Origin of the sequence: Kineococcus arenarius subsp. arenarius (genome assembly GCF_050871845.1) — a bacterium.
In the GTDB taxonomy this organism is placed as follows: Bacteria; Actinomycetota; Actinomycetes; order Actinomycetales; family Kineococcaceae; genus Kineococcus.
The window spans coordinates 1-57,671 of sequence record NZ_JBJLSE010000010.1 but is presented as its reverse complement, the minus strand read 5'-3'; the positions used below and the strand labels follow the sequence as shown (position 1 = coordinate 57,671).

Below are 57,671 nucleotides of genomic sequence, written 5' to 3'. Positions count from 1 at the left end.
CAGCAGGTTCGCGGTGACGTCGTCGCGGATGGCGGTGTGCGGGCAGGCGCCGGTCTCCACCGCCCGGATGCGCTGGGGGTCCAGCACGCCCGCCGAGCGCAGGAACCTGGCGTCCTCGTCGGTGTAGATGTCGTTGGTGACGACGCCGATGCGCAGGTCGGCGGACAGTTCCCGGCACAGCAGGGCGATGAGCGAGCTCTTGCCGGTGCCGACGGGTCCGGCGACGCCGAGGCGGAGCGAGCGGGTGGGCTGGGGCACGGGGTTCCTCCGGGGTGCTGGGTCGAGGGGGGTCACGCCTGGAACAGGCGCTGGGTGGTGCGCGCGTGCACCAGGGACAGCTCCTCCACCAGCGGGGCGCCGGTGGCGGGGATCTCGTCGGGTTCGGTGAGCGGCGCCAGCCGCCGTGCGAGCTCCTCGATCCGGGGGTGGGCGGCCAGCGTCCACGCGACGGTGTCGGCCGGGTCCAGCGGGTCGAGCTTGAGGGCGGCGGCCCCCAGCGTGGCGGCGTCCTCGTGCCCGCACAGCCGCACGAGGCGCCCGGGGTCCAGCCCGGCCAGGGCCGCCACCACGCCCAGGACCAGCGGGCGCGGGGGCGTGCGGCCCAGCCCCGCCAGCGGCTCGGCGCCGGGCCACAGCCGCTGCGCCAGGCGCAGGTAGCCGCGGCCCAGCGCGCGGGAGGACTCGCGCAGCGGGGCGCTGGGGGTGCGGGCGGCCCACGCCTCCTCGACGTCGGCGAGGGCGCCGCCGGTGAGGGCGCGGTGGCGCGCGACGACCGCGGTGCCGGCCTCGACGGCGACGACGGTCGCCAGCCGTCCGCCCAGGAAGGCGGGCACGTCCGCGGCGGTGAGGCCGCCGTACGTCAGCGCGGGTTCCAGGCCGGCGGACTGGGTGTGCCCGCCCACGGGCAGGCGGGCGTCGGCCAGCAGCGCCAGCACCAGGTCGGGGGAGGGCCCGGGCATCAGAAGAGCTGGTACCGCTGCGCCAGCGGCAGTTCCGCGGCCGGTGCGGGCACGATCAGCTCCCCGTCGACGGTGATGGCGAACGTCTCGGGGTCCACCCGGATGTCCGGCAGCGCGTCGTTGTGGACCATCTGCGCCTTGCCGACGCCGCGGGTGTCGCGCACGGGTTCCAGCCGGCGGCGCAGGCCCAACCGGCCGGCCAGGCCGTCGTCCAGGGCGGCGGGGGCCACGAAGCTGACGGAGACGTCCGCGCCGTTCGGGTGGTTCAGCGCCGGGCGCAGCAGCACCGGTTGCGGGGTGGGGATGGAGGCGTTCGGGTCGCCCAGGGCTCCCAGCACGAGCGCGCCGCCCTTGAGGACCACCGAGGGCCGCACCCCGAAGAACGCCGGGTCCCACAGCACCAGGTCGGCCGTCTTGCCGACCTCCACGGAACCCACGAGGTGGTCGATGCCGTGCGCGATCGCGGGGTTGATCGTGTACTTGGCCACGTAGCGGCGGGCCCGCTCGTTGTCCGCGGGGGAGTTCTCGCCCAGCCGGCCGCGGCGCTGCTTCATGACGTGCGCGACCTGCCAGGTGCGGGTGATCACCTCGCCGATGCGGCCCATCGCCTGCGCGTCGGAGCTGGTGATCGACAGCGCGCCGAGGTCGTGCAGCATGTCCTCGGCGGCGATCGTCGTGGCGCGGATGCGCGACTCCGCGAACGCGAGGTCCTCGGGCACCCGCGGGTTCAGGTGGTGGCACACCAGGAGCATGTCGAGGTGCTCGGGGACGGTGTTCACCGTGTGCGGCAGCGTCGGGTTCGTCGAGCCCGGGACCACGTTCGGCAGCCCGGCCACCGTGATGATGTCCGGGGCGTGCCCGCCGCCGGCGCCCTCGGTGTGGAACGCGTGGATGGAGCGGCCGCCGATCGCGGCGATCGTGGAGTCCACGTACCCCGCCTCGTTGAGGGAGTCGGAGTGCAGGGCGACCTGCAGCCCGAACTCCTCCGCGGCGCGCAGGGCCGCGTCGATCGCGGCGGGCGTGGAACCCCAGTCCTCGTGGACCTTGTACCCGCCGGCACCGGCCAGGGCCTGCTCGGCCAGGCCGGCCGCGCTGACGGTGTTGCCCTTGCCCAGCAGCAGCACGTTCACCGGCAGCGCGTCCAGCGCCCGGTGCGCCTGCGCCAGGTGCCACGCACCGGGGGTGACGGTGGTGGCCTTGGAACCCTCGCTGGGGCCGGTGCCGCCACCGGCGATGGTGGTCAGTCCCGCGGCCAGCGCCTCGTGCACCTGCGAGGGGGAGATGAGGTGCACGTGGGTGTCGATGCCGCCGGCGGTGAGGATCTTCCGCTCGCCGGAGATCACGTCGGTGGACGGCCCGATCCGCAGCGCGGGGTGCACGCCGTCGGCGACGTCCGGGTTCCCGGCGCGGCCGATGCCGCAGATGCGCCCGTCCCGGACGCCGACGTCGGCGCGGAAGACGCCGGTGTGGTCCAGGACCACGACGTTCGTGACGACGGTGTCCGGGGCGCCCTGCGCGCGGGTCGTGGTGCCCTGCGCCATGGACTCGCGGATCGACTTCCCGCCGCCGAACACGGCCTCCTCACCGCCGGCGGTGAGGTCGGCCTCCACCTCGATCCACAGGTCGGTGTCGCCCAGGCGCACTTGGTCGCCGGTGGTCGGCCCGTACAGCGCCGCGTACGCGGAGCGGTCGATCCGGGTCACGTGCGGTTCAGCCATCGAGGGAACCCCCTTCGCCCAGGCGCGAGCGGTCGGTGTGCAGGCCGGGCACCCGGCGCGCACCGCGCAGCGCCACGGCCCGCACGGTGCGCGAGACGCCGGGCTCGAAGCGCACCGACGTGCCCGAGGGGACGTCGAGGCGGAAACCCCGGGCGGCGTCGCGGTCGAAGCGCAGCGCCGGGTTCGCGTCCGGCAGGTGCAGGTGCGAGCCGATCTGCACGGGGCGGTCGCCGGTGTTCTCCACCACCAGCTCCAGCCGCTCGTCCGCGCCGCGGTCGGCGTTCAGCTCGACCGTGCCGGGACGGACCCTGACCTCGCCGGGGACGGTCGTGCTCGTGGAGGCCTCGTCGGCGGGGGTGGCCCCGTCCTCCCCGCCGACCGGGTCGTGCAGGGTGACCAGCTTGCGCCCGTCGGGGAAGGTCGCCTCGACCTGCACGTCGTGCAGCATCTCCGCCACCCCCGGCATCACCTGCGCGCGGGTCAGCACGCGCCGGCCGGACTCCATGAGGTCGGTCACCAGCGCCCCCTCGCGGGCGCGCTCGACCACCCAGCAGTTCAGCAGCGCCACCGCCTCGGGGTGGTTCAGCCGCACGCCGCGCGCCAGGCGGTCGCGGGCCACCATGCCCGCGACCGCCATCAGCAGCTTCTCGGTGTCCGCCGGGCTCAGGTGCACGCCGGACATCCTGCCGCGCCCGGCCGGGCGCCGTGCACCGCCCTCACGAGCGGGCGGGCAGGACGTGGTCGGCGACCTTGTCCGTGCTCAGGCACAGCGAGCACACGACGTCGTCGTGCGTGGCGCAGGCAGCCAGGTCGGGGCGCTCGTAGTCCTGCCGGCACACGTGGCAGGTGAGCACCTCGCCGGAGGGGTTGCCGTCGGCGTCGAACATCGGCAGCGCCAGGCCGTCGTCGTCGCGGCGCAGGTAGTACCGCCCGCGCGTGGCGACCGCCAGGACGGGCGGGCAGAGCACGGCCAGCACGACCGCGACGACGGGGGAGTAGGGCTGGACCGTCTCGCCGAACGCCCCGAAGAACACCGCGATCGACAGCCCGGCGGACAGCAGCACCGAGACGAACCCGACCGGGTTCACCGCGTACAGCATGCCGCGGCGGAACTCCGGCACCTTCGGGGAGATCCCCAGCAGGTGCTTGTTGACGACGATGTCGGTGGCCACCGTGATGACCCACGCCATCGCGCAGTTCGCGTAGAACCCGAGGATCGTGTTGAGGAAGTCGAACATGTTCGCCTCCATCAGCGTCAGCGCGATGACGAGGTTCACCACCACGAACACCATGCGGCCCGGGTACCGCTTGGTCACGCGGGTGAAGGAGTTCGTCCACGCGAGCGAGCCGGAGTAGGCGTTCGTCACGTTGATCTTGATCTGGCTGATGACGACGAGGACGACGGCCAGGGTCATCGCGAGCCACGCCGGCATCATCTCCTCGTACACGCCGAGGAACTGGTGCACCGGCTCGTTCGCGGTGGCGGAGGCCTGCGGGTCCAGCGTGGCGATGAGGTAGACGGCGATGAACAGCCCGACGGCCTGCTTGATGGCGCCGAAGACGACCCAGCCCGGGCCGGCCATGACCACGGCCGTCCACCAGCGGCGGCTGTTCTCCGCGGTGCGCGGCGGCATGAACCGCAGGTAGTCGATCTGCTCCGCGATCTGCGCCATGAGCGAGAGGCACACGCCCGCGGCGAGCAGGACCGAGGCCGCGCTGACCTGCGAACCGCTGCCGTCGGCACCGGTGTACGCGAAGAACTCGTCCACCGAGTCGGGGTTGGCGATGACCAGGTAGGCGAACGGGACCACCATGAGCACCAGCCACAGCGGCGTCGTCCACACCTGCAGCGTGGAGAGGACCTTCATGCCGTACACCACGAGCGGGATGACGATGATGGTGGACACGGCGTACCCGATCCACAGCGGCACGTCCAGGCCCAGGTACAGCCCCTGCGCCATGATGGAGCCCTCGAGGGCGAAGAAGATGAACGTGAACGTCGCGAAGATGACGTTCGTCAGCACCGAGCCGTAGTACCCGAACCCCGACCCGCGGGTGATGAGGTCCAGGTCGATGTTGTAGCGGGCGGCGTAGTAGGCCAGCGGGAAACCGCTGACGAAGATGACCACGGCGGCCAGTGCGATGCCGAGCAGCGCGTTGACCGTGCCGTGGGCGATGCCGATGTTCGCGCCGATCGAGAAGTCGGCGAGGTAGGCGATCCCGCCCAGGGCCGACGTGGCGACCACGCCCGGTGTCCAGCGGCGGTAGCTGCGCGGCGCGAAGCGGAGGGTGTAGTCCTCCAGCGTCTCCGACGTCGCTGCGCTGGTGCCGGGGACGGGGCTCGTGCCGGTGCTCGTGCCGGTGGGCGGCGTGGCGCCCGGGGCGTGCTGGCTCATCGCGGGCCTCTCGACGGGGAAGCTTCCAGGTGGAAGGACTGCGACGCTAGGGGCCCGCGGACGGGCGCGGCAAACTCCCCGGGGCGTCGGCGAGAGGTTTTTACGACCGCGAAACACGCTGGAAACACACCGGCCCGGAGCGTGCCCCGCCGGGCTCCGCGCTCAGGCGCGCGGGGCGTCCCCGGGGCCGCTGACCCGGGCCAGGACGTCGAAGCCCACCCCGTCGGCGAGCGCCACGTGCACCGGGTGGCCGACGACCCCGCGGCTCAGCCGCACCGTCCCGTGCGGGGAGTCCCACGCCGCCCCGGTCAGGGCGCGCCGCACGTCCGGGACCCGCGGGCGGTCCCCGCCGCCCAGGCCCGCCAGCAGGCGCAGCGCCGAGTACGTCGCCTCCGCCATCGTCCCCGGCGCGGGCGTCGGGCCCGCCGGGCCGGTGCCCGCCAGCAGGTCGAAGGCCGTGGCGAAGCCCCGGGAGAACTCCGCCGCCGAGGCGCCGGGCAGCCCGGCGAACCAGCCGGCCGAGGCGAACAGGCCACGGGTGGCGTCCGGGCCGCTGGCCAGCAGCATCGTCTCGTCCATGAACGGGCTGAACCGGGCCATCGCCGCGTCCAGGCCCGCTGCGGCGAACGCCCGGTTGAAGCGGACCCCGTCGGTGCCGACCAGCAGCATCAGCACCCCGTCCGCGCCGCTGCGCGCGCAGTCGGCCACCGCGGAGCGCCACGTCGCCTCGTCCCGGCAGCCCAGGGGCACGAAGCGGCTGCCGCGCAGGCCGGAGCCGCCGGCGGACAGCGCCCGCGCCACGCGGCGAGCCGTGGCCCGCGGCCAGACGTAGTCGTCCCCGACGACGAACCAGTGGCGCAGGCCCGCCTCGCCGCGCAGCCACTCCAGGGCGGCGACCACCTGCTCGCCCGGCAGTTCACCGCTGCACAGCACGCCGTCGTGCCGTTCCCCGCCCTCGTAGGCGGTGGCGTACACGTAGGGCGCCCGGCCCGCCACGACGGGGGCGACGGCGCGCCGGACCGTGGACAGGTGCCAGCCGCTGACCGCGTCGACGGCGCCGGTGGCCAGCAGGGCGGCCACCTCGCCGGCGACCGCCGCCGGGGCCGCACCCGCGTCCACGTCCACCAGTTCCACCGGCCGCCCGCCGATGCCGCCGTCCCGGTCGATCTCGGCGGCGGCGAGCTCGGCGGCCGCGCGGCAGGCCGGCCCGAACATCCCCGCCGGCCCCTGCCGCGGCAGCAGCAGCGCCACGCGGTACGCGCCCGGTGCGGGGTGCGGGCGCTCTGCCATGCTGGGCACGATCCCACACCCGCCCCGGCGCGGGTCCCCGGTGGACGGAGCCCCGCGTGAGCGCATCGGACGTGCTGAGCACCCTGCGGCTGGCCGCCCTGGCCCAGGACCGCCTCGCCGGCGCCCTGCGCGGGCACGGCCTGACGGTGGACCGCTGGCGGGTGCTGGAGCACGTGGTCGCCAGCCCCGGCGCCTCGATGTCGGACGTCGCCGACGCGCTGCTGATGGCGCCGGCCACCGCGACCCGCGCGGTCGACGCCCTCGTGGAGACCGGCGCGGTGTACCGCGCGGCGGACCCCGCCGACCGCCGCCGGGTGGTGCTGCACCCCACCGCGGCCGGTGTCGCGCTGCGCGAGGGGGTGCGCCCCCTCGCCGAGGGCGTGGCCGCTGAACTGGCGGTCGCCGCTCAGGCGGCCAGCGCCACCCCCGGGCGGGCCAGCGCCACCAGCGGGCGCACCAGCAGCTGACCCGGCAGTCCGAGGCGGCCCGCGTGCAGGGCCCGCACCACGTGGCGCGGGGGCAGGCGGCGGGAGAGCACCGCGCCGGCCAGCACGGCGGAGACCACCGAGCAGACCACGACGGACGGCTGACCGGTGGCCGCGCCGTACACGGTCCACAGCGTCGCCGACACCTGCGTCAGGACGAACGTGCCGGGCGCCAGGCCGGCCAGGGAGCCGCTGCCGAAGGCGGTGCGCACCTGCGGCACCATCCGCACCAGGGAGACGGCGGTGGCGACCACGCCGACGAGCGTGGCGCCACCCAGCACGTGCGCTGCGACGACGACCGGCACCCACGCGGCGACGGCGGTGCCGGCGTGCCGCAGCGGCACGCCCAGGCGGCGGGCGGCGAGCGCGACGGTGACCGCGGCGCACGCCAGGCCGGGCACGTTGGCCACCAGCTGGGCGGGGTCCATCAGCAACAGGCCGTAGGTCAGCCAGGTGCCGGCACCGAGCACCCCGAGCACCGAGGAGGAGAAGGACAGGCCGCTGGCGTCGGGGGAGCGCAGCAGGCGGAGGATCTGGGGGACGCCGGTGGCGATGCCGATGGCGGCGGCGAGCAGACCGAGCGAAGAGATCAAGGCGTCGAGGGGCACGTGCCTGTTCTTCGTCCAGGCACCCGCCTCGACTTGACCGCACCTCCCCCTTCCGGGGCTGTGCTTCGCGTCACACTTTCATCGAGCCGTCGCGTCCGTCTGGTACCTGGCCGCGCAGCGGGTCGCGGACGCTCCGCGAACCGTTCAGCGCCGCGAGGCGCCCCGGTCGGCCGGGACGCCGTCCGGCCGGTCGCGGGTGGACCGCTGCGGCCCCTCCTGCGCCCCCTCGCGGGGAGCCTGCCGGGGCAGCACGGTGCCACCGCCGGTCTCCACCCGCAGCCGCGGCAGCGCCTGCGGGTGCTCGCGCTGCAGCAGGCCCACGACCTCCTCGCGGACCGCGCAGCGCAGGTCGAACAGCTGCCCGCCGGAGTTCGCGCTCACCAGCACCCGGAACGTCACGAACGAGTTCTTCGCGTCGAGCACCTGCAGGCCGAAGGCCTTGCCGTTCCACAGCGGGTGCGCGTGCACGAAGCGCTCCGCGTGCGTGCGCACGACGTCCACCGGGACGCGCCAGTCGACGTCGAACTCGACGGTGCCGATGACGTCGGCGGAGTTGCGGGTCCAGTTCTCGAAGGGCGTGGTCGTGAAGTAGGTGGACGGCAGGATCAGCCGGCGCTGGTCCCACACCCGCACCACCACGTACGTCAGGGTGATGTCCTCGATGTTGCCCCACTCGCCGTCGATGACGACGACGTCGTCGACGCGCAGGCCGTCGGTGAAGGCGATCTGCAGGCCCGCGAACACGTTCGCCAGGGCGGTCTGCGCCGCCAGGCCGGCCACCACCGACAGCAGACCGGCCGAGGCCAGCACGCTCGCACCCGCGGCCCGCGCCCCCGGGATCGTCAGCAGCATCGACGCGGCCGCGACCACGACGATGAGCGCGACCACGACCCGCTTGAGCAGCGTCACCTGCGTGCGCCGCTGGCGCGCGCGCCGGTTGTCCTCCACGTCGATGCGGTAGCGGCGCAGCACGACGTCCTGCACGGCGTTGGCGGCCACCACCGCCAGCCACGCCACGAGCGCCACCGTCATCAGCTTCAGCACGAAGAACGTCGGTGGCCGCCAGTCCGCGGCGCCGGTGTAGATGTCCAGCGACACGAGCACCGCGACGACCGCCAGCAGCCCGGCCAGCGGTCTGCGCACCCGGCGCCCGAGCGTGACGAGGATGGGACGCCGGCGGCCCAGCCGTCGCACCGCGAAGGCCGCCAGCTCGCCGATCAGGACGGCGACGACGGCGGAGGCTGCGGCCACGGCGAGGGTCAGCCACACGGAGTGGCTGATCGAGGGGAGGGCTGAGCTGAGCGACGAGGGCACTGCGGGCGGCTCCTGCGGATCGGTGACGGGGACGTCGGCGTCCGTCGGACCCCCTCCACGCTAGGTCAGCCCGCCGGTGGCAGCAGCGCGAGGGCGCGTCGCGCGCCCATCCGCACGCAGCCCTCACAACCCTTCACCCGTCCGGTGCAGCCCCGGCTGCGGGGCGTGCACGGCTGCTCACGCGGGCAGCCAGCTCACCTTCCCCACCAGCAGCGCGTACCCGATGAAGGCGACCACGTCGATCAGGGTGTGAGCGATCACCAGGGGCATCGCCCGGCCCCAGCGCTGGTACACCCAGCCGAAGACCAGGCCCATCGCCACGTTGCCGATGAAGCCGCCCAGCCCCTGGTACAGGTGGTACGAGCCGCGCAGCACGGCGCTGACCACCAGCGCCGGCAGCCACCGCACCCCCAGCTGCGCCAGCCGGTGCAGCAGGTACCCGGCGACCAGCACCTCCTCCAGGACCCCGTTCTCCGCGGCCGCCAGCACCGAGATCGGCACCGCCCACCACACGTCCGGCAAGGCCGAGGCCGCCACGTTCGTGTTGATCCCCGCCGTGCGGGCACCGACGTACAGCACCAGCCCGCACCCGCCGATCAGGGCCGCCAGGCCCACCCCGCCCAGCAGGTCGCGGCCCGGCCGGCGCCCGTCCACCCCCAGCGTGCGCAGCGACTCCCCGCCCCGCGCCAGCAGGTACGCCACCAGCAGCACCGGCGCCAGCCCCGAGGCGATCGACACGAGCTGCAGCGCCAGGTCCAGCCACGGACGGTCCGGTGCGTAGCTGCCCAGCACCGTGGAGGTCTGCGCGTTCAGCGCCTCCGGCGCCGTCACCAGCCCGATGAACCGCACCAGCGCCCGCACGCCGCTCATGCCGAGCGACACGGCGAAGACCGCGACGACCTCCCACACGATCAGCCGCCGCTCGCGCGGGTCGGGAACCACCGCCGGGGCGCTCACGGCGCGGGCGACTGCTCGGGCAGGCCCAGGTGCTCCAGGGCCGCGGCGTGCAGGTGCCCGTTGGTGACCACCGCGTCCCCGCCGTGCGGGCCGTCCACGCCCGCGCGGGAGGTGAAGCGCCCCCCCGCCTCGGTCACGATCGGCACCAGCGCCGCCATGTCGTGCAGCGCCAGCTCCGGTTCGGCGGCGATGTCCACCGCCCCCTCCGCCAGCAGCATGTACGACCAGAAGTCGCCGAAGCCGCGGGTGCGCCACACCGTGCGCGACAGCCGCAGGAACCCCTCCAGGCTGCCGGTCGCCTCCCAGCCGGTGAGCGAGGAGTACGCGAAGGAGGCGTCGGCGAGGTCGGTGACGCCGCTGACGGAGATGCGCGTCGCCGTGGACAGGCTGCGACCCGTCCAGGCGCCCGAGCCCTTCGACGCCCACCAGCGGCGCTGCAGCGCCGGCGCGGAGACCAGCCCCACCACGGGCTCACCGTCGTCCAGCAGGGCGATGAGGGTCGCCCACACCGGCACCCCCCGCACGAAGTTCTTCGTGCCGTCGATCGGGTCCACCACCCACTGCCGGGGCCCGTGCCCCACCAGGCCGAACTCCTCGCCCAGCACCGCGTCGCGCGGGCGGGTGCGCTTGAGCGAGGAGCGGATCAGCTCCTCGGCGGTGCGGTCGGCGTCGGTGACCGGCGTCAGGTCCGGCTTGGTCTCCACCGCCAGGTCCAGCGCCCGGAAGCGGTCCATCGTCACGCCGTCCACCTGGTCGGCGACCACGTGCGCCAGGCGCAGGTCGTCGTCGTAGCGGAGCCGGGTGGCGGGCGCCGGTGCGGAGGAGGGCGCGGGGGAGGACGAGGGGGTGGGCACCGGGCGAACCTACCGCCGCCCCGCGGCCGGGGCCGGGACCTCCGGCCCGTCCAGCGCGCTCCCAGGTGCGCCGAGGATGCTGTGAGGACGCCCGGCAGCGGCCGGGTGCGCAGCGGACCAGCACGGAGGAGCCATGGCCGGCACGACCGGGACCCGGTGGGACCACGAGCACGAGGCGGGGGAGGCGGGGGAGCAGCACCACCTGTCGCACCTGCCGGTGTCCCCGCGCGCCCGCGGCCTGCTGCTGGCCCTGGGCGGTGCGATCGGCTTCCTGGCCTCGATGGTCCTGACCGTCGAGCGCTTCCGGCTGGCCACCGACCCCGGCTACCGGCCCAGCTGCAGCATCAACCCCTTCATCTCCTGCCAGACGGTCATGGAGAGCGCGCAGGCGGAGCTGTTCGGCTTCCCCAACCCGCTCCTCGGGATCGGCGCCTTCGCGGTCAGCGCGACCCTGGGGGTGCTGCTGCTGTCGGGCACCGCGTTGCCGCGGTGGGTGGAGCGGGGCCTGCTGGCGGGCCTGGCGCTGGGGGTGGTGTTCGTCGGCTGGCTGGTCAGCGCGGCCCTGTTCACCATCCACGCGCTGTGCCCCTACTGCATGGTCGTCTGGGTCGTGGTCATCGCGACGTTCTGGGTCTCGCTGGCCGACGGCCTGGACCGCGGGCTGGTCCCCGTGCCGCGGCCCCTGCGGGGCGCGGCGCGCGCGGTCGTGGACTTCCGGGTGCTGCTGATCGCGCTGACGATCGCCGCCGTCGCCGCGATGGTCGGCGTGTCCTTCTGGGACTACTGGGCCACGCTGCTCTGAGGGCCCGGCACCGGCCGGGCGCCGGAGGTCCTGGAGGTCCCCGTGCCCCGTCCGCTGCCCGCCACCGTCCTGCCGCTGGCTCCCGTGCTCACCGCGGTGCTGGTGGCCGGCTGCGCCGCGGACGCCGACCGGGCGCCCGCGGCGACGGCGTCGCTGTCCAGCGCCGCGCCGAGCGCGCCGGCGCCGACCGGTCCGGAGCCCCCGCAGCCGGCCCTCACCTCCCCCGGCGCCGAGCAGCTGGAGCGCCTCGTGGAACTGGCCGGCGGGATCGACCCCCGCCTCGCCGAGAACCGCGACGCGCTGGCCCGCCGGGCCGACAGCGTGTGCCTGGACCTGCAGGAGGGCGAGGACCCCGCGACCGTCGTCTCGGACGTCCAGCGCCGGTTCAGCGGCGGCGGGGTCGAGGGGCTGACCGAGGAGCAGGCGGCGCAGCTGGTGGAGGCGGTCCGCACCACCGTCTGCCCGTGACGACCCGGTCCTAGTCGCGCTCGTGCGCGTGGTCGCGGTCCCGCTCGCGCGGGCGCTCGTCGCCGCGCTCCTCACCGCGCCGCGCCGCCAGCAGCCGCCGGAACGAGGCCAGCCGGGCCGGGCCCGCCGTGCCGGCGTGCCCGGAGGCGACCCACTCGTCCAGCGCGCACTCCTCCTCGTCGTGCGTGCACCCGCGCGGGCACCCCTCCTCGCCCGCCGCCAGGTCCGGGAAGGCGCTCAGCACCGCCTCCGGGTCCACGTGCGCCAGCCCGAAGGAGCGCACGCCCGGGGTGTCGACCACCCAGCCGTCCCCGCCGGGCAGCGCCAGCGCCGCCATCGAGGTGGAGGTGTGCCGGCCGCGGCCGGTGACGGCGTTGACGTGCCCGGTGGCGCGCCCCGCGTCCGGCACCAGGGCGTTGACCAGCGTGGACTTGCCCACCCCGGAGTGCCCCACGAGCACGCTGGTGCGCCCGCGCAGCCGCTCCAGCACGTCCTGCAGCCCCACCAGCTCCCCGCCCGGACCCCGGGAGGTCACCACCGCGTCCAGGCCCAGCGGCGCCCACGTGCTCAGCACCTCCTGCGCCGGGCGCAGGTCGCCCTTGGTCAGGCACAGCAGCGGGCGCATGCCCGCCACGTACGCCGCGACCAGGCAGCGGTCCACCATCCGGGCGCGCGGCTCCGGGTCGGCCACGGCCGTGACCACCACGAGCTGGTCGGCGTTGGCCACGACCACGCGCTCGACCGGGTCGGTGTCGTCGGCGGTGCGGCGCAGCACCGTGCGGCGCTCCTCGATGCGCACGATGCGCGCCAGGGTGTCGGTGCGCCCGGAGGTGTCGCCCACCAGGCCCACCCGGTCGCCCACGACGACGCCGGTGCGGCCCAGCTCCCGCGCGCGCATCGCCGTGACCGTCCGCTCGGCCGGCGTGCCCGGCTCGGCCAGGCAGGTGGAGCGGCCCCGGTCCACGGCCACCACCAGGGCCGGCACCGCGTCGGCGTGCGCGGGGCGCTCCTTGGTGCGCGGGCGCGACCCGCGCGGGTTCGGGCGGACCCGGACGTCGTCCTCGTCGTAGCGGCGGCGGCGCTCGCTCACCTCGGCCCCACCGCCTCACTCGCCCCGCAGCATGGCCGTCCACATGCCGGGGAAGTCCGGCAGCGTCTTGCCGGTCGTGGCGACGTCCTCCACGAGCACGCCCTCCACGGCCAGGCCGATCACGGCCCCGGCGGTGGCCATCCGGTGGTCGGCGTAGGTGCGGAACACCCCGCCGTGCAGCGGCCGCGGGCGGACCAGCAGCCCGTCCGCGGTCTCCTCCGCGTCCCCGCCCAGGGAGTTGACCTCGGTGACCAGGGCCGCCAGGCGGTCGGTCTCGTGCCCGCGCAGGTGCGCGATGCCGCGCAACCGCGTGGGGGTGGACGCCAGCGCCGCCAGCGCCGTGATCACCGGGGCCAGCTCGCCGGCCTCGTGCAGGTCCAGGTCCAGCCCGTACAGCTCCCCGGTGCCCCGCACCAGCAGGCCGTCGCGGTCCAGGGACACCTCGGCGCCCATCTGGTCCAGGACGTCGCGCAGCAGGTCCCCGGCCTGGGTGGTGGACTGCGGCCACCCCGGCACCCGAACGCGGCCGCCCGCGACGGCGGCCGCGGCCAGGAAGGGGCCGGCGTTGGACAGGTCCGGCTCGACCTGCACGTCCAGGGCGTTGACCTCGCCGGCCTCCACGGCCCAGCGGCCGGGGGTGGCGTCGTCCACGAGCACGCCGGCGTCGCGCAGCACCTCCACCGTCATCCGCACGTGCGGGGCGCTGGGCAGCTCCGGGCCGTCGTGGACGACCTCCAGGCCCTCGCGGCAGCGCGCACCCACCAGCAGCAGGGCGGAGACGAACTGGCTGGAGCCGGAGGCGTCGATGCGCACCGACCCGCCGCGCAGCCCGCCGACGGGCCCGCGCACCGTGAACGGCAGCAGACCCCGGCCGCCGTCCTCCACGACCGCGCCGAGCTGGCGCAACCCGTCCAGCACCGCACCCATCGGGCGCTCGCGGGCGCGCGCGTCGCCGTCGAACTCCACCGGCTCCCCGGCCAGCGCCGCCACCGGCGGCAGGAAGCGCATGACGGTCCCGGCCAGGCCGCAGTCCACGCGGGTGCCGCCGGTGACGGGCCCGGGGCGCACCAGCCAGTCGCCCGCCTCCACGCCCTCGGCGCCGCGGCCGCCCTCGACGACGTCCGCGCCCAGGGCGCGCAGGCCGTCGGCCATCAGGGTGGTGTCGCGCGAGATCAGGGGGGCGCGCAGCAGGGACGGCCGCTCGGCGAGGGCGGCCACCACGAGGTAGCGGTTCGTCAGCGACTTGGAGCCGGGCACGGGCACCACGGCGTCCAGCGGGCCGGCCGCGCGGGGGGCGGGCCACAGCTCGGGCGCGGGCCGGCCGGGTCGTGACGGGGGGACGGCGTCGGCTGTCGTCGGGCTCACGCACGCATCCTCGCAGCACCCCCCGACGGTCCTCGACCCGTGGGCCGGGACCGCCGGGGGAGCGGGGCGCGGGTCAGCCGGCCTTGGCGGCCACGAGCGCGAGGTCCTTGCGGCCGGACTCGGCGGCGTGCGCGGCCAGCCGCTTCGCGTCGCGCCCGGCGCGGCCGGCGCGCCACAGCACGCCCGGCTTGCCGGCGGTGTCCACGGCGGCCAGCAGCGCCGCGCCCAGCAGGCCGACGTCCTTGAGGAAGTCGCCCAGGACCTCCGAGCGCACGGCCCGGTCCTTCTCGGTCCAGAACGGGTGCGCCACGTAGGCGGTGGGGGCGGCGGTGGCGGCCAGCACCGCGGCGGACAGCCGGGGTGCCCGGCCCAGCGCGAAGAGCACGCCGGCGCCCGCCATGGCGGCGCCGTTCAGGCGCACCAGCAGCACCGGGTCCTGCGGCAGGTGCAGCGGGCCGGCGAGCCGCTCGGCCACCGGCTCGGCGGCCGGCGCCAGGTCGGGCGCACCGCGCACCTGGTCGATGCCGGTCTTGATGAAGATCGCGGCGAGCATCGGTCGGGCCACACGTCGCACCAGAGTCATGGGAGTTGCCTACCGCACCGGCGCCCCGGGCGCACCCGCCGGGGCGCCGCCCCGGTGCCGGCCGGGGTGCTGTCGGCGGCGCGTGCCAGGGTGTGGCGCGTGTGCGAGCGGTACGTGCTGCAGCGGGACGTCGACGAGCTGGTCGCCGAGTTCGAGGTCGAGGAGCCGGCCCTCGGCCCCGGCGGCGCCGCGAGCCCGGCGGACGTCGTGCCCGGCGCCCGCCCCCCGGTGGTCCTGGAGCGCTTCCGCAAGGGCGAGCCGGACGCCCCGCCGAGCCGCTCGCTGCGCGCCCTGAGCTGGGGCCTGGTGCCCCCGGGGGCGCGGGACGCCTCCGCGGGGCCCGCCGCCGCGCACGTGCGCGCCGAGGCGCTGCTGCGGGAGCCGTCGTCCGCGCCGGCGGCCCTGGCCCGCCGCTGCCTGGTCCCGGTGGACGCCTGGTACCAGCGGCGGGCCGACGGCGAGCCCCGCGGCGCGCAGTCCGCCGTCTCCGCCGCCGACGGCTCGGTGCTGTCGCTGGCGGGCGTGTACGAGTTCTGGCAGGACCCGGCGAGGGCGCCCGGCGACCCCGCGCGGTGGCTGGTGAGCTTCGCGCTCGTGACCACCGCCGCCGAGCCGGGCCCGGACCGGCTGCGCGGCCGGGTGCCGCTGGTCGTGCCGCGCGACCTGCGCGACGCCTGGCTGGACCCCACTCTCGACGAGGCCGAGGACGTCGCCGCGCTGCTGGACGCGCTGTCCCGCGAGCGGGCCGGCACCGCGCTGCGAACGCACCCGGTGCCACCGCCGGGCGCCTGAGGAACGCCCCCCTCGTGCGCCGGGGCCGGAATGGCGCCCCTCCGGTGGGCGTTGTGGCGGTCATGGTGGTGGCTGAGAAGACCGGTGCCCGCACCGCGTCCCGCGCGGCGGTGGGACCGCCGGGCAGGCGTCCCGGGCGGCGTCCCGCGAGCGCGCCGGGCGCGCTGAGCGCGCGGCGCGGCGAGGGCCTAGGCTCGGGGCCGATGACCGAACAGACCTCGAGGGCACCCTCGGAGGAGACCGCCGACGAGCGCGCGGCGCGCTTCGAGCGCGATGCGCTGCCCTTCCTCGACCAGCTCTACTCCGCGGCGCTGCGCATGACGCGCAACCCCGCGGACGCCGAGGACCTCGTCCAGGACGCCTTCGCGAAGGCGTACGGCGCGTTCCACCAGTACGCGCCGGGCACGAACCTCAAGGCCTGGCTGTACCGGATCCTCACGAACACGTACATCAACACGTACCGCAAGAAGCAGCGCGAGCCGCAGCAGTCCCACTCCGACGAGATCGAGGACTGGCAGCTGGCGCGGGCGGAGTCGCACACCTCCTCGGGCCTGCGCTCGGCCGAGACCGAGGCGCTGGACCACCTGCCGGACTCCGACGTCAAGCGGGCCCTGCAGCAGGTGCCCGAGGACTTCCGCATGGCGGTGTACCTCGCCGACGTGGAGGGCTTCGCCTACAAGGAGATCGCCGAGATCATGGGCACCCCCATCGGGACCGTGATGTCGCGCCTGCACCGGGGCCGTCGCCTGCTGCGCGAGATGCTGCGCGACTACGCGGTGGGCCGGGGCGTGTCGGGGGCCGTGCGCCAGGCGGAGGGTGCGTCGTGAGCGCGGCCCGGGAGCCGGAGGGCGTGACCGCCGCGGGCGGAGCGCCGCTGAAGCAGGAGTGCCGCGAGGTCCTCGAGCGCGCGTTCGAGTACCTCGACGGCGAGATGGCCGAGCTGGACTGCGAGCGCCTGAAGGCCCACCTGCGCGAGTGCGCCAGCTGCGTGGCGCAGCTCGCCGAGGACGAGCAGCTCAAGCGGGCGATCCGGGACGGGTGCCCGTGCGAGACGGCACCGACCCAGCTGCGCGCGCGCATCCTCGTGCAGATCACCGAGGTCAGCGCCTCGGTGCGCTGAGCCCGGCCGAGCCGCGACGACGAGAGGCCCCGGACCTGCTGGTCCGGGGCCTCTCGTGCGCCTGCGCGTGCGCTCAGGCGTTGGGGCGCTTGCCGTGGTTCGCGCCGTTGCTCTTGCGCGAGCGGCGCTTGCGGCCACGCTTGCTCATGAGCTGCTCCTCCCTGTCGACATCTCCGGCGTCCATGGTCCCACGGGGTGAGGAGTGCTCAAGGTGGCGCCCCGTCGTCCCGATGCCGCGGGGGTGACGATCGCGCAGACCCCGGTGCTCCCGGCGGGACGGGTGGCCCCCGGCGGCACCGAACCCCTCATCACCCCCTACCTGCGGGCGCTGGTGGAGCTGCGCGGCTCGGACCTGCACTGCAAGGCGGGCTCGCCCCCGCGGGTGCGCATCGACGGCCGGCTGCGCCAGCTGCAGGCCCCGGCGCTGACGCCGGACGACACCGAGGAGATGCTGCGGCAGATCCTGCGCCCGGACCTGGTGGAGGAGTTCGCGCGCACCAGCGAGGCCGACTTCGCGCACAGCCTGCCCGGCGGGGGCGGGCGCTTCCGCGTCAACGCGTTCCGCCAGCGCGGGTCGGTGGGCCTGGTGCTGCGCCGGGTGGCGGCCAAGGCGGTGCCGCTGTCGGGCCTGGGGGTGCCGCCGGTGCTGGAGCAGCTCGCGCTGGAGCACCGCGGTCTGCTGCTGGTCACCGGCCCCACCGGCTCGGGCAAGACGACGACGCTGGCCGGGATGATCGACCACATCAACACGGTGCGCGAGAGCCACATCGTGACCATCGAGGACCCCATCGAGATCCTGCACGACGACAACCGCTCGATCGTCAGCCAGCGCGAGGTGCGCCTGGACACCGCCGACTTCACCACGGCGCTGCGCGCGGCGATGCGCCAGGACCCCGACGTCATCCTCGTGGGGGAGATGCGCGACACCGAGACGGTCAAGGCCGCCCTGTCGGCGGCGGAGACCGGTCACTTCGTCATGTCGACGCTGCACACCATCGACGCGGCGGAGACGGTCTCGCGCATCATCGACTTCTTCCCCCCGCACGAGCAGAAGCAGGTGCGCCTGGCACTGGCCGGTTCGCTGCGCGGCATCGTGTGCCAGCGGCTGGTGCCCCGCGCGGACGGTCGCGGCCGGTGCGTGGTGATGGAGATCTGCGTGAACACCGGGCGCATCGCCGACGCCATCGCGGACCCGGACAAGACCCACCACATCACGGACCTGATCCGCGAGGGCTCGTACTACCAGATGCAGACGTTCGACCAGCACCTCGTGGCGCTGGTGCGCGACGGCGTGGTCACGCTGGAGGACGCCCAGCAGGCTGCCACGAGCCCGCACGACCTCGGGGTGGAGCTGCGGCGCCTGGGTCTGCTGGCCTGAGGCTCCACTCCAGCGGGGCGCGGGTGCCCGGCCGGCGGACCCAGGACAGCGGGCCCAGTGCCGGCGGGACGACGAGGACGGCGAGCCAGAACCAGTCGGAGAAGGTCATGCGCTGAGCGTGGCGCGGTGCGCCCTGCGCGCCGAGTGGCAGTCCTGCCGATGTTCGTCGCCATCCTGCCAACCTGGCCCGGCACTGGCAGACTGCCCCCGTGCCCCCCCTGCGCTCGGTCGCCGTGGTCGTCGGCGAGGCCTTCTCGACCTTCGAGTTCGCCATCGGCTGCGAGGTCTTCGGCATCGACCGCACCGACGAGGGCGTCCCCGCCTTCGACTTCGCGGTGTGCTCGCCCGGCGGGGCCCCGGTGCGCTCCGCGCAGGGCTTCACCCTGGTCCCCGAGCACGGCCTGGACCCGGTCGACGACGCCGACCTGGTCCTCATCGGCCCCTCGCAGGCGCTGCGCGGTCCGGACGTCGCCGTCCTGGCCCCGCACCTGGACGCCGCCCTGGCCCGCGGCGCCACCGTGGCCAGCCTGTGCAGCGGCGCCTTCACCCTGGCCCGCGGCGGGTACCTCGACGGCCGGCGCGCCACCACCCACCACCGCTACGCCGCCCAGCTGGCCCGCGAGTTCCCCGCCGTGCAGGTCGTCCCCGACGTGCTGTACGTGCAGGACGGGCCCATCGCCACCAGCGCCGGCACCGCCGCCGGCATCGACCTGTGCCTGCACCTGGTGCGCGAGGCCCACGGCAGCGCCGTGGCCACCGCGATCGCCCGGCGCATGGTCGTGCCCCCGCACCGCGACGGCGGGCAGGCGCAGTACGTCGAGGCGCCGGTGCGCCCGTGCGCCGACGAGTCCCTGCAGCGGGCCCTCACCTGGGCCGCCGCCCACCTCGACCAGGACGTCGACATCGCCGGCTGGGCGCGCGCCGCGGCCATGTCCCCGCGCACCTTCGCGCGCCGCTTCCGTGCCGAGACGGGCGTGACCCCGCACCGCTGGCTGCTGGAGCAGCGCGTCGGCGCCGCGCGGCTGCTGCTGGAGGACGGCGACGAGACCGTCGACGAGGTGGCCCGCCGCTGCGGCTTCTCGTCGGCGGCGATGCTGCGCCAGCACTTCCTGCGCCTGGTGGGCACCACGCCGACCGCCTACCGCCGCGCCTACCGCGGTGCCCGGGCGCCGCGCGCCACGCCCCTGGTTCCGCCGGCCCCGGTCCCGTCGTCCGTGGCCCCCGGTGCGCCCGGCCCCGTGCGCCTGCCCGCGCAGAGCGCCCCGGTGGGCGTGTGAACCGCACCGCCGCGACCGGCCGCGTCGTGCGGCTGCGCTCGCTGCTCGCCGACGTGCGCACCCGCCTGCACGGGCACGACCTGTCCCTGGTGTCCGCGGGGGTGACCTTCTACGCCGCCGTGGCGCTGGTGCCCTCGCTCGTCGTCGCGGTGCGGCTGCTGGCCGTGGTCCTGGGGCCCGAGCGCGTCGTCGAGCTCGGCGACGCCGTCGGGCGCGCCCTGCCCGACGCGCAGGGCGCCGGGCGCGTCGTCGGCGACCTGGTGCGCACGGCCGTGGACGTCGGCTGGCTCGCGGTGCTGGTGGCGCTCGTGCCGGCCACCGTGTACGGCGAGGGGCTGCGCCGCGGCTTCGCCCGGGTCAGCGTGCGCTACCCCGAGCCGCCAGCGCCCCCGGTGCGCGGGCGCGCCGGGGCGTGGCGGGTGCGGCTGCGCGCGGCGCCCCTGCTGCTGCTGGCGCCGGTGGGCTTCCTCGCCGTGCTCGAGGTGGCCCCGTTCCTCGCCGGGTGGTTCGGCACCGGCACCGCCCGCACGGCGCTGGCGGTGTACGTCGCCCTCAACGTGGACTGGCTCGTGGTCTCCCCGGTGCTGGTGTACGTGTACCGGGTGCTGGGGCCGGTGCGCGCCGGCTGGTGGGCCACGCTGTGGGGCGCCTACGCCACCGGGGCGTTCGTCTCCGGCTTCCTGCAGGGGTTCGTCCTCTTCCTCGCCATCCCCGTCGACCTCGGCGCGCCGTTCGGCGGTTACACGCACGTGGGCGGTGCCGTCGCGGTGTGCCTGTGGCTGTGGGTGCTCACGGCGCTGACCGTCTACGGGTACGCCCTCACCCTGGAGCTGGACCGGCGCCGGCACCGGGTGCCGAGCGCGGACGTGCCCGTCGCGGCCCGGCGCGCCGGCCTGCGGGGGTGACCGGCACCCCGCCGGCCCCGCGGGGTGCTCAGAAGGTGAACCGGCGGGTGACCGCCTCCAGGTCCTCGGCGACCTGACCCAGCTCCGAGACCGCCGCGCGCACCGAGCCGACCTGCGCGGTGGTGCCGGCCACGGAGCCCGCCGCGGCCGACAGGGCCCCGGCGATCCCGCCGGAGCTGGCGGCGGCGCTGTGCAGGGTGACGCCGATCGAGGTGGTCGTGGCCAGCTGCTGCGCCACCGCGGAGGCGATCGTGGCCTGCTGGGCGTCGATGTGCGCGATGGTGCGGGAGATGGAGTCGATGTCGGCGCGCACCGCGGCCGCCTCGGCCTGCACGGCCGTCAGCGTGGGGGCGATCTCCTCGGTGGCCTGCGCGGTCTGGCGGGCCAGCTCCTTGACCTCCTCGGCCACCACGGCGAACCCCGAGCCGGCCTCCCCGGCGCGCGCCGCCTCGATGGTGGCGTTCAGGGCCAGCAGGTTCGTCTGCCCGGCGATCGCGGTGATGGTGCGCAGCACGTCGGCGATCTGCTGCGAGGAGCCGCCCAGGCGCTCCACGGTGCCCGTGGCGGCCTGCGCCAGCTGCACGGCCTCGCCCGCCACGACCGTGACGCCGCTGGTGGTGGAGGAAACCTCGTCGGCCGCCGCGCGCAGCTGCTCCACGGCCTCGGCGACGTCGCGCACGCCCTCGGAGACGCCGCCGGCGTCGCCCGCGACCTGCGTGATGTCCGTGGCGGTACTCTCGGCGGCCTCGGCCAGCTGCGCGCCGGCGCCCTCCAGCGAGGCGGCGGTCCCGGTCAGGCGCCCGGCGCCGCGGCTCATCGCCGTGACCGCCTCGCGCATGCCGGCCACCGCGTCGTCCAGGGCGCGGCCCATCTCGCCGATCTCGTCGGCGCGCTCGTCGGCGGTCGCGCCCACGGACAGGTCCCGCGCGGCGACGCGGCGCAGCACGCCCGTCAGGCGCTCGATGCGACCCACCAGCCCCCGGGCCAGCACGGCGATCAGGACGCCCAGGACGGCTGCGACCGCCAGCCCGGCCAGGACGTTGTCGCGCACGAGGGCGGCGCGCTCGCCCTGGATGCGGTCGGTGACCGCGGCGGTGTCCGCCTCGGGCAGCCAGCTGGTGACCACCCAGTCGTAGGCGGCGTAGCGGGAGACCCCGACGGTCTGCGGCCCGGAGGGCAGCTCGACGGTGGTGGTGGTGAACCCGCCGTCGGGCAGGTCCGCGGCCAGCTCCAGCAGCCGCTCCACGTACGGCTCGCCGTCGGCGTCGCGCGCGTCGAGCATCGCGTCGCCGTCGGAGGCGCCCTCGGGGGCGACCACGGCGGTGCCGCGCGAGGCGGTGGCGCTGGAGAAGACGGCGTACTGCCCGGTGCTGCCCACGGTCGCCTCGGCGAGCCGCGCGCGCAGGTCGGCGGTGACGTCGTCCTGCGGCAGGCCCACGAACACCGCACCGGCGACCTCGCCGTCGATGAGCAGCGGCTCGTACACGGTGATGTACGGCTCGTCGGCGACGACGGCGGTGCCGTGGAACGTCTCCCCGGCGAGCAGCGAGGCCACGACCGGGGTGGCGCTGCCGTCCTCCTTGACGGCGGGGATGTACGTGCCGATGTTGCGGTTCCCGTTCGCCCCGACCACGGTGGTCGCCACCCGCAGCATGTCGCCGGCCTCGTTGACGCGCTGGAAGACGGTGACCGGGGCGCCGGTCAGCGCGGCCACGGCGTCCACCGCCGGCACGGTCTGGGCGGGGTCGGTGACCTGGCCCAGCGAGGTGTCCCCGAACAGCAGCTGCGGCACGGTGACCTGCACGGCCTCCTTGGTGACCTGGTTCGTGGCGGTCCAGGTGGCGCTGCCCTGCAGGCGCGGTGCACCCAGGGCCAGCAGGCGCTCGTCGGTCGTGCGCAGGTCGCCGTCCAGCTGCGACTGCACGGCGGCGGACTGGGTCGCCACCGTGGTCAGCACCTGCGCGCCCGCGTCGCGCAGCGACTGCTCCGACATCGCGCGCACGTCGCCGGAGGTGGCGTCGGCCAGGTCGCCCACCTGCCAGGCGCTCAGCGCGCTGAGCAGGCCGGCGGTGACGACGACGGCCCCGACGCCGGGGACCAGGAGCTGGGAGCGCAGGGAGCGCAGGGGCGAGGCCACGACAGCCCATCGGCAGCCGCGGCCGGGACCTTCGTCCTCCGCCGGGAGAGGTTCGCCCGGGCCACGGCCGGGGCCTCAGGCGCCGGGACGGTCCCCGGTGCGGCCGTCGAGCAGCTCGCGCAGGACGTCGGCGTGGCCGGCGTGCCGGGCGGTCTCCTCGGTCATGTGCACCAGCACCCAGCGCAGCGAGACCGCGTCGCCGCCGCGGGTGGTGCCGCGGTCGGTGAGCTTGAGCTCGGAGACCACCGCGTCCGAGGCGGCGCGCGCCCGCGCGTAGTAGGCCAGCACGCCCTCGGTGGTCTCCCACGGGTGGATGCGCCACTCCGCGTGCGGGTCCTCGGCCAGGGCCTGCTCGGGCACCTCCTCGTTCGCCCGCCCGAACGTGCGCCCGAACCAGCCGTGCTCGACCGAGGCCAGGTGCTTGGCGATGCCCAGCAGCGAGGTGCCCGACGGCACCAGGGGCCGGCGCAGCCGCTCGTCGTCGAGGTCCTCCAGCTTCCACAGCACGGCCTGGCGCTGCCGCTCCAGGGCCGCGACCAGGACCCGCTTCTCGCCGGCCGTCTTCTCGCTCGCCGTGCTCAGGGGGCTCGTCACGCTGAGCAGGGTAGTGGTCGCGGCGCTGTGCGCAGCCGGGACGCGGGGGGAGCGTGCCCGCTCGCTACCGTGGCGCCGTGACGAGCGGGCGGTCGGCGGCGGGGGTCTGCACCAGCGGCCGGGTGGAGGCGCTGCACGTCTACCCGGTCAAGGGCCTGAGCCCGCAGCCGCTGCGCGAGGTGCAGCTGAGCGCGGGACGGGCGTTCCCCTTCGACCGGTGGTTCGCGCTGGCCCGCCCGGGCGGGGAGTACGCGCCGGGCGTGCGCCGCGGCATCTCCAAGCGGCAGTTCTTCGTGCTGGTCGACGAGGCCCGGCTGGCCGGGCTGCGCACGCACCTGGACACAGCCACGGGGATCTTCACGGTCGCGGTGCGCGAGCACGAGGTGCTGTGCGCGGACCTGCGCACCGGGGAGGGCGTGCAGCGGGTCCTGGAGCTGTTCGCGCGGGTCCTGGACCTGCCGGCGGGGGTGCTGCCGGTGTGGGCGCACGAGGAGGGCCGGCGCTTCACCGACACCGCGCCGGGCGGCGACGAGGCGATGGAACTGGTCTCGGTGCTCAACCTGGCCTCGGTCCGTGAGCTGGAGCGGCGTGCCGGCGCGCCGGTGGACCCGCTGCGCTTCCGCGCCAACGTCCACGTCGACGGCCTGCCCGCCTTCGGCGAGCTGGACCTGGTGGGCCGGGAGTTCGACCTGGGCGGGGTGCGGGTGCGCGGCGAGAAGCCCACCGTGCGCTGCGCCGCCACCGAGGTGGACCCCGCCACCGGCCGGCGCGACCTGCCGGTGCCGCAGCTGCTCTCGCGCTGCTTCGGCCACGACCTCATGGGCTTCTACGTGCGGGTCCTCACCGGCGGGACGCTGGCCGTGGGGGGTGGGGTGCGTGCCTGAGGACCTGCGGCTGCGGGTCGCCGAGACCGAGGACCTCACCGCGTCGGTGCGCCGGTTCGTGCTCGTCGACCCCACCGGCGCCGCGCTGCCGGGGTACCGCAGCGGCGCGCACGTCGCCGTGAGCACCCCCGCCGGCCACCGGCGCAGCTACAGCCTCGTCGAGCCCGGCTCGCGCGCCCCGCAGCGCTACGTGCTGTGCGTGCGCCGCGACGACGCCGGGCGCGGCGGGTCGGTGAGCATGCACGACGACGTCGCCGTCGGCGACGAGCTGGCCGTCTCCGAGCCGGCCAACGCCTTCCCGCTGCGCCGCGCGAAGCGGTACCTGTTCATCGCCGGCGGCATCGGGATCACGCCCGTGCGCTCGATGGTGGCCGAGCTGCGCGCCCGCGGCGGCGCCGACGTCACCGTGCTGTACCTGACGCGCAGCCCGGAGGAGACGGCCTTCCTCGACGAGTTCTCCGCCGACGGCTCGGTGGTGCACCACAGCGCCCTGCACGGCCGGCTCGACCTGTGGCCGCACCTGGCCGAACCGGACGACGACGCCCGCGTGTACTGCTGCGGCCCCACGGGACTGGTCGAGGAGGTCCTGGCCCTGACCGCGCACTGGCGGCCCAGCCGCGTGCACGTGGAGGACTTCGCCGGTGTGGACCCCCTGGGCGGACGCCGTGAGCCCTTCACCGCCGTGTGGGCGCCGACGGGCGAGCGGGTGGAGGTCGGTGCGGACACCACGCTGCTGGCCGCGCTGGGGCGGGCCGGGATCGCCGTGGACGCCTCCTGCGCCTCCGGCACCTGCGGGACGTGCCGGCTGCGGCTGCTCGCCGGCGAGGCCGACCACCGCGACCTCGTGCTGACGGAGGCCCAGCGCGGGGGGTCCGTCATGCCGTGCGTGTCGCGGGCGCGCTCGCCGGAGCTCGTGGTGGCTCCGGTGCGGGCGGGGGGCGGGCCCTCCTGAGACCGGTGGTCCCGCCTGCGTGCGGGGCGCGGTCCGCGGTCCACTACGCTCGGGGGACACGGTTCAAGCAAGAGCCTCTGCCGCGGTGGGTAGGAGGCCCGAAGTGACGTCGGTGAGCGACCCGGCGACTCCCCGTGAAGCCGTCGTGGCCCTCGCCGGCGTGGCGCACCGGTTGCGCACCGCCGTGGACGGCGCCCGTCAGATCCCCGACGCCTGCGACGCCGTCGTGCGGGCGGCCCTGGAAGCGGTGCCCGGTCTGCTCGGCGCCACGGTGACCGTCAGCCGCGGGCCGCGCAGCACGACCGTGGCCGGAGCCGGTGCGGTGCCCCGGCGCGCCGACGAGGTGCAGTACGCCGCCGGCACCGGGCCGTGCCTGGAGGCCATCGCGACCGGCCGCCAGCTGCACGTGGCCGACGTCTCGGCCGAGGAGCGCTGGCCCGGGGTGGTGCAGCGGTTCGCCACCCTCGGCATCGGCAGCGTCCTGTCGTCACCGCTGGTGCCCGAGGAGGGCCTGGAGTGGGCCGCGGGCCTGAACCTGTACGCGGGTGCCCCGGGAGCCTTCGACGGCGAGCGCCGCGCCCTGGCCGACGTCGTCCTGGCGGTGGGGTCCGCGAGCGTGTCCGCGTTCGCGCACCGCCAGCGCGCGGTGAACCTGGAGGAGGCCGTCGCCTCCAACCGGGACATCGGCGCCGCCGTGGGGGTCCTCATGGCGCTGCGCAAGACCACCCGCGATCAGGCCCTGGCCGATCTGCGGCACGTGTCGCAGCACACCAACCGCAAGCTGCGCGACGTGGCGGCGGAGGTCCTGCAGACCGGTCAGCTGCCCGAGCCCGCGCCGGGGCGGGCGGCGCGCTCCTGACCCGCTCGTCCCGGCGCGCTCAGCCGCCCTCGCGCACCCGGGACAGGAACGCGCGGGTGCGCTCGTGGCGGGGGGCGCCGATGACGTCGGCGGGGGTGCCGCGCTCGACGACGACCCCGCCGTCCATGAACACCACCTGGTCGGCGACCTCGCGCGCGAACTGCACCTCGTGGGTCACCACGATCATCGTGGTGCCGTCCGCGGCCAGCTCGCGCATGACCGCCAGCACCTCCCCGACGAGCTCGGGGTCCAGCGCGGAGGTCGGCTCGTCGAACAGCATGAGCTTGGGCCGCATCGCCAGCGCCCGGGCGATCGCGACGCGCTGCTGCTGCCCGCCGGAGAGCTGCGCGGGGTAGTTGCGCACGCGGTCGGCCAGGCCGACCCGCTCCAGCAGGGCCACCGCCTCCTCGCGCGCCTGCGCCCTGGCCACGCCCCGCACCCGCACGGGCGCCTCGACGACGTTCTCCAGGGCCGTCATGTGCGGGAAGAGGTTGAAGCGCTGGAACACCATGCCGATGTCGCGGCGCTGCCGCGCGAGGCGCTCGTCGCTCAGGCGGTGCAGCCGCCCGCCGCGCTCCTCCAGGCCGATGAGGTCGCCGTCCACGCGGATGCGGCCGCCGTCGATGCGCTCCAGGGCGTTGATGCAGCGCAGGAACGTCGTCTTGCCCGAACCGGAGGGGCCCAGCAGGCAGACGACCTCCCCGGCGTGGACGTCCAGGTCGACGCCGCGCAGCACCTCCACGTGCCCGAAGGACTTGTGGACGTTGACCGCCTGGACGAGGGGCGCCCGGTCGAGGGGTGCGCTCACTTCTGCGCCCCCGCCCCGACGGGGACGCCGGCCGCCGCGGTCCCGGCGCCGCCGCCGAACCCGCGGCCGAAGCGCCGCTCCAGGAAGTGCTGCCCGACCATGAGCACGCTGGTGAGGAGGAGGTAGTAGATCACCGCGGCGGCCAGCGCGGGCAGCACCTGGTAGGTGCGACCGCTGATCTGCGTGACCTGGTAGAAGAGCTCCACCGTCACCGGCAGGGCGCTCAGCAGCGAGGTGTCCTTGACCATCGCGATGACCTCGTTGCCCGTCGGCGGGACGATGACGCGCATCGCCTGCGGCAGCACGACCCGGCGCATCACCTGGCGCTTCGTCATGCCCAGCGCGGCGGCCGCCTCGTGCTGGCCGCGGTCGACGCTGAGCAGGCCGGCGCGGGCGATCTCCGCCATGTACGCGGCCTCGGACAGCCCCAGCGCCAGGACGCCGCCGGCGTACCCGCCCAGCCACGCGTACACGGTGGCCTGGTCCACGCTGAGGAACCGCAGCTGCGGCGTGCCGAAGGCGTCGGTGAGCAGGAAGTCGAACGGCACGCCCAGCGAGAGGCCCCCGGCGAACAGGGCGCCGAGGCTGCCCGTGAGGAACAGCAGCACGTACCGGGGGACCGAGCGGAAGAACCAGGTGTACACCCACGCCGAGCCCGACAGCAGCGGGTTGTCCGACAGGCGCGCGATCGCCAGCAGGACCCCGACGACGACGGCGATGACCATGGCGAGCACCGTCATGAGCAGGGTGCCGAGCAGCAGGCCGCGGATCACCGCCGTCTGGTTCATCACCTCCAGGGTGAACGCCCAGTCGAACGCCGGGCTGGTCACCAGCAGGTGGGCGAGCATCGCGACGAGCACCGCGATGACCGCCAGCGCCACCCACCGCCACGGGTGGCGGACCTCCACCGCGTCGATCCGCCCGGGGCGGGCGGCCTCGACGGAGTCCTGCGGGCTCACGGGGCCGGGTTCACCGGGAACTCGTCCACGGCGCCGTCCTGCGCGCCCCAGGCCTCCAGCGCGGCCTCGTAGGCGCCCTCCTCGGCCAGGGCCTGCAGCGCCTGCGAGATCGCCTCGGCGGTCTGCGTCTGCTCCAGCGGCACGACGACGCCGTACGGGGCGGCGTCGTAGATCTCGCCCAGCAGCTCGAGGCCCTCGCTCTGCTGCACCGCGTACGCGACGACGGGGGAGTCGGCCACCACCGCCTGCACGCGGCCCTGCACGAGGGCCGCGGTGGCGTCCTGCTGGGAGTCGAAGGGCACCACGTCGATGGCGGGCTGCCCGGCGTCCGCGCACGCCTGCTGGCGGGCGGGCAGGTCCTCGTCGGACTGCACGGTGCCGTTCTGGACGGCCACGCTCACCCCGCAGGGGTTCTCCGGGTCGATGCCGTCGGGGTTGCCCTCGCGCACGGCCCACTGGCTGCCGGCGTTGAAGTACTGGACCATGTTCACCTGCTCCAGCCGCTCGGCGTTGACGGTGAACGAGGAGATCGCGGCGTCGTAGCGGTTGCCCTGCACGCCGGTGATGAGGGTGTCGAACCCGGCGTTCTGGTACTCGGCCTGCACCCCCAGCTTGGCCGCCACGGCGTCCATGAGGTCGATGTCCATGCCGACGACCTCGCTGCCGCGCAGGAACTCGTTGGGCGCGTACTCGGCGTTCGTGCCCACGCGCAGCACGCCGGAGTCCTGCACGGACTGCGGCAGCATCGCGGTCAGCGCGGCGTCGGCGCCGACCTCGGCCGCCGCGGCGGGCGCCGACGACGAGGCGGTGCCCGAGCTGCCGGACAGGGAGTCGGACCCGCACCCGGTCAGCGCCAGGGCGCCGAGCGCGAGCGTGCCGGCGGCGCCGAGGAAGGACCTGCGGGGGGTGCGAAGGAGCACGGGACGTACCTCCGGAGTCGTGGGGAGACAGGACAGTGTGGACCACGCCGCGGACACCTCACGCACACCGGTCCTCCCGGGCGGCTCCCGTTACGCAGATGTCACACGCGGCTGCCGCGGCGTGCTCAGCTCCTGGCGCAGCGTGCGCCGCAGCCGCGGGCGGGGCCCGTGCTGGAGCGCGTGCTCCACCTCCACCGCCGCACCGCCGTCGGGGTCCAGGACCACGGTCATCACGCCGTTGCCGAACCACGGCCCGTTCTCCACCCGCCAGGCCGCGCCGGGTTCGCGCACGCCGGCGGCCAGGGCCAGCGCGCGCGTCAGCGCCCGCGCCGGCGCGGAGTCCAGGACCCGGTTGGCGACCTTCACGGGGAGCTGCAGCGGGTTGCGGAACGGCGACATCACCAGCTGGTGCACCACCGTGCCCGGGGTCGTGCCGGACCGCGGCACCCGCACCCGCGCGGTGTAGCTGCAGTGCACGTCGCCGGAGAGCAGCAGCACGCTCGCGGGCGAGCGCTCGGCGCCGGTCACCTCGCGCAGCAGCTGCACCAGCTCGTCGAACGAGGTCCGGAACGCCGCCCAGTGCTCCAGGTCGGCGGCCTGGCGCAAGCGCTCGGCCCAGCGGGCCGCGCGCCGCCCCCACACCCCGTCGGCGACGGCCTCGTCGAAGCCCTCGGCGTGGTGGACGGCGTGCAGCAGGAAGGCCGGCAGCGTCGTGGCCAGCAGCAGGTGCTGCGGCGGCTCGGCGCCCGGGCGCTGCGCGCCCGCGCCCAGCGCCTGCTCGCGCACCCACGCCCACTCCGCCTCGTCGGTGATGCGCCGCGAGCCCGGCTCCAGTCGGCGGGCGCAGCGCGAGTCCACCGCCACCAGGCGCGTGGCCCCCAGGTCGCGCGAGAAGCTCCACCGGGCGCTGGCCGGGTCCGCGTCCGCGCGCAGGGCGAACTCGTCGACCAGCCGGTCCCGCTCGGCGTCGTCCCCGCTCGCGCGCAGCCGGGCGAGCAGCTCCTCGGCGGCGAGGTCCTCGGGGGAGAGGTTGCCCAGGTGCTGGTACACCCAGTAGCTGGCGAACGCGCCCGCCACCCTGTCGCGCCACCACGGCTGCGCGCTCACCCGCCGGCGCCAGGCGTCGGAGGTGTTCCAGTCGTCGCGCAGGTCGTGGTCGTCCAGCAGCATGCACGTCGGCACGGTGGACAGCAGCCAGCGCACCGCCTGCGGAGCCCACGTCTCGTGGTAGAGCCAGGTGTACTCCTCGAAGTCGCCGATCTCGCCGCGCACCTCGGACCCGGCGTCGGGGCGGCCGCGGTGCCGCTCGCGCAGCCGCTGCACGAGCGCCGGGGTGGGGTCGTCGGCGTACACCTGGTCGCCGACGAACAGCAGCAGGTCCGGCCACCGGTCCTCCGCGGCGTGCTCGCCGACCATCCGGTGCGCCAGGGCGCTCAGGGCGTCGGGGCCCACGAGCCGCACCGACTCCGGGCCGTCGTCCCCGGCGCGCCGGCAGGAGCCGAACGCCAGCCGCAGCGCAGCGCCCTCGGCGGGGGTGCGGATCTCGCTGGCCGGCCACGACCACGCCGGGTCCACCGGGGGCCACAGGCGTTCGCCGGCGACCAGCACCCGGTACGGCAGGCGGCGGCCCGGTGGCAGCCCCTCCACCACCGCGAGGGCGAAGTGGTGCCCGTGCAGGGTGAACGTGCGGGTGGTGCCGCGGGCGGTGCCCCCGCCGGGCAGGTCGACCTCGACGACCACCGTGGCCGGTGCGTCCAGCTCCACCCACACGGTGGCCCGGGTGCCGTCGACGTAGCGCAGCAGGGGACCGAGCAGCAGGACGGGGGAGGCGACGCCGGGGCCGGGCACCCCGCAATGGTGCCCCGCGCCCGCGGGTGCGCCGCCCTGGACGTCACCCGGACGCCATCCAGACGCCACCGCGGACCCCCGTGCGGCCGCAGCGCCGGCCGCGGCGGCGTCAGGGCTGCGGCACGCCCAGCCAGTCGTACCAGCCGCTGTGCAGCACCAGCCACGCCAGCAGCCCGTACCCGGCCTGGCCCGGGTGCACGCCGTCACCGGCGGCGAGGTCGGCGTACCAGTCCTCGTGCTCGGCCAGCGGGGAGAACGTGTCGACGTAGACGACGCGGCGGCGCGCGCAGACGTCGGCGAAGGCGTCGGCGAGGTCGCCGATGCGGTCGTTGCGGTCCTCGTCGGCCACGGGGGTGGGGCCCACCACGAGGGTCGGCAGCCCGCGGGCCTCGCACTCGTCCAGCACGTTCGCCAGGTTCAGCCGGCTGCGCGCCAGCGTGGTGCCGGCGTCCAGGTCCGCGTGGCCCAGGCCCACCACGAGGCGGTGCTCGTCGCCGCCGGTGAAGCGGCGGGTGGTCTCGTCGCGCCAGCGGGCGTTGAGGTCGGTCGTGGTCTCGCCCGGCACGCCCAGCGGGTACAGGGTGATGTCGCGGTCCTCGCGGGGGGTGCGGGCCGACACGCGGCCCACCCAGCCCAGGGCGCGCGGGTCGCCCACGCCGGTCACGAACTCGTCGCCCACCAGGCACACCCGCACGTCGTAGCGGCCGTTCACAGCTGGTCCTCGCGCACGGGTGTGGTGCTCCTGTCGTCGGTGGGGGAGTGCGCGAGCCAGGGTAGTGCGCCTACGGGCCCAGCAGTGCCGCGACGTCCAGCCGCAGGCGCGCCACGCCCAGGTCCAGCTCGACCGCGCCGTCGGCCGGGCGCAGCACGTGGGTGGGGCGGAAGGCGCCGTCGTCGAGCGCGAACGTGCTCAGCGTCCGCTCGCGCGGGTCGACGATCCAGTACCGCGGCAAGCCGGCTTCGGCGTGCTTCGCCGTCTTCAGCAGCAGGTCGTCACGGCGGTTGGTGGACAGGACCTCCACGCACAGCGCGGGGGTGCCGGTGGAGCGGCGCTCGTCGGTCGCGGCGGCGGTGTCGTAGACCATGACGTCGGGGATGAAGGCGTCCGTCCCGGTCCGCCACTCCCACGCCGTGATGACCCGGTGCGCGGGCGGCAGCGCGGTGCGCAGGGCCGTGAGCAGATCGATGCACAGCTCCCGGTGCCAGCGCGTGGGGCTCGGGCTCACCAGCAGGTGCCCGTCGACGTACTCGACACGAGGGTCCTCCGGCAGCGCGTCGTACTCGTCCCAGGAGACCGGGCGACCGGCCTCCGGTGTCGTCACCGCCACGTGGTCCACCTCCTCCGCTGCGACCCAGCGCACGACGACGCCCCCGCTGCCCGGGGTGGGCGGCGGGGGCGTCGTCGTGCGGGGTGGCCTCAGCGGTCGAAGGCCTCCGCCACGAGCTGCTGCTGCTCGGCCTGGTGGCGCTTGGCCGAGCCCGCCGCGGGCGAGGCCGACGCCGGGCGCGAGACGCGGCGCAGGCGGGTGCCCGAGGCGAACAGGTTCATCGCCACGTGCTGCCAGCCGCCCTGGTTGGCCGGCTCCTCCTGGACCCACACCAGCTCGGCGTCGGGGTAGGTGGCGGCCACCTCCAGCAGGGCGTCCACCGGCAGCGGTGCGAGCTGCTCGACCCGCACGACCGCGGTGCGGGAGTCGCCGCGCTTGGCGCGCTCGGCCACCAGGTCCCAGTAGACCTTGCCGCTGCACAGCAGCACGCGGTCGACCGCCTTCGGGTCCAGCCCGCCCTCGTCGCCGATGACCTCGCGGAAGGTGCCGGTGGTGAAGTCCTCCACCGCCGACTGCGCGGCCTTCAGGCGCAGCATCGACTTCGGGGTGAAGACGATGAGCGGGCGGCGCGGGCGGGCGTACGCCTGCCGGCGCAGCAGGTGGAAGTAGCTGGCGGGCGTCGAGGGCACGGCGACCGTCATGTTGTCCTCGGCGCACAGCTGCAGGAACCGCTCGATGCGCCCCGAGGAGTGGTCCGGGCCCTGGCCCTCGTAGCCGTGCGGCAGCAGCAGCACCACCGAGGAGCGCTGGCCCCACTTCTGCTCGCCGGCGGCGATGAACTCGTCGATCACGGTCTGCGCGCCGTTGAAGAAGTCGCCGAACTGCGCCTCCCACAGCACCAGGGCGTCCGGGCGCTCCACGGAGTACCCGTACTCGAAGCCCATGGCCGCGTACTCGCTCAGCAGCGAGTCGTAGATCCAGAACTTCGCCTGCTCGGCGCCCTCGCGGCCCAGGTACAGCAGCGGCGTCCACTCGTCGCCCGTCACCCGGTCGGTCAGGACCGCGTGGCGCGAGACGAACGTGCCGCGGCGGGAGTCCTGCCCCGCCAGGCGCACCGGCGTGCCCTCCATCAGCAGCGAGCCGAAGGCCAGCAGCTCGCCCCAGCCCCAGTCCACGCCGCCCTCGCGCGTCATCTGCAGGCGCTTGTCCAGCAGCTGGCGCAGCTTGGGGTGGACCGTGAAGCCCTCCGGCGGGTTGGCCTGCACCTGCGCGATGTGCTGCAGCACCGACACGTCCACGGCCGTGGGCCGGGTGGTCAGGGGGGCCTGGTCGTCGGCCTCCTGGGCGCTGGGGCGCTCCAGGCCGCCGCGGCCGTCGCCGGTGGTGTCCGGGCTGGACTCGCGGGTCTCGGCGAACGCGCGCTCCAGCTGGGCGGAGTAGTCGCGCAGCGCCTCCTCGGCGTCCTCGACCGAGATGTCGCCGCGGCCGATGAGCTGCTCGGTGTAGCTCTTGCGGACGCTGCGCTTCTTCTCGATGAGGTTGTACATCAGCGGCTGCGTCATCGAGGGGTCGTCGCCCTCGTTGTGGCCGCGGCGGCGGTAGCAGACCATGTCGATGATGACGTCCTTGTCGAACGTCTGGCGGAACTCGAAGGCGAGCTGGGCCACCCGCACGCACGCCTCGGGGTCGTCGCCGTTCACGTGGAAGATCGGCGCCTGGATCATCCGCCCGACGTCCGTGGCGTACACCGACGAGCGCGCCGACGCCGGTGCGGTGGTGAAGCCGACCTGGTTGTTGATGACCACGTGGACCGTGCCGCCGGTGCGGTACCCGCGCAGCTGCGACAGGTTCAGCGTCTCGGCCACCACGCCCTGGCCGGCGAACGCCGCGTCGCCGTGCAGCAGGACCGGCAGCACCGGGAAGGACGCCCCCGCCATGTTGAGGCGGTCCTGCTTGGCGCGCGCCACGCCCTCCAGGACGGGGTCGACGGCCTCCAGGTGCGACGGGTTGGCCGCGACGTAGACCTTCGTCTGCTCGCCGTCCTCGCCGGTGAAGGTGCCCTCGGTGCCCAGGTGGTACTTCACGTCGCCGGAACCCTGCACGGTGCGGGGGTCCTGCACGCCCTCGAACTCGCGGAACACCTGGCTGTAGCTCTTGCCGGCGATGTTCGTCAGCACGTTCAGGCGGCCGCGGTGGGCCATGCCCAGGCACACCTCGTCCAGGCCCGCCGTGGCCGCGCGCGACAGCAGCGCGTCCAGCAGGGCGATGACGGACTCCCCGCCCTCCAGCGAGAAGCGCTTCTGCCCGACGTACTTCGTCTGCAGGAACGTCTCGAACGCCTCCGCGGCGTTCAGGCGGCGCAGGATGCGCAGCTGCTCGGCGGCGCTGGGCTTGGCGTACGGGCGCTCCACCCGGTCCTGGATCCAGCGGCGCTGCTCCGGGTCCTGGATGTGCATGTACTCGATGCCGACGGTGCGGCAGTAGGAGTCGCGCAGCACGCCCAGGACGTCGCGCAGCTTCATGTGCGCCTTGCCGCCGAAGCCGCCGGTGGGGAACTCGCGGTCCAGGTCCCACAGCGTCAGGCCGTGCGACTCGATCTCCAGGTCGGGGTGGACGCGCTGGCGGTACTCCAGCGGGTCGGTGTCCGCCATGAGGTGGCCGCGCACCCGGTAGGCGTGGACGAGCTCCACCACGCGGGCGGTCTTGTTGATCTGGTCGTCGTGGGAGACCGAGATGTCGGCGGTCCAGCGGATCGGCTGGTACGGGATGTGCAGCGCCTGGAAGACGCGGTCGTAGAACCCGTCCTCGCCCAGCAGCTTGCTGTGCACGATCCGCAGGAACTCGCCGGAGCCGGCGCCCTGGATGATCCGGTGGTCGTAGGTGGAGGTGAGCGTGATGACCTTGCTGACCGCCAGGCGGGTCAGGGTCTCCTCGCTGGCGCCCTGGTACTCCGCCGGGTACTCCATGGCGCCGACGCCGATGATGGCGCCCTGGCCCTTGACCAGGCGCGGCACCGAGTGCACCGTGCCGATGGTGCCGGGGTTGGTCAGGCTGATCGTGGTGCCGGCGAAGTCGTCCGCGGTGAGCTTGCCCGCGCGGGCGCGCCGCACGACGTCCTCGTAGGCGGCCCAGAACTCCGCGAAGTCCTTGCTCTCGCACTCCTTGACCGCCGGCACCATGAGCTGGCGCGAGCCGTCCGGCTTGGGCAGGTCGATCGCGATGCCGAGGTTGACGTGCGCCGGGTGCAGGACTGCGGGCTTGCCCTTGTCGTCCAGCGCGTACGCCGCGTTCATCGACGGCATCTGCCCCAGCGCCTCGACGATCGCGTACCCGATGAGGTGCGTGAAGGAGACCTTGCCGCCGCGGGCCCGCTTGAGGTGGTTGTTGATGACGATGCGGTTGTCCACCAGCAGCTTCGCCGGGACGGCCCGCACGCTCGTGGCCGTGGGGACCTCGAGCGACTCCTCCATGTTCGTCACCACGCGCGCCGCGGGGCCGCGCAGCTTCTCCACCACGTCCCGCTCGGGGAACGCCGCCCGCACCGAGCTCTCAGCGGGGCTCTTCGCGGGCTGCTTCGCGGGCGCGCCGCCGGCCGGGGCGGGGCTGACGGGTGCGGGCGGGGGCGTCGTGGCCCGTGCGCCGGAGGCCGTGGACGTGGAGCCGCCGCCGGCCGGCACCGTCGTCGGGGCGCCGCCGGGCGCCGGGGTGGGGCCGTCGGTCTTCCCGACCGGGGCCGGGGCGGGGGTCCGCGCGGGCTCGCGCACCGCGGCCGCGGGAGCCGGGCCGGCGTCGCGCGGGCCGGTGGACCCGTTGGGGGTGGACCCGGCGCCGGACGTGCCGTTGGCGGTGGACCCGTTCGCGGTGGGCCCGGCGCCGGTCGAGCCGTTCGCCGAGCCGTTCCCCGCCGGTGCGGCGGCGGTGGTGGACCCCGCCGGGTTCTCCGCGGGGGTGTAGTCGGCGAAGAAGTCCCACCACGCTTCGTCGACGGAGTGCTTGTCCTTCAGGTACTGCTCGTACAGCTCGTCGACGAGCCACTCGTTCGGGCCGAACGTGGCGAGCTTGTCCTCGTGGGGCGAGGGCTGCTGAGGCACGGCGTTGTCGCCTTCTTCCTCGATGTCGGGCTACGCGGGCGCACCACCACCCTATCCCGCGCCCCAGGGCGTCGCGGCACGGCTCGGCGCCGTCCGCGCCGGTCAGCGGCCCTGCGGGACCTCGCGCGGCAGGTGCACGTCGATGCGGCAGCCGCCCTGCGGCGGTGTCGGCCCCACCCGGATCGTGCCGCCGTGCAGCTGGACCGCCCAGCGCGCGATCGCCAGGCCCAGCCCGGTGCCGCCGTCGGTGCGCGCGCTGCCGCGCTGGAAGCGCTCGAACACCCGCTCGCGGTCGGCGTCGGCGATGCCCGGGCCCTCGTCCTGCACGCTGATGCGCACCACGGGCCCCGCCGCGCGCGCCGACACCGTCACCGTGCCGCCGGCCGGGGAGTGCCGCGAGGCGTTGTCCAGCAGGTTCGCCACGACCTGGTGCAGCCGCGCGGAGTCCACCTCCACCGACAACCCCTCCGGGTCCACGTCCAGCACGTAGCGCACGTCGCGCCCCGTCATCGACATCGCGCGCGTCGCCTGCCCCAGGAACGGCTCCAGCGCCAGTTCCTCGCGGTCCAGCGACACCGCCCCGGCGTCCAGCCGCGACAGGTCCAGCAGCTGCTCGACCAGCCGGCCCAGCCGCTCCGTCTGCGCCAGCGCCGTGCTCAGCGTCTCGTGGTCCGGCTCGGTGACGCCGTCGACGAGGTTCTCCATCACCGCGTGCAGCGCCGAGACCGGCGTGCGCAGCTCGTGGCTGACGTTGGCGACCAGCTCGCGGCGCTCGCGGTCCACGGCCTCGAGGTCCTGCGCCATCCGGTTGAAGGCGTCGGCCAGCTCCCCGACCTCGTCGCTGCTGGTCGAGCGCACCCGCCGGGAGTAGTCGCCGGTGGCCATGGCGCGCGCCGCGGCCGTCATCTCCCGCAGCGGGGACGTCATGCCGCGCGCCAGCAGCTGCGTGAACACCAGGGTGATCACGATGGCCAGCGGGAGGGTGTAGCGGGGGCCGATGCGCAGCGCGTCCAGCCGCAGCCCCGCCCACACCAGCAGCGAGGCCACCGTCACCGACGCCGCCACCAGCAGCGCCAGCTTCGTCTTCAGGGAGTGCACCGGGTCCAGGGGGCGCACGTCGGGCCAGGAGCGCCGCGACGCCGGGCGCACCGCGGTGCGCCCGGCGTCGCCGTGCACGCTCTGCCGGGCCCGCACCCGCGCGTCGCGGGCGGCGCCGGTCAGCGGGATGGGGCCCGTCAGCCCCGAGCCGGTGTGCCCGGCCGGCCCCGCGCCGCGCTCGCCGCCGCTCACGGGGCCTCCCGGCCGGCGGGCGGGTCCCCGGGTTCGAACGCGTAGCCCACGCCGTGCACGGTGCGCACCAGGTCCGCGCCCAGCTTGCGCCGCAGCGCCTTGACGTGGCTGTCCACGGTGCGGGTGCCGGAGGCGTCGGCCCAGTCCCACACCTCCTCCAGCAGCTTCTCGCGCGTCAGCACGGTGCGCGGCGAGGCGGCCAGGCACACCAGCAGGTCGAACTCGGTCGGCGTCAGGTGCACCTCCGCCCCGGAGCGGCGCACCCGGCGCTGGTCGCGGTCCACCACCAGCTCACCGCCCTCGACGGGGAAGGTGAGCGTGCCGGTCGCGGCGGGGGTGCCCACGAGCTGGCGGGCCCGCTCCACCCGCCGCACCAGGGCGTTCACGCGGGCGACGAGCTCGCGCATGGAGAACGGCTTGGTCATGTAGTCGTCGGCGCCGACGCCCAGGCCGACGAGCTTGTCGGTCTCGTCGTCGCGCGCGGTGAGCATGAGGACCGGCACGGGCCGCGACGCCTGCACCCGCCGGCACACCTCCAGGCCGTCGAAGCCGGGCAGCATCACGTCCAGCACCACCACGTCCGGGGCGAGGCGCTCGCACAGCTCCACGCCGCCGGGGCCGTCGCCGGCCGTCTCGACGGTGTAGCCCTCCGCGCGCAGGCGCCGCGCCACGGCGTCGGCGATGGTCGGCTCGTCCTCGACGACGACGGCCGTGCGGGAGGGGGTGGGTGCGCCCGCGGCGCCGCCGGCGGGGGAGGGGCCCGTGCTCATGGTCCCCGAGGGTAGGCGCTGGCCGCGGGGCCCGGCCCGGGTGCGGGCCGCGTGCACGAGGCCTCCACCCGATCCGACCGGGGCCGCCGCGCGCCTACCCTGGGGGGGTGCGCTTCACCACCGGGCAGGTGCCCGCCCACGACCTGACCTACAACGACGTCTTCCTGGCGCCGGGGCGGTCCTCGGTCGTCTCCCGCCTGGACGTGGACCTCGCCTCCGCCGACGGCACCGGCACCACCGTCCCGCTCGTCGTGGCGAACATGACCGCGGTCTCCGGCCGCCGCATGGCCGAGACCGTCGCCCGCCGCGGCGGCCTGGCCGTCCTGCCGCAGGACATCCCCGTGGACGTCGTCGCCGACGTCGTCGCTCGGGTCAAGCGGTGCCACCCCGTCTTCGAGACGCCCGTGGTCCTGCACCTCTCCGACACCGTGCACGACGCCCTGAACCTGCTGCCCAAGCGCGCCCACGGCGCGGCCGTCGTCGTCGACGACGAGCGGCGCGTGCTCGGCGTGGTCACGCCCGCCGACTGCGCCGACGTCGACCGCTTCACGCAGGTCGGCTCCGTCATGAGCCCCTCGCCGGTGACGCTGGACGCCGACGTCGTCGAGCGCGACGGGCTCGAAGCCGCCTTCGGCGCCCTGCACGCCGCCCGGCGCCGCTTCGCCCCCGTGGTGCGCGACCACGGCGACGGCCCGGTGCTCGCCGGGGCGCTGACCCGCACGGGTGCGCTGCGCTCCACCGTCTACGCGCCCGCGCTGGACGCCGACGGCCGGTTGCGGATCGCCGCCGCGGTGGGCATCAACGGCGACGTCGCCGGCACCGCGAAGGCGCTGCTGGAGGCGGGCGTGGACACCCTCGTCGTGGACACCGCCCACGGCCACCAGGAGAAGATGCTCGAGGCGCTGGCCGCCGTGCGCGGCCTGGACCCGCAGGTGCCCGTGGCGGCCGGCAACGTCGTCACCGCCCAGGGCGTGCGCGACCTGCTGGCCGCCGGCGCCGACATCGTCAAGGTGGGCGTGGGCCCGGGGGCGATGTGCACCACCCGGATGATGACCGGCGTGGGCCGCCCGCAGTTCTCCGCCGTGCTGGAGTGCGCGGCCGCCGCCCGCGAGCTCGGCGGGCACGTGTGGGCCGACGGCGGGGTGCGCCACCCGCGCGACGTCGCCCTCGCCCTGGCCGCCGGCGCGAGCCAGGTGATGGTCGGCTCGTGGTTCGCCGGCACCCACGAGAGCCCCGGCGACCTCGCGGTGGACGCCGACGGGCGTCCCTACAAGGAGAGCTTCGGCATGGCCTCCGCCCGCGCGGTGGCCGCCCGCACGCGCGCGGACTCCCCGTTCCAGCGCGCCCGCAAGGGCCTGTTCGAGGAGGGCATCTCCTCCTCGCGCATGCACCTGGACCCGGCCCGCCCCGGTGTGGAGGACCTCGTCGACCAGATCACCTCCGGGGTGCGCTCGGCGTTCACCTACGTCGGCGCGCGCACGGTCGCGGAGTTCGCCGAGCGCGCCGTGGTGGGGCTGCAGTCCCCGGCCGGCTACGAGGAGGGTCGCCCGCTGCCCGCGGGCTGGTGACGGCCGGTGGGCGCCGAGCGGCGGCGACGGGGGGTGGTGCGGTGATCCTCGAGGGGGTGCGCCGCGCGGACGGCTCGCCCGTCGAGCTCGTCACCGGCGGCGCCGGGCCGGGTCTCGTCCTCGTGCACGGCGCCCGCCCGGCGGCCGACCACGACCGGCTCGCCGAGCGGCTGGGTGCCCGCTTCACCGTGCACCGCTACGACCGCGAGGTGGCCGGGCGCCCCGGCGCGCGCTACGCCGTGGCGGACGACGTCGCCCTGCTCGGGGCGGTGCTGGCGGCCACCGGCGCCCGCCTGGTGCTCGGGCACGGTCTCGGCGGCCTGGTGGCGCTGCTGGCCACCGGCGGGCTGCTGGAGCGCCGCATCGACCGGGTCGCCGTCTACGACGCGGTGCTGCCGCTGGACGGCGCGGTGCCGGAGGAGGCGCTGGAGCAGGCCGCGCGGGCGCTGGCGACGGGCTCGCCGGAGCTGGCGCTGGCCCACCTGGACCGGCACCTGCGCACCGGCTCCCTGGGCCTGACCGCCGCCGGCCGCTCCGAGCGGGTGCAGCGGCTCGTCGGCGGGGTGCTGGCCCGCACCGGGTGGGGGCGCTCGACCGCCGCGCGGCTGCCGCAGGTGCTGCGGGAGACCCGCGCGGGGTTGCAGCTGGACTCCCCGGTCGGCGCCTACGCCGGCCTGCCCGCGCGGGCGCTGCTGCTCACGGGCGAGCGCAGCCCCGGGTACTTCCGCGTCGCCGCGAGCGAGTTCGCGGCCGCCGTGCCGTCGGCGACGGCCCTCGTGGCCGGCGGGTGCGGGCACGACTCGCTGCTGCGGGCCGCTCGCCGGTGCGTGGACCCGCTGGTGAGCTTCCTCTCGGGCGACACCCTCTTCTGAGCTCTCTCCCGAGCCGTGCACCGGTGAGCACCTCGTCACCCTGGCGAAACGGACGGGAAACCCGCGCGGAACGCGCCGTTGGTGCAGTGCACCCGTGAGCACCCAGCACCCCCGCCGCCGTTCCCTCCTGGCCGCCGCGGCCGGCTTGTCCACCGTCCCCGCCGCCCTGTCCACCGCCGGTGCCGCTGCCGCGAGCCCCGGCACCGCCGCGCTGCGCACGCTGCAGTCCGGCCGGGGCCCCCGTCGCGGCACGTACGTGCCCTCCACCGCCGAGAACGTCCTCTGGGGCCGGCTGCCCAACCGGGACACCGAACCCGTCACCGTCGTGCGCTCCGGGGCCGTCGTCACCCTGGACACCGTCTCCCACGAGGGCGTCCTGGAGGACCAGGGGCAGGACCCGATGGGCTACTTCACCTCCTTCGGGGTGGACGAGCGCGACGTCCTGGACGACGCCGTGCAGATCGCCGCCCGCGTCGCGCACGACGGCCCCGGACCGCACGTCGTCAGCCGCCCCGTCGCCGTCACCGGTGCGGAGCCCGGTGACGTGCTCAAGGTCGAGGTGCTCGACCTGGCGCTGCGCGTGCCCTACGGCGTGATCTCCAACCGGCACGGCAAGGGTGCGCTGCCTGACGAGCTGCCCGGCGCCTGGCAGGACGACCCCGCCCTGGCGGAGTACTTCAACGCCGGCGGCAACGTCAGCGTCTTCACCTCCGTGGCCACGTCCGGCGGCGACCTCGTCGGGGTGATGCCGGGGACCGCGGGCCCGCGCTTCCCGCTGGCGCCGTTCCTCGGGATGATGGGCGTGGCCCGCGACACCTCCGCGATGGTCGACTCCGTGCCGCCGACCGTCGCGGGCGGCAACATGGACGTCAAGGACCTCGTGGTCGGCTCCACCCTCTACCTGCCGGTGCAGGTGCCCGGCGCCATGTTCTTCGTCGGTGACCCGCACATGGCCCAGGGGCACGGCGAGGTGGCGCTGACCGCGATGGAGGGCTCGCTGCGCGCCACCGTGCGCCTGAGCGTGGTGCGCCCCGGCGACGGCGCCCCGCGCATCGCGGGCGAGTACCCGTTCGCCGAGACCCCCGAGCACTGGATCCCCGTGGGGCTGTCCGACCCCGACGGCCCCGAGGGCGGCGGCAACGGCACCGACCTGGGCGAGGCGATGCGCGTGGCGGTCCGCAACGCCATGTCCTTCCTCACCGAGGACATGGGCCTGCCGGGGCCGGTGGCGTACGCCTACCTCAGCGCGGCGGGCGACTTCCACGCCTCGCAGGTCGTGGACCGCACGGTCGGCGTGCACGCCACCCTGCGCAAGGCCGACTTCGGCTCCCGCTGAGCGGTGGCCGGGCCCCGCGCGCAGCGCGCGGGGCCCGGCTCACGCAGGCGGACCCGGGCCCGGTCCTCGTAGAATCCGGGCGTCATGGACTCATCTCCCGGGCCGCGCAGCGGCCCCCCTCCCCGCCCCCGCCCGACGCCGCTCCCGGAGGCCCCGTGCTGACCGAGTGGCTCCTCCTGCTCGTCGGGGTCCTGCTCACCCTGGGCACGGCCGTCTTCGTCGCCGCCGAGTTCTCCTTCGTCACCCTGGACCGCCCCACGGTCGAGAGGGCCGTGGAGGCCGGCGACCGCCGCGCCGCCGGCGTCCTGCCGGCCCTGCGCACCCTGTCCACGCAGTTGTCCGGCGCCCAGGTGGGCATCACCCTGACCACGCTGCTGCTGGGCTACCTCATGGAGCCGTCGCTGGCGGCGCTGCTCGACGTGCCGCTGACCGCCGCGGGCCTGTCCGCCGGTGCGGCCGGCACGGTCTCCACCGTCAGCAGCGTCGTCATCGCCACCGGCTTCTCCATGGTCGTGGGTGAGCTGGTGCCCAAGAACCTCGCCCTGAGCCTGCCGCTGCCCACCGCGGGCGTCGTCGCGCCCCTGCAGCGCGGCTTCACGTGGGCGACGGGCCCGCTCATCCGGGTCCTCAACGGCAGCGCGAACCGCTTCCTGCGCGCCATCGGCGTCGAGCCCCAGGAGGAGCTCTCCGGAGCCCGCTCCGCCCGCGAGCTCGCCTCGCTGGTGCGCCGCTCCGCCGACATGGGGACCCTCGACCAGGGCACCGCCAACCTGCTCAGCCGCACCCTCGTCTTCGGCGACCAGACCGCCGCCGACGTGATGACCCCGCGGGTGCGGATGGAGGCCGTGCGCCTGGACGACACCGCCGCCGACGTGATCGTCCTGGCCCGCAGCACCGGGCACTCCCGCTTCCCCGTCACCGGCGAGGACGACGACGACGTGCGCGGCGTCGTGCACGTCAAGGCCGCCGTGGCCGTGCCCGTCGACCGGCGCCACGAGGTGCCCGCCGCGGCCCTCATGCAGGACGTGCGGCGGGTGCCGGACTCGCTGCGGCTGGAGCCGCTGATGCTGCAGCTGCGGCAGAAGGGCCTGCAGTTCGCCCTCGTGGTCGACGAGTACGGCGGCACCGCCGGGGTGGTCACCCTGGAGGACCTCGTCGAGGAGATCGTCGGCGACGTCTCCGACGAGCACGACCGCGACCGCGGTGGCCTGCGCCAGCACCGCGACGGCTCCTGGACCGTGCCGGGCCTGGCCCGCCCCGACGAGGTGCGCGACCGCACCGGCGTGGAGGTCCCCGAGGCCCCCGAGTACGAGACCCTCGGAGGCTTCGTCATGAGCCGCCTGGCCCGCATCCCGCTCGTGGGCGACGAGGTCCAGGTGGAGGGCGCGGTGCTGCGCGTGACCCGCATGGAGGGCCGCCGCGTGGACCGCCTGCGCCTGCGCCCGCGCCTGTCGACCGTGGAGGCGGCCGCCCAGGTCGCGGCCACCGCGCAGAGCGGGGCGCACGCCGCCTCCGTCTCCGCTCCCGTGGCCGAGGGCCCCGCGGGCTCGGGCGCCCACGCGGCCTCCGCCGGGACGGGGGCCCGCGCGTGAGCACCGGTCTGTCCCTGCTCGTGGGCCTGGTGCTGCTGCTCGGCAACGGCTTCTTCGTCGGCGCCGAGTTCGCGGTCCTGTCCGCGCGGCGCAGCCAGGTCGAGCCGCTGGCCGCCACCAGCGCCCGCGCCCGCTCCGCGCTGTCGGCGATGGAGCACGTCTCCCTCATGCTGGCGACCTGCCAGCTCGGCGTGACGCTGTGCTCCCTCGGCCTGGGCGCCGTGGCCGAACCGGCCCTGGCGCACCTGCTGGAGCCCCTGTTCGAGGCCGTGCACCTGCCGCACGGGCTGGTGCACCCGGTCGCGGTGGTCATCGCGCTCACCGTCGTGGTCTACCTGCACGTCGTGGTCGGCGAGATGATCCCGAAGAACCTCAGCATCGCCGGCCCGGACCGCGCCGTGCTGCTGCTGGCCCCGCCGCTGGTGGCGCTCGGCCGGGCGCTCGGCCCGCTGATCCGGGCGCTCAACGGCGTCACGAACGCCGTGCTGCGCCTGGCCGGCGTGGAACCCAAGGACGAGGTCGCCAGCGCCTTCACCGTGGAGGAGGTGCAGTCGATCGTGGCCGAGAGCCAGCGCGAGGGCACCCTCGACGACTCCGGCGGCCTGGTCAGCGGGGTGCTGGAGTTCTCCGACCGCAGCGTCGGGGAGATCGCCGTGCCCCTGGCGGACCTGCGCACCGTCACCGTGGGCGCCACCCCGGCGGACGTGGAGGCCCTGGTGGCGCGCACCGGCTTCAGCCGCTTCCCCGTCCTGGACGCCGCCGGCGACCTGCACGGCTACCTGCACCTGAAGGACCTGCTCTACGCCGACGACGAGCGCTACACCCAGCCCGTGCCGGAGAAGCGCATCCGTCAGCTCGGCACCCTCGGGGCCGGTGAGGAGGTCGAGGACGCCCTGGCCTCGATGCGCCGCACCGGGGCGCACCTGGCCCGCGTCGTCGACGCGGGCGGGGCGGTCACCGGCGTGGTGTTCCTCGAGGACGTCATCGAGGAGCTCGTCGGGGAGGTCCGCGACGCCACCCAGCGCGCCCGCGCCTGACGGCGCGGCGCGCGGGTGGAGCCCGTCCGCTCCGGGACGCTCAGCGGCGCGCCAGCCGGCGCCCGCTGGGCGTGTCCGCCGGGGAGTACGCCATGCCGTAGTGGGCGTACAGGCGAGGCTCGTCGTCGGGGCCCAGCTCCTCGTCGGTCCCGAACTCCGGGGAGGCCTTCACCGTCTCCTTGGGGAAGGCCACCCGGATGTCGTGGCGCCCCACGGCCGCCTGGTCCAGCGGCACCATCACGACCTTCTTGAAACCCATCAGCCCGGTCTCCACGGCGGCGAACAGCCACTCGTCGGTGGCGGCGTCCACGTACACCGACGCCAGCGTTCCGATCTTCTGATCGGTCACGTCGGTGATCGCCGCGCCCTTCCACTGGTTCAGGTCCTGCACGAGGATCGTCATGGCGCCACTGTGGCCGAGGCGGTGCCGGGCGGCCACCGCTGGCGCTCACCGGGGCTCCACGAACCCTCCCCGAGGGCGCGCCCACCGGTGGCGGTGCGCGCTGCCTCCAGGTGGGACGATGGGCGCAGCATGAGCGAGAAGACCCCCGAGCGGACCCGTCTGACGATCAACTGGCTGCAGATCGCCGGTGGCGCCCTGGCGGCGACCACCTCGGCGGTGCTGATCGCCGGCCTGCGCAGCCTGGGTCCCGTGAGCACCCTGGTCGGCGCGGCCGTCGGCAGCATCGCTGCCTCCACCGCGGCGGCCGTCTACAACCACTACCTCACCGTCAGCCGGGAACGGCTCGCCGAGACCGCCCGCCGCGCCCACGAGCGCCGCCACGGCCCCTCCCCGGTGCCGGCGGCGCAGGACGAGCACCCCGAACGCACCGACCCCCCGGTCCCGGACGACAGACCGGAGCCGGTTCCCGCGCCCGTGTCCGCGCGGCGGTTCGGCTTCCGGCACGCGGTGCTCCTCGGCGTGCTCGCCTTCGTGATCTCCGTCGGCGGGATCGCCGCCTACGAGCACGTCGCGGGCCGCAGCGTCGCCGCGCAGGTGCAGGGCACGGAGTCGGAGGTGACCACCGGCATCGTGGGCGGTTCGCTGACGCAGGAACCCACCACCCCCGCACCGCAGGTCACGGACGGCAGCACCACCGGTCCGTCCGCCACCGCCACAGCGACCGGCACCGCGACGTCGACCGCCACCGCGACCGCGACGTCGACCGGCACCGCGACGGACGGGGCCACCGACTCCGCCACGGACGAGGCGACCCGCCGGGCGAGCACGCCCACCGCGACGTCCACCGCCACGTCCACCGCGACGAGCACGAGCGGGTCGGACGAGGGGTCGGGGGAGGCGGCCGCGGGAACCGGCGGCGCCGAGGGTTCCGACGTCGTCGCCGCCGACCCCGTCACCGCCGAGCCCGTCACCGCCGACCCCGCGGCGACCGCGGGGTCGGGCGCGGGGACCGTCGTCGAGGCGACGGCCGCTCCCTGAGCCGGGCCCGGCGCGCGCCTCAGCGCTGGTGCGGGTGCGGGGTGTCCGGCCCCGCCGCCTCGTGCCGCCGCATCGCCTGCGGCACCAGCTCCAGCATCTCGTCCGGCAGCATCGGCAGGTCCAGCAGGCTCAGCTTCACCCGGGAGCGCCGGCCGTGGCCGGCGGAGTCCAGCCGGATGACGTGCCCGGCGTCGCGCTCGGCGCGCACCTCCAGCACCGAACCCACGGCCAGCTCGCCGCAGGCGATGCCGTCGACCTCCAGCACCGGCGGCCCCGAGGACTCCAGCAGCTCCAGCCGCACTGGCTCGTCCACGCCCAGCACGATCGGGCGGCCGATGCCGGACATGGGCGCGACGGGCGTCACGACGAGCGCGTCGGCACCGGGGGAGACCACCGGGCCGCCGGCGGCGTAGCTGTAGGCGGTCGAGCCCGTGGGGGTGGCCAGGACGACGGCGTCGCAGCGCAGGTAGCCGATGCGCTGGTCGGCCACCGACAGCGCCGCCACCACGGTGCCGCGCCCGGGCGTGCGGGCCAGCGCGACGTCGTTGAAGGCGACGTGCTCCCGGCCGGGGCCGCTCAGGCGCAGGCACAGGTGGGGCTCGACCGTGAAGTCGCCGGCGGTGATGCGCTCCAGCGCCCCGGGCAGCTCCCGCGGCTCCAGCTCCACGAGGAAGCCGAGGTGGCCCAGGTTCACCCCCAGCACGGGGATGCGGCGGCCCACCACCAGGCGCAGCGCACCCAGCATCGTGCCGTCCCCGCCCAGGCTGACCACGGCGTCGACGGTGCGGGCGAACTCGTCCTCGCCGACCAGCACGACGTCGGCGCGACGCCCGCCCAGGCGCCCGGCGTCGGCGCGCAGGGCCACGACCTCGTCGCCGTGCCCGCGGGCCCAGTCCACGACGAGGCCGACGTGCTCGCACACGTCGCGGGTGGGGTGGACCACCAGTCCCAGGCGCTTGCGGCCCCCGGGTCCGGCTGTCGGCGCGGTCGGCACGGCGGGGGGCACGGCACCCACGCTACTGCCCGGCGCGCAGCCGCCCGGTGCCCCGGCGCGCGGTCCTCAGACCGCCGCGGCCCGCGGCCCGCGGCTCGCGCGCGCCCGCGGCACCACCAGGGGCGTGCCCGTCTCGGGGTCGGGCACCACCACGCACGGCAGGCCGAAGACCTCCTCGACCAGCTCGGCCGTGACGATCCCGGCCGGTTCGCCCTCGGCGACCACCCTCCCCTCGCGCATCGCCACCAGGTGGGTGGCGTAGCGGCAGGCGTGGTTGAGGTCGTGCAGCACCGCCACGAGGGTGCGCCCCTGCTCCTCGTGCAGCTGCGCGCACAGGTCGAGGACCTCGATCTGGTGGGCGATGTCGAGGTAGGTGGTCGGCTCGTCCAGCAGCAGCAGCGGCGTCTCCTGCGCCAGGGCCATCGCGATCCACACGCGCTGGCGCTGACCGCCGGAGAGCTCGTCGACGCCGCGCTCGGCGAGCTCGAGCACCCGGGTCGCCGCCATCGCCGCGTCCACGGCGCGCTCGTCCTCACGGGTCCACTGCCGCAGCAGCTTCTGGTGCGGGAAGCGGCCGCGGGCCACCAGGTCGGCGACGGTGATGCCGTCGGGCGCGATCGCCGTCTGCGGCAGCAGACCCAGGCGGCGCGCGACCTCCTTGGAGGGCAGCGACTGGATGACCGAGCCGTCGAGGTAGACGTGGCCCCGCTCGGGGGTGAGCATCCGCGCCAGCGCCCGCAGCAGGGTGGACTTGCCGCAGGCGTTCGGGCCGATGACGACGGTGAAGGAACCGTCGGGCACCTCGATGCCCAAGCCGGTGGCGATGGTGCGCTCGCCGTAGGCGAGGGTCAGGTCCTCCCCGCGCAGGCGGTTGCCCCCGGGGGTCCCGGGGCCGGGCCCGGGGGTGGTGCGCGCGTCCTTCGCCACAGCTCAGCCGTTCCTCGTCGCTCGGGTGCTTCGGGTCGTTCGGGTCGTCGTCCGGGGTGCCTCTCCGGAGGGCCGCCGCTGCGGCGGGCGGTCGCCGCCGGGGCCGGTCAGCCGCGCCCGCGGCGCCACTGCCCGACGAGCAGGTACGCCAGGTACACGCCGCCCACGGCACCGGTGACGACGCCCACGGGCAGCTGGGTGGGGGCGAACAACCGCTGCGCAGCGAAGTCGCTGACCACCACGAGCAGCGCCCCCGTCAGGCCTGCGGCCACCAGCCCGGGACCGACCGTCCCGGTGAGGCGGCGGGCCACCTGCGGGGCGGCCAGCGCCACGAACGCCACGGGGCCGGCGGCCATCGCCGCCAGCGCGGTGAGCGTGACGGCGAGCAGGAGCACGGCCACCCGCACCCCGTCGACCCGCACGCCCAGCGCGCGCGCGGCGTCGTCGCCGAGGTCGAGCATCCCCAGCGCGCGGCTGAGCAGCAGGAGGAGGGGCAGCAGCACGAGCAGCCCGGCACCCAGGGGGGCCGCCTGCTCCCAGCCGCGGCCGTTGAGGCTGCCGGTGACCCACACCTGCGCCGCCTGGGCCTCCTCCACCTCGGAGCGGGTGAGCAGGTAGCTGTTCACCGCCTGCAGCGCGGCGCTCGCGCCGATGCCGACGAGGATGAGGCGGTAGCCCTGCACGCCGCCGCCCCCGCGGGAGAGCAGGTACACGAGCAGTGCGCTGGCGAAACCGCCGGCGACCGCGCCGACCGCGACGTCGGTGCCGCTGCCGCCGAGGACCAGCATGACGACCAGGGCACCGCTGACGGCGCCGTGGGTGAAGCCGATGACGTCGGGGCTGCCCAGCGGGTTGCGGGTGACGAGCTGGAAGACGGCCCCCGCCACGCCGAGCGCGACGCCCACGAGCAGCCCGGTGACCAGCCGCGGCAGCCGCAGCCCCAGGACGATGAACCCGTCGGCGCCCTCACCGCGCCCGACGAGGGCGCGCAGCACCCCCGGCACGCCGATCGGGTAGTCACCGGTGGTCATGCTGAGCGCGGACACCGTCACCACGACCGCGGTGATCGCCAGGCACACCGCCAGGCTGCGGCCCTCCACGCGCAGGCTCACCGCGCCGCGGCGCCCCAGGCGCAGGGTGCGGCCGCGGCGCGCCCGCGCGGCGACGCCGGTCTCGGGCGCGGGCAGCGGCGGGGCGCCCGCGCGCGCGGCGGCGGGGGCGCTCACAGCTGCGCCAGCCGGCGCCGGCGGACCAGGGCGATCAGGACGGGGGCGCCGAGCAGCGCGGTCACGATGCTGACCTCCAGTTCGCCGGGGCGGACCACGACCCGGCCGAGGACGTCGCCCAGCAGCAGCAGCGCGGGCGCCAGCAGGACGGACAGGGGCAGGACCCAGCGCTGGTCGGGGCCGGTGAGGGCCCGCACGACGTGCGGCACGGCCAGGCCGAGGAACCAGATGGGCCCGGCGGCCGCGGTGGCCGCCCCGCACAGCAGCGTCACGGCCAGCGCCGTCACCAGGCGGGTGCGCCCGACGCGCACGCCCAGCGCGCGGCCGGAGTCCACGCCCAGCGCCAGGGCGTTCAGCGAGCGCGCCTGCGACAGCCCCAGGGCGATCCCCACGGCGAAGAACGGCAGCATCTGCCAGAAGACGTCCAGGTCGTGGCCGGCCAGGGAGCCGACCTGCCAGAAGCGGAAGCGGTCGAAGGTGGACTGGTCCAGCAGCACCTGCGCGGTGGTGTAGGCGCCCAGGGCGGCGCTGACGGCCGTGCCGGCCAGGGCCAGGCGCACCGGCGTGGCGCCCCCGCGCCCGGCCGAGCCGAGCACGTACACGGCGACGGCGACCACGGCGGCGCCCAGCAGGGCGGCCCACACGACGCTCAGGCGGGAGGTCAGCCCGAACACCCCCACGGCGGTGACCATGGCCGCCGCGGCGCCGGAGTTCACGCCCAGCAGCCCGGGGTCGGCCAGCGGGTTGCGCGTCAGCGCCTGCATGAGCGCGCCGGCCAGCCCCAGCGCGGCGCCGACCGCGACGCCCAGCAGGGTCCGGGGCACGCGCAGCTCGCGCACCACGAGGGCGTCCTGGGAGTTCGAGGTGCCGCGCAGGGCCTCCAGGACCGTGCCCAGCGGGACGTCGCGCGAGCCGACGGCGAGGCTGGCCAGGACGGCCACCGCCAGGACGGCGCAGGACAGCAGCAGGGCGGTGGTCCGCCGGGTGCGGCCGGTGCGCCGGGGCGGGGTGCCGCCGGCGGGGACGGCCGTGGCCGTGGGCGGGCTCGTCGCGGGTGCCACGAGAGGTGAGGTTAGCCTGTCATCACCAGTGCGGGCAGCGGGGTGCGTGTCGCCCTCGACCGCCCCGGGCCGTGAGCCGCGTCACGTCCGCGCCGCCGCCGGCGCGACGCCGGGGAAGAACGCGCGAGCCCGGGCCGTTACCCTTGACGGAGCGGGACGCCGTCGGCGCGCCCGCGGTCGAGTGTTCAGCGCGCGGTGCCCCGGTGTTCCCGGCAGGCGCCGCAGCGCGCAGGTCCCTCGCACGGCGCCACGGCGCCCGGGCGGGTGCGGTCGGGCACCACGGCCGATCCCCGTCGTCCCGAGAGGCACCCGTTGAACCCCTCCGCGCCCAGCGGCACCCGCACGTCCACCTCCTCCGTCCCGGGCCAGCGCCCGCCCCGCCGTCGCGCCCGCGGTGGCGGCGTGCCCGCCCCCCGCACCGACGCCACCACCGCCGCGGCCGTCCCGCAGGCCGCCGCGGCCGCCCCGCCCACCGGTCAGGTCGCCGACGAGCGGTCCTTCGCCGAGCTGGGCGTGCCCGCCGCGCTCGTGGACGTCCTCGCCGCCGGCGGCGTCACCGCGCCCTTCCCCATCCAGTCCGCGACGCTGCCGGACTCCCTGGCCGGGCGCGACGTCCTGGGCCGCGGCCGCACCGGCAGCGGCAAGACCATCGCCTTCGCGCTGCCCCTGGTGGCGCGGCTGGCCGCCTCCGGCACCGCGCGCCGCACCACCCGCCCCCGCGCGCTGGTGCTGGTGCCCACCCGCGAGCTGGCCAACCAGGTCGCCGCGACCGTCACCCCCCTGGCGAAGGCCGTGGGCCTGCGCACCGCCGTCGTCTTCGGCGGTGTCGGCCAGAACCCGCAGGTCAGCGCCCTGCGCGAGGGCGTCGACGTCCTCATCGCCTGCCCCGGCCGCCTGGAGGACCTCATCCGCCAGGGCCACTGCCGCCTGGACGCGGTGGAGGTCACCGTCCTGGACGAGGCCGACCACATGGCCGACCTGGGCTTCCTGCCCGGCGTCAAGCGCCTGCTCGACACCACGCCGGCCGGGGGGCAGCGCCTGCTGTTCTCCGCGACGCTGGACAACGGCGTGGACGTCCTGGTGAAGCGGTACCTGTCGCAGCCGGTGACGCACTCGGTGGACCCGGCCGTGGCGCCGGTGTCCACGATGGAGCACCACGTGCTGGAGGTCAGCGCCGACGGCAAGGCGGCGCTGGTGCGCGAGCTGGCCTCCGGCCAGGGCCGCACCGTGCTGTTCACCCGCACCAAGCACGGCGCGAAGAAGCTCGCCAAGCAGCTCACCGCCGCCGGCACCCCGGCCGTGGACCTGCACGGCAACCTCAGCCAGAACGCGCGCGAGCGCAACCTCGGCGCCTTCTCCGAGGGTTCGGTGCGGGTGCTGGTGGCCACCGACATCGCCGCGCGCGGCATCCACGTCGACGAGGTGGGCCTGGTCGTGCACGTCGACCCGCCCACCGAGCACAAGGCGTACCTGCACCGCTCCGGGCGCACCGCCCGCGCCGGTGCCGAGGGCCTGGTCGTCACCGTCGCCACCCCCGACCAGCGCGGCGACGTGCGCACCCTGGCCCGCCAGGCGGGGATCTCCCCGCGCTGGACGGACACCGCCCCGGCCGCCGCCGCCGCGGTGGTGGACCGGCTCGTCGGGCCGCGCGCGACCTGGGTGGACCCGGCCTCCTCCCCGGTGCCGACCGCACCCGCCCAGCCGCAGCGCGCCCCGAAGCAGCCGGCCGCCCAGCCGGCGCGCCGGTCCGCGCAGCAGCAGGCGGCGGCTCCGGCCGGTGGCGCCCCGCGCCGCCGCCGTCGCGGCGGCCGCGGTCGCGGCGGCGCCCCCACCGCCTGATCCTGCGGGGCGCGGCACCGGGTGGTGACCCCACCGCCCGGTGCCGCGCCGACAGGTCCCTGGGACGCTGACGCCGTGCTGCTGCCGCCCGGACTGCTGGACACCCTGCCGGTCGGCGCGGTCGTGCCCGACCTCCTCGACGCCCTGGAGCGCACCGGGACCGCGGTGCTGCAGGCCCCGCCCGGCACCGGCAAGACGACCCTGGTCCCGCTCGCCCTGGCCGCCTCCGTGCCCGGCCGCGTCCTCGTGGCCGAGCCGCGGCGCGTCGCCGCCCGCGCCGCCGCCGCGCGGATGGCCGCGCTGCTGGGCGAGGAGGTCGGCGGCACCGTCGGGTACGCCGTGCGGGGCGAGCGCCGCGCCGGCCCGGGCACCCGCGTGGAGGTCGTCACCACCGGCCTGCTGCTGCGCCGGCTGCTGAGCGCCGAGGACCTGCCCGGCGTGTCCGCGGTCCTGCTCGACGAGGTCCACGAGCGCCAGGTCGAGCTCGACCTCGCGATGGCGTTCTGCCTGCAGGCGCGCCGGCTGCTGCGCGAGGACCTGCGAGTGGTCGCCGCCTCGGCCACCCTCGCCGCGGAACGGCTGGCCGCCCTCCTGGGGGACGGCCCCGGTGCCCCCGCGCCCGTGGTCAGCGCCACGGCCCCCGTGCACCCGCTGCACGTGCGCTGGTGCCCGCCGCCGCGCCCGGTGCGCCCGCCGGAGGGTCTGCGGGTCGACCCCGCGCTGCTGGAGCACGTCGCGGCCCTGGTGCGCGGGGCCGTCGCGGAGCTGGACGGCGACGTGCTGGTGTTCCTGCCCGGCGCGGGGGAGATCGCCGCCGTGCAGCGGCGCCTGGGCCTGCCGGGCGTGGACGTCGCCGTCCTGACCGGTGGGCTGGGCTCGCGCGAGCAGGACGCCGCGCTGCGCCCCGGGCCCCGCCGCCGGGTGGTGCTGGCCACCGCCGTGGCCGAGTCCAGCCTGACCGTGCCGGGGGTGCGGGTGGTCGTCGACTCCGGCCTGGCGCGGGTGCCGCGCGTCGACCACGCGCGGGGCCTGGCCGGGCTGGACACCGTGCGGGTCTCGCGCGCCGGCGCGGAGCAGCGCGCCGGTCGCGCCGCGCGCGAGGCGCCCGGCACGGTGCTGCGGGCGTGGTCGTCGGCCGACCACGCCCTGCTGGTGCCCGAGCCGGCTCCCGGGATCGCCACCGGCGACCTGGCCCCCTTCGCCCTGCTGGCGGCCTGCTGGGGCGAGGTGACCGACCTGCCGCTGCTGGACCGCCCGCCGGCCGGGCCGCTGGCCGCCGCCCGGCGGCTCCTGCACGACCTGGGCCTGCTGGACGCGGCCGGCGCGGTCACGCCCGCCGGTCGCGCGGCGGCGGCCGTGGGCGCGCACCCCCGGCTGGCCCGGGCGCTGCTCGACGGTGCGCCGCTGGTCGGCGCGGCCCGCGCCGCGGAGGTCGTCGCGCTGGTCGGCGAGGACGTGCGGGGGCGCGACGACGACCTGGTCGCCACGTGGCGCGCCGCACGGGCCGGTCGGGTCCCGGGTGCGGAGCAGTGGCGCCGGGAGGCCCGCCGGTTGCGCGCCTCGCTGCCCGCGGGGGACCCGCCGAGCACCGCGAGCCCGCCGGGCGAGCTGCCGGACGACCTCGCCGCCGGCCTGGTGACCGCGCTGGCGTTCCCCGAGCGCGTCGCGCTCCGCCGCGGCGCCGGGTGGGCGTCCACGGGCGGCACCCGCTTCGAGGCCGGGCCCGGCTCGGCGCTGACGGGTGCCACCTGGCTGGCGGTGGCCGTGGCGGACCGCGCCCCGGGCCGCGCCTCGGCGCGGGTGCGGGCCGCCGCACCGCTGGAGGAGGAGCTGGCGCGCGCGGTCGTCGCCCCGGTGGTGGCCGACGAGGTCGCCTGGCGCGACGGCGACGTGGTGGCCCGCCGCGTGGAGCGGCTCGGGGAGCTGGAGCTGTCCGCGCGCCCCCTCGCCGACCCCCCGCCGGAGCAGGTCGCCGCCGCCGTCGCCGAGGGGCTGCGCCGCGAGGGTCTGGACGTGCTGCGCCCGGGCGGGGCCGCGCGCTCGCTGCGGCAGCGAGTGGCGTGCTGCCGCGCCGCGCTGGGCGAGCCGTGGCCGGACTGGAGCGACGAGGCGCTCGCGGCCGACCCGGGGCGCTGGCTGGGCCCGGAGCTGGCGCGCGTGCGCTCGCGCGCGGACCTGCAGCGCGTCGACGTGGTCGGCGCCCTGCGCCGGGCGCTGCCGTGGGAGGCGGCGGCCCGCCTGGACGAGCTCGCCCCCGAGGCGCTCGCGGTGCCCAGCGGCCGGCGCGTCGCGCTGGACTACGCGGACCCGGCCGCGCCGGTGCTGCCGCTGAAGCTGCAGGAGGCGTTCGGGTGGCGCACCGGTCCCCGGGTGGCCGGTGGGCGGGTGGCGGTCGTGGTGCACCTGCTGTCCCCGGCCGGCCGGCCGCTGGCCGTCACCGCGGACCTGGAGTCCTTCTGGCGCAACGGCTACCCGGGTGTGCGGGCCGAGAACCGCGGCCGCTACCCCAAGCACCCCTGGCCCGAGGACCCGCTGGCCGCTGTGCCCACGGCCCGCACCAGCGCCGCGCTCAGGCGGGACGCGCCGCGGCGCTGACCGGCCCCTCGCTGGACCACGGGAACTCGATCCACCTGTCGGTGGCCCGCCAGCAGTGGTCCGGTTCCAGGCGGGTGGTGGGCTTGCGGTAGACGACGGCCGAGCGCGGTTCGGCGCCGGCGGCGCGCACCATGTCCACGACGACGGCCAGGGTCCGTCCGGTGTCGGCGACGTCGTCGACGACGAGCACGCGCCGGCCGGCGAGCTCGGCCAGGTCCACCGACGGGGGCAGCACCACCGGCTCCGGCAGGCGGCTGTCCACCCCCGTGTAGAACTCCACGTTGATCGTCGCCATCTCCTTGACGTCCAGGGCGTAGGCCAGCCCGGCCGCCAGCGGCAGCCCGCCGCGGGCGATGCCCAGCAGGAGGTCGGGCCGGTGGCCGTCCTGCGCGATGGCGGTGGCGAGCTCGCGCACGGCCCCGCCGAACGCGGACCAGGTGAGGACTTCGCGCTCGGGGGCGGGGGAGGCGTCGCTCGTCACCGGTGGAGGGTACCGACCCGCCGGGTGGACGCCACCGCGCGCGGCTCCGGTGCAGAACCCTACGATCACCGATTGTGACGCGACGGGCGGCGCGGGCCGCGGGACGGCGGGGTCGCCGGTGAGCCCGGCCCTGACGACCGTGGACGTCGTCGTCGTCGGTGCCGGGCAGGGCGGGCTGGCCACCGCCCACCACCTGCACCGCGCCGGCCTGCGCCCCGGGCACGGCTACGCGGTCCTGGACGCCGCGGACGGGCCGGGCGGGGCGTGGCGGCACCGCTGGCCCTCGCTGACGATGGCGCTGGTCAACGGCGTGCACGACCTGCCGGGGCTGTCGATGCGCGAGGCCCTGGGCCCGGTGGACCCCGGCGCGCCGGCGGCGCGGGTGGTGCCGGCCTACTTCGCCGCCTACGAGGAGCTCCTGGGGCACCCGGTGCGCCGGCCCGTGCGGGTGCGGGAGGTGCGCCCGGCGGGCCCCCGGCTGCTCGTCGCCACCGACGCCGGGCGCTACGCCGCGCGCGCCGTCGTCAACGCCACGGGCACCTGGACGCGCCCCTTCCGCCCGTACTACCCCGGCGCGGAGGGGTTCGCCGGCCGGCAGCTGCACACCGCGGACTACCGCGGCCCCGAGGAGTTCGCCGGGCAGCACGTGGTGGTCGTGGGCGGCGGCGTCTCGGCGGTGCAGCACCTGGCGGAGCTGTGCCGCGTGGCGGGCACGACGTGGGTGACCCGCAGCGAGCCGGTGTTCCACGAGCCGGACGCGGCGGGCGGGCTGGACGTCGAGGCGCGCCGGGCGGCCGTGGCGCGGGTGGCCGACCGCGTCGCGGCGGGCTCCCCGCCCGGCAGCGTGGTCTCGGCCACCGGTCTGGTGCTGACCCCGCAGCTCGCCGCGCTGCGGGAGGCGGGCGTCCTGAAGCCGCACCCGCCGTTCGCGCGCGTGCTGCCGCACGGGGTGCGCTGGGCGGACGGCTCGGAGCAGTCCGCCGACGCGATCCTGTGGGCCACCGGGTTCCGCCCGGCGCTGGACCACCTGCGCCCGCTGCGCCTGCGCGAGCCGGGCGGCGGGATCCTCGTGGACGGCACCCGCGCGGTGCGCGAGCCGCGCCTGCACCTGGTGGGGTACGGCCCGTCGGCGTCGACGGTGGGGGCCTCCCGGGCGGCCCGGGAGGCGGTGCGCGAGGTGCTGGCGGGGCGCTGACCGACCACTCCGTCTCGAATTTTGAGATGAGGGTCTCACATCGTGGACGCGGTGGCTCGCCTCGGGGAGTCTGCCGCCGTGACGACCCCCACCCGCCGGACCCCCGCTGCCCCCGGCTACCTGCACGGCTACGCGCCCGCGGTGCGCCGCTCGCACGGCCGGCGCACCGTCGCCAACTCCGCCGCGCACCTGCTGCCGCGGCTGCGCCCGGGCCAGTCCCTGCTCGACGTGGGGTGCGGCGTGGGCACCCTGACCGCCGACCTGGCGGCGCACCTGGCCCCCGGCCGCGTGGTCGGCGTCGACACCTCCGCCGACGTCCTGGCCGCCGCCCGCGAGGCCGCCGACGCCCGCGGCGTCGCCGTCGAGCTGGCCGTCGCCGACGCCTGCGCGCTGCCGTTCGCCGACGGCGAGTTCGACGTCGTGCACGCCCACCAGGTCCTGCAGCACCTGCCGGACCCCGTGGCGGCGCTGCGGGAGATGCGCCGGGTGTGCCGTCCCGGCGGGACCGTCGCGGTGCGCGACGCCGACTGGGCCACGGTGCACTGGCACCCCGCCTCCCCGGCGCTGGACGCCTGGCTGGCCGGGTACCGCGCGGCGGCCCGCAGCGCGGGCGGCGACCCCGACGCAGGAGCCCGCCTGCAGGCCTGGGCGCGCGCCGCGGGCTTCACCGACGTGGTGCCCTCGGCGTCGGTGTGGTCCTTCGCCACCGAGCAGGAGCGCGCCTGGTGGGGCGGCACCTGGGCCGAGCGCACCGAGGGCTCGGACCTGACGCGGCGCCTGCGCGGCGCCGGCCTCGCGGACGGGGACGTCGCCGCCGCGGCGGACGCGTGGCGGCGGTGGGCCGCGGACCCGGACGGCTGGACGGCGATGGTGCACGGCGAGCTGCTCTGCCGGGCCTAGGGCCCCGCCGGGCGGGTCAGGCGAGGGGTTCGACCGCGGCGAAGGGGGCGGTGAGGACCCCCACGGGCGTCTGCACGTGGTAGCGGGTGCGAGCGCGGCGCAGCACGTGGCCGGACAGTCCGGCGTAGCGGCCGGTGCCCAGCAGCCGCACGGGCGTGCCGACCGCCAGCGGCGCAGCGGCGGGGGGAGCGGCCGGTCCCGTGCCGCGCAGCAGGCCGGCGCGCAGGGCGCGGTGGTCGGCCCGGTACTGCTCGCCCATCTCGGCGACGGGCACCTCGAGGCCGTCGAGGTGCCACGTCAGCAGGTGCTCGGCGGAGAAGCCCCGGGCGCAGGCGCCGCACGCCACCAGCCGGGCCGGGCGACGGTGCCGCGTCACGGCGTGCCCCGCCGGGCACACCCCTCGCCAGCGCCCCGGCGGTCGCGGTGCCGACGTGGTGCGGGTGCCCGTGCAGCCGATGCTCCGCGCGGTCGCGCGCCACACCGCGTCGTGCCCGTGCCGGGTGCCCACCAGGGCGTGCGTGATCTCGTGCAGGACGGTGTCGCGCACCTCCTGCGCCGAGTGCAGTCGCGCCAGGGGAGCGCTCAGGCCGATCTGGCGGCGGTCCTCCCGGCACACCCCGGCGCGCGTGCGCGCGCGGTCGAGCACGACCGTCCAGCCCACCAGCCCGTGCTCGGCCAGCAGTCCCTCGGCCATCACCACCGCGTCCCGCACGTCCACCCCGCCATCCTGCCGCCGTCCCGCCCGCCGCCCGCCCACCCACCCCCGTCCCCTGGGGGGGGGGAGGGTGGGGGCTATTGCGTGGTGGACGGCGGGGGGGGGGGGGGGGGGGGGGGGGGGGGCGGGCGGGGGGGGGGGGGGGGGGGGG

At 76.3% G+C, this 57,671-nt stretch carries 54 protein-coding genes (1 of these 54 running past the window's edge); 22 read left to right on the top strand and 32 right to left on the bottom strand.

Going from position 1 to position 57,671, the window contains the following annotated elements:
• The 6 genes from ureG to ACRYM0_RS04610 form a co-directional block, all read right to left on the bottom strand.
• Positions 1–258 carry the start of an urease accessory protein UreG gene (ureG, locus tag ACRYM0_RS04635; RefSeq protein WP_432502536.1) on the bottom strand. The gene continues 483 nt to the left of window position 1, outside the view, so the window shows 258 of its 741 coding nt (coding positions 1–258); it begins with the start codon at positions 256–258; the stop codon falls past the left edge of the window.
• A 32-nt stretch (positions 259–290) separates the two neighbouring features.
• On the bottom strand, positions 291–959 hold the full coding sequence (locus ACRYM0_RS04630) for an urease accessory protein UreF (protein ID WP_432502534.1): 669 nt from the start codon (positions 957–959) through the stop codon (positions 291–293).
• Positions 959–2,677, bottom strand: coding sequence for an urease subunit alpha (locus tag ACRYM0_RS04625; protein WP_432502532.1), 1,719 nt, complete (start codon positions 2,675–2,677; stop codon positions 959–961). Before ACRYM0_RS04625 ends, ACRYM0_RS04630 begins: the two co-directional genes overlap by 1 nt.
• Positions 2,670–3,350, bottom strand: a complete 681-nt coding sequence (locus tag ACRYM0_RS04620) for an urease subunit gamma (RefSeq protein ID WP_432502530.1) — start codon at positions 3,348–3,350, stop codon at positions 2,670–2,672. Before ACRYM0_RS04620 ends, ACRYM0_RS04625 begins: the two co-directional genes overlap by 8 nt.
• A 43-nt stretch (positions 3,351–3,393) precedes the next feature.
• Entirely contained in the window at positions 3,394–5,073 is a 1,680-nt protein-coding gene (locus ACRYM0_RS04615) for a purine-cytosine permease family protein (protein ID WP_432502528.1), read from the bottom strand.
• 162 nt (positions 5,074–5,235) lie between these two features.
• Positions 5,236–6,363: an ABC transporter substrate-binding protein gene (locus ACRYM0_RS04610; RefSeq protein WP_432502568.1), complete on the bottom strand. Its 1,128-nt coding sequence runs from the start codon at positions 6,361–6,363 to the stop codon at positions 5,236–5,238.
• Between the two features lie 56 nt (positions 6,364–6,419).
• Between ACRYM0_RS04610 and ACRYM0_RS04605 the strand changes: the two genes are divergently transcribed.
• Entirely contained in the window at positions 6,420–6,830 is a 411-nt protein-coding gene (locus tag ACRYM0_RS04605; RefSeq protein ID WP_432502526.1) for a MarR family winged helix-turn-helix transcriptional regulator, read from the top strand.
• On the opposite strand, the gene ACRYM0_RS04600 is transcribed toward ACRYM0_RS04605, so the two are convergent.
• From ACRYM0_RS04600 to hisN, 4 genes are all read right to left on the bottom strand, one after another.
• Positions 6,770–7,456: a SemiSWEET family transporter gene (locus tag ACRYM0_RS04600; RefSeq protein WP_432502524.1), complete on the bottom strand. Its 687-nt coding sequence runs from the start codon at positions 7,454–7,456 to the stop codon at positions 6,770–6,772. The two genes, ACRYM0_RS04605 and ACRYM0_RS04600, sit on opposite strands and share 61 nt — an antisense overlap.
• A gap of 144 nt (positions 7,457–7,600) precedes the next feature.
• Positions 7,601–8,770, bottom strand: a complete 1,170-nt coding sequence (locus ACRYM0_RS04595; protein WP_432502522.1) for a mechanosensitive ion channel family protein — start codon at positions 8,768–8,770, stop codon at positions 7,601–7,603.
• 177 nt (positions 8,771–8,947) lie between these two features.
• Positions 8,948–9,727, bottom strand: a complete 780-nt coding sequence (locus tag ACRYM0_RS04590) for a CPBP family intramembrane glutamic endopeptidase (RefSeq protein WP_432502520.1) — start codon at positions 9,725–9,727, stop codon at positions 8,948–8,950.
• The gene (hisN, locus tag ACRYM0_RS04585; RefSeq protein WP_432502519.1) at positions 9,724–10,581 is read right to left on the bottom strand and encodes a histidinol-phosphatase; all 858 of its coding nucleotides are present in this window, start codon (positions 10,579–10,581) and stop codon (positions 9,724–9,726) included. Before hisN ends, ACRYM0_RS04590 begins: the two co-directional genes overlap by 4 nt.
• A 133-nt stretch (positions 10,582–10,714) precedes the next feature.
• On the opposite strand from hisN, the gene ACRYM0_RS04580 reads away from it, so the two are divergent.
• On the top strand, positions 10,715–11,383 hold the full coding sequence (locus tag ACRYM0_RS04580) for a vitamin K epoxide reductase family protein (RefSeq protein ID WP_432502517.1): 669 nt from the start codon (positions 10,715–10,717) through the stop codon (positions 11,381–11,383).
• A gap of 42 nt (positions 11,384–11,425) precedes the next feature.
• Entirely contained in the window at positions 11,426–11,851 is a 426-nt protein-coding gene (locus ACRYM0_RS04575) for a DUF732 domain-containing protein (protein ID WP_432502515.1), read from the top strand.
• Positions 11,852–11,861: 10 nt separating this feature from the next.
• Here ACRYM0_RS04575 and rsgA read toward each other — a convergent pair whose 3' ends face one another.
• From rsgA to ACRYM0_RS04560, 3 genes are all read right to left on the bottom strand, one after another.
• On the bottom strand, positions 11,862–12,941 hold the full coding sequence (rsgA, locus tag ACRYM0_RS04570; RefSeq protein WP_432502514.1) for a ribosome small subunit-dependent GTPase A: 1,080 nt from the start codon (positions 12,939–12,941) through the stop codon (positions 11,862–11,864).
• Between the two features lie 15 nt (positions 12,942–12,956).
• Positions 12,957–14,306: a 3-phosphoshikimate 1-carboxyvinyltransferase gene (aroA, locus tag ACRYM0_RS04565; RefSeq protein WP_432502511.1), complete on the bottom strand. Its 1,350-nt coding sequence runs from the start codon at positions 14,304–14,306 to the stop codon at positions 12,957–12,959.
• A 73-nt stretch (positions 14,307–14,379) separates the two neighbouring features.
• On the bottom strand, positions 14,380–14,871 hold the full coding sequence (locus ACRYM0_RS04560; protein ID WP_432502510.1) for a DoxX family membrane protein: 492 nt from the start codon (positions 14,869–14,871) through the stop codon (positions 14,380–14,382).
• A gap of 117 nt (positions 14,872–14,988) precedes the next feature.
• On the opposite strand from ACRYM0_RS04560, the gene ACRYM0_RS04555 reads away from it, so the two are divergent.
• The 3 genes from ACRYM0_RS04555 (at position 14,989) to rsrA (ending at position 16,801) form a co-directional block, all read left to right on the top strand.
• The gene (locus tag ACRYM0_RS04555) at positions 14,989–15,681 is read left to right on the top strand and encodes an SOS response-associated peptidase (protein ID WP_432502509.1); all 693 of its coding nucleotides are present in this window, start codon (positions 14,989–14,991) and stop codon (positions 15,679–15,681) included.
• A 62-nt stretch (positions 15,682–15,743) separates the two neighbouring features.
• The gene (locus tag ACRYM0_RS04550) at positions 15,744–16,508 is read left to right on the top strand and encodes a sigma-70 family RNA polymerase sigma factor (protein WP_432502507.1); all 765 of its coding nucleotides are present in this window, start codon (positions 15,744–15,746) and stop codon (positions 16,506–16,508) included.
• Positions 16,505–16,801, top strand: coding sequence for a mycothiol system anti-sigma-R factor (gene rsrA / locus ACRYM0_RS04545; RefSeq protein ID WP_432502504.1), 297 nt, complete (start codon positions 16,505–16,507; stop codon positions 16,799–16,801). Before ACRYM0_RS04550 ends, rsrA begins: the two co-directional genes overlap by 4 nt.
• Before the next feature lie 73 nt (positions 16,802–16,874).
• On the opposite strand, the gene ACRYM0_RS04540 is transcribed toward rsrA, so the two are convergent.
• Entirely contained in the window at positions 16,875–16,949 is a 75-nt protein-coding gene (locus ACRYM0_RS04540) for a 50S ribosomal protein bL37 (protein WP_432495316.1), read from the bottom strand.
• A gap of 99 nt (positions 16,950–17,048) precedes the next feature.
• Between ACRYM0_RS04540 and ACRYM0_RS04535 the strand changes: the two genes are divergently transcribed.
• The 3 genes from ACRYM0_RS04535 (at position 17,049) to ACRYM0_RS04525 (ending at position 20,361) form a co-directional block, all read left to right on the top strand.
• A complete protein-coding gene (locus tag ACRYM0_RS04535) occupies positions 17,049–18,179 on the top strand; it encodes a type IV pilus twitching motility protein PilT (protein ID WP_432502566.1) in 1,131 nt (376 codons plus the stop codon).
• Positions 18,180–18,388: 209 nt separating this feature from the next.
• The gene (locus ACRYM0_RS04530; protein ID WP_432502501.1) at positions 18,389–19,456 is read left to right on the top strand and encodes a GlxA family transcriptional regulator; all 1,068 of its coding nucleotides are present in this window, start codon (positions 18,389–18,391) and stop codon (positions 19,454–19,456) included.
• Positions 19,453–20,361 carry a YihY/virulence factor BrkB family protein gene (locus tag ACRYM0_RS04525; protein WP_432502500.1) on the top strand — a complete coding sequence of 303 codons (909 nt, stop codon included), beginning with the start codon at positions 19,453–19,455 and terminating at the stop codon, positions 20,359–20,361. Before ACRYM0_RS04530 ends, ACRYM0_RS04525 begins: the two co-directional genes overlap by 4 nt.
• Positions 20,362–20,389: 28 nt before the next feature.
• Here the strand turns inward: ACRYM0_RS04525 and ACRYM0_RS04520 are convergent, their stop codons facing one another.
• Together ACRYM0_RS04520 and ACRYM0_RS04515 are read right to left on the bottom strand one after the other, a co-directional pair.
• On the bottom strand, positions 20,390–22,498 hold the full coding sequence (locus ACRYM0_RS04520; RefSeq protein ID WP_432502498.1) for a methyl-accepting chemotaxis protein: 2,109 nt from the start codon (positions 22,496–22,498) through the stop codon (positions 20,390–20,392).
• A 75-nt stretch (positions 22,499–22,573) separates the two neighbouring features.
• On the bottom strand, positions 22,574–23,092 hold the full coding sequence (locus ACRYM0_RS04515) for a DinB family protein (RefSeq protein WP_432502496.1): 519 nt from the start codon (positions 23,090–23,092) through the stop codon (positions 22,574–22,576).
• 77 nt (positions 23,093–23,169) lie between these two features.
• Here ACRYM0_RS04515 and ACRYM0_RS04510 point away from each other — a divergent pair, with 77 nt between their 5' ends.
• The 3 genes from ACRYM0_RS04510 to ACRYM0_RS04500 all read left to right on the top strand — a co-directional run bounded on the left by ACRYM0_RS04510 (position 23,170) and on the right by ACRYM0_RS04500 (position 25,787).
• Complete coding sequence (locus tag ACRYM0_RS04510) at positions 23,170–23,976, top strand: MOSC domain-containing protein (protein WP_432502494.1); 807 nt, start codon at positions 23,170–23,172, stop codon at positions 23,974–23,976.
• Entirely contained in the window at positions 23,969–24,928 is a 960-nt protein-coding gene (locus tag ACRYM0_RS04505; RefSeq protein WP_432502492.1) for a PDR/VanB family oxidoreductase, read from the top strand. Before ACRYM0_RS04510 ends, ACRYM0_RS04505 begins: the two co-directional genes overlap by 8 nt.
• 112 nt (positions 24,929–25,040) lie before the next feature.
• Complete coding sequence (locus tag ACRYM0_RS04500; RefSeq protein ID WP_432502490.1) at positions 25,041–25,787, top strand: GAF and ANTAR domain-containing protein; 747 nt, start codon at positions 25,041–25,043, stop codon at positions 25,785–25,787.
• Between the two features lie 19 nt (positions 25,788–25,806).
• Here the strand turns inward: ACRYM0_RS04500 and ACRYM0_RS04495 are convergent, their stop codons facing one another.
• The 9 genes from ACRYM0_RS04495 to ACRYM0_RS04455 all read right to left on the bottom strand — a co-directional run bounded on the left by ACRYM0_RS04495 (position 25,807) and on the right by ACRYM0_RS04455 (position 37,741).
• A complete protein-coding gene (locus ACRYM0_RS04495) occupies positions 25,807–26,595 on the bottom strand; it encodes an amino acid ABC transporter ATP-binding protein (RefSeq protein ID WP_432502488.1) in 789 nt (262 codons plus the stop codon).
• Complete coding sequence (locus ACRYM0_RS04490; RefSeq protein WP_432502486.1) at positions 26,592–27,554, bottom strand: amino acid ABC transporter permease; 963 nt, start codon at positions 27,552–27,554, stop codon at positions 26,592–26,594. The genes ACRYM0_RS04495 and ACRYM0_RS04490 overlap by 4 nt, the downstream gene beginning before the upstream one ends.
• Positions 27,551–28,474, bottom strand: a complete 924-nt coding sequence (locus ACRYM0_RS04485; RefSeq protein ID WP_432502484.1) for an ABC transporter substrate-binding protein — start codon at positions 28,472–28,474, stop codon at positions 27,551–27,553. Before ACRYM0_RS04485 ends, ACRYM0_RS04490 begins: the two co-directional genes overlap by 4 nt.
• Positions 28,475–28,564: 90 nt before the next feature.
• Positions 28,565–30,322 carry a DUF7800 domain-containing protein gene (locus ACRYM0_RS04480; RefSeq protein WP_432502482.1) on the bottom strand — a complete coding sequence of 586 codons (1,758 nt, stop codon included), beginning with the start codon at positions 30,320–30,322 and terminating at the stop codon, positions 28,565–28,567.
• Between the two features lie 109 nt (positions 30,323–30,431).
• Complete coding sequence (locus ACRYM0_RS04475) at positions 30,432–31,034, bottom strand: GDSL-type esterase/lipase family protein (RefSeq protein WP_432502480.1); 603 nt, start codon at positions 31,032–31,034, stop codon at positions 30,432–30,434.
• 70 nt (positions 31,035–31,104) lie between these two features.
• Positions 31,105–31,650, bottom strand: coding sequence for a Uma2 family endonuclease (locus tag ACRYM0_RS04470; protein WP_432502478.1), 546 nt, complete (start codon positions 31,648–31,650; stop codon positions 31,105–31,107).
• Between the two features lie 89 nt (positions 31,651–31,739).
• Entirely contained in the window at positions 31,740–35,681 is a 3,942-nt protein-coding gene (locus ACRYM0_RS04465) for a multifunctional oxoglutarate decarboxylase/oxoglutarate dehydrogenase thiamine pyrophosphate-binding subunit/dihydrolipoyllysine-residue succinyltransferase subunit (protein ID WP_432502476.1), read from the bottom strand.
• Positions 35,682–35,783: 102 nt separating this feature from the next.
• The gene (locus ACRYM0_RS04460) at positions 35,784–36,971 is read right to left on the bottom strand and encodes a sensor histidine kinase (RefSeq protein WP_432502474.1); all 1,188 of its coding nucleotides are present in this window, start codon (positions 36,969–36,971) and stop codon (positions 35,784–35,786) included.
• Positions 36,968–37,741: a response regulator transcription factor gene (locus ACRYM0_RS04455; protein ID WP_432502471.1), complete on the bottom strand. Its 774-nt coding sequence runs from the start codon at positions 37,739–37,741 to the stop codon at positions 36,968–36,970. The genes ACRYM0_RS04460 and ACRYM0_RS04455 overlap by 4 nt, the downstream gene beginning before the upstream one ends.
• 107 nt (positions 37,742–37,848) lie before the next feature.
• Here ACRYM0_RS04455 and ACRYM0_RS04450 point away from each other — a divergent pair, with 107 nt between their 5' ends.
• The 5 genes from ACRYM0_RS04450 to ACRYM0_RS04430 all read left to right on the top strand — a co-directional run bounded on the left by ACRYM0_RS04450 (position 37,849) and on the right by ACRYM0_RS04430 (position 44,146).
• Entirely contained in the window at positions 37,849–39,309 is a 1,461-nt protein-coding gene (locus ACRYM0_RS04450; RefSeq protein ID WP_432502470.1) for a GuaB1 family IMP dehydrogenase-related protein, read from the top strand.
• 41 nt (positions 39,310–39,350) lie between these two features.
• Complete coding sequence (locus ACRYM0_RS04445) at positions 39,351–40,181, top strand: alpha/beta fold hydrolase (RefSeq protein WP_432502467.1); 831 nt, start codon at positions 39,351–39,353, stop codon at positions 40,179–40,181.
• 94 nt (positions 40,182–40,275) lie between these two features.
• Entirely contained in the window at positions 40,276–41,517 is a 1,242-nt protein-coding gene (locus tag ACRYM0_RS04440; RefSeq protein ID WP_432502465.1) for an acetamidase/formamidase family protein, read from the top strand.
• Positions 41,518–41,675: 158 nt separating this feature from the next.
• Positions 41,676–43,109 carry a hemolysin family protein gene (locus ACRYM0_RS04435; RefSeq protein ID WP_432502564.1) on the top strand — a complete coding sequence of 478 codons (1,434 nt, stop codon included), beginning with the start codon at positions 41,676–41,678 and terminating at the stop codon, positions 43,107–43,109.
• A complete protein-coding gene (locus ACRYM0_RS04430; protein WP_432502463.1) occupies positions 43,106–44,146 on the top strand; it encodes a hemolysin family protein in 1,041 nt (346 codons plus the stop codon). The genes ACRYM0_RS04435 and ACRYM0_RS04430 overlap by 4 nt, the downstream gene beginning before the upstream one ends.
• A gap of 40 nt (positions 44,147–44,186) precedes the next feature.
• On the opposite strand, the gene ACRYM0_RS04425 is transcribed toward ACRYM0_RS04430, so the two are convergent.
• Positions 44,187–44,549 carry a PRC-barrel domain-containing protein gene (locus ACRYM0_RS04425; protein ID WP_432502461.1) on the bottom strand — a complete coding sequence of 121 codons (363 nt, stop codon included), beginning with the start codon at positions 44,547–44,549 and terminating at the stop codon, positions 44,187–44,189.
• 129 nt (positions 44,550–44,678) lie between these two features.
• On the opposite strand from ACRYM0_RS04425, the gene ACRYM0_RS04420 reads away from it, so the two are divergent.
• Complete coding sequence (locus ACRYM0_RS04420; protein ID WP_432502459.1) at positions 44,679–45,587, top strand: hypothetical protein; 909 nt, start codon at positions 44,679–44,681, stop codon at positions 45,585–45,587.
• Positions 45,588–45,606: 19 nt separating this feature from the next.
• Here the strand turns inward: ACRYM0_RS04420 and ACRYM0_RS04415 are convergent, their stop codons facing one another.
• From ACRYM0_RS04415 to ACRYM0_RS04400, 4 genes are all read right to left on the bottom strand, one after another.
• Positions 45,607–46,593 carry an NAD(+)/NADH kinase gene (locus ACRYM0_RS04415; protein ID WP_432502458.1) on the bottom strand — a complete coding sequence of 329 codons (987 nt, stop codon included), beginning with the start codon at positions 46,591–46,593 and terminating at the stop codon, positions 45,607–45,609.
• A 54-nt stretch (positions 46,594–46,647) separates the two neighbouring features.
• Positions 46,648–47,508: an ABC transporter ATP-binding protein gene (locus ACRYM0_RS04410; protein WP_432502456.1), complete on the bottom strand. Its 861-nt coding sequence runs from the start codon at positions 47,506–47,508 to the stop codon at positions 46,648–46,650.
• Positions 47,509–47,615: 107 nt separating this feature from the next.
• Positions 47,616–48,734, bottom strand: a complete 1,119-nt coding sequence (locus ACRYM0_RS04405) for a FecCD family ABC transporter permease (protein WP_432502454.1) — start codon at positions 48,732–48,734, stop codon at positions 47,616–47,618.
• Positions 48,731–49,795, bottom strand: coding sequence for a FecCD family ABC transporter permease (locus ACRYM0_RS04400; protein WP_432502452.1), 1,065 nt, complete (start codon positions 49,793–49,795; stop codon positions 48,731–48,733). Before ACRYM0_RS04400 ends, ACRYM0_RS04405 begins: the two co-directional genes overlap by 4 nt.
• A gap of 402 nt (positions 49,796–50,197) precedes the next feature.
• Here ACRYM0_RS04400 and ACRYM0_RS04395 point away from each other — a divergent pair, with 402 nt between their 5' ends.
• A complete protein-coding gene (locus tag ACRYM0_RS04395; protein ID WP_432502450.1) occupies positions 50,198–51,634 on the top strand; it encodes a DEAD/DEAH box helicase in 1,437 nt (478 codons plus the stop codon).
• Between the two features lie 78 nt (positions 51,635–51,712).
• Positions 51,713–54,229 carry an ATP-dependent helicase HrpB gene (gene hrpB, locus ACRYM0_RS04390; protein ID WP_432502562.1) on the top strand — a complete coding sequence of 839 codons (2,517 nt, stop codon included), beginning with the start codon at positions 51,713–51,715 and terminating at the stop codon, positions 54,227–54,229.
• On the opposite strand, the gene ACRYM0_RS04385 is transcribed toward hrpB, so the two are convergent.
• Positions 54,204–54,710 carry a phosphoribosyltransferase gene (locus tag ACRYM0_RS04385; protein ID WP_432502448.1) on the bottom strand — a complete coding sequence of 169 codons (507 nt, stop codon included), beginning with the start codon at positions 54,708–54,710 and terminating at the stop codon, positions 54,204–54,206. The genes hrpB and ACRYM0_RS04385 overlap by 26 nt on opposite strands.
• 118 nt (positions 54,711–54,828) lie before the next feature.
• Between ACRYM0_RS04385 and ACRYM0_RS04380 the strand changes: the two genes are divergently transcribed.
• Both ACRYM0_RS04380 and ACRYM0_RS04375 read left to right on the top strand, forming a co-directional pair.
• Positions 54,829–55,905 (top strand): NAD(P)-binding domain-containing protein, encoded by a 1,077-nt coding sequence (locus ACRYM0_RS04380; protein ID WP_432502446.1) that lies wholly within the window; start codon positions 54,829–54,831, stop codon positions 55,903–55,905.
• 78 nt (positions 55,906–55,983) lie between these two features.
• The gene (locus ACRYM0_RS04375) at positions 55,984–56,805 is read left to right on the top strand and encodes a methyltransferase domain-containing protein (protein WP_432502445.1); all 822 of its coding nucleotides are present in this window, start codon (positions 55,984–55,986) and stop codon (positions 56,803–56,805) included.
• Between the two features lie 16 nt (positions 56,806–56,821).
• Here ACRYM0_RS04375 and ACRYM0_RS04370 read toward each other — a convergent pair whose 3' ends face one another.
• Positions 56,822–57,523 (bottom strand): SprT-like domain-containing protein, encoded by a 702-nt coding sequence (locus ACRYM0_RS04370; protein WP_432502443.1) that lies wholly within the window; start codon positions 57,521–57,523, stop codon positions 56,822–56,824.
• Between the last annotated feature and the right edge of the window lie 148 nt (positions 57,524–57,671).

Coding starts and splice junctions, on each gene's coding strand:
- ACRYM0_RS04615 (WP_432502528.1), bottom strand. CDS start 5,073: ATGAGCCAGCACGCCCCGGGCGCCACGCCGCCCACCGGCACGAGCACC.
- ACRYM0_RS04420 (WP_432502459.1), top strand. CDS start 44,679: ATGAGCGAGAAGACCCCCGAGCGGACCCGTCTGACGATCAACTGGCTG.
- ACRYM0_RS04425 (WP_432502461.1), bottom strand. CDS start 44,549: ATGACGATCCTCGTGCAGGACCTGAACCAGTGGAAGGGCGCGGCGATC.
- ACRYM0_RS04550 (WP_432502507.1), top strand. CDS start 15,744: ATGGTGGTGGCTGAGAAGACCGGTGCCCGCACCGCGTCCCGCGCGGCG.
- ACRYM0_RS04455 (WP_432502471.1), bottom strand. CDS start 37,741: ATGAGCACGGGCCCCTCCCCCGCCGGCGGCGCCGCGGGCGCACCCACC.
- ACRYM0_RS04610 (WP_432502568.1), bottom strand. CDS start 6,363: ATGGCAGAGCGCCCGCACCCCGCACCGGGCGCGTACCGCGTGGCGCTG.
- ACRYM0_RS04580 (WP_432502517.1), top strand. CDS start 10,715: ATGGCCGGCACGACCGGGACCCGGTGGGACCACGAGCACGAGGCGGGG.
- ACRYM0_RS04625 (WP_432502532.1), bottom strand. CDS start 2,677: ATGGCTGAACCGCACGTGACCCGGATCGACCGCTCCGCGTACGCGGCG.
- ACRYM0_RS04630 (WP_432502534.1), bottom strand. CDS start 959: ATGCCCGGGCCCTCCCCCGACCTGGTGCTGGCGCTGCTGGCCGACGCC.